The sequence below is a fragment of the Bradyrhizobium tropiciagri genome (genome assembly GCF_018130505.1).
Taxonomy (GTDB): Bacteria; Pseudomonadota; Alphaproteobacteria; order Rhizobiales; family Xanthobacteraceae; genus Bradyrhizobium; species Bradyrhizobium tropiciagri_B.
On sequence record NZ_JAFCKH010000006.1, the window covers coordinates 344,069 to 401,739 of the forward strand.

The window sequence follows — 57,671 nt, forward strand, 5'->3', positions numbered from 1 at the left end:
GTTTTTCACCGGGCGGCGGCGTTCTGTCGGGAGCGGCCGATCTCATGCGCCGCATCCGCAACGACTTCAAGTACGATCCGAAGGCCACCGTGATCTCGACGCCGCTCCGCGACGTGTTCGAGAAGCGCCACGGCGTCTGCCAGGATTTTGCCCATGTGATGCTCGCCGGGCTGCGCGGGCTCGGCCTGCCCGCGGCCTATGTCAGCGGCTATCTGCGCACCATTCCGCCGGCGGGCCAGCCGCGGCTGCAGGGCGCGGACGCGACCCATGCCTGGGTGTCGGTCTGGTGTGGCAACGAGCTCGGCTGGATCGGCTTCGATCCGACCAACGATCTGATGGTCGCGAACGACCACATCATCCTCGCCATCGGCCGCGACTTCGCCGACGTCTCACCGGTCGACGGCGTCATCGTCGGCGCCAGCAAGCAGAAGCTCGGCGTCGCGGTCGACGTGTTGCCGGTGGGATGAAACGGTTCGCGCGCTCCATCACCGTCACCCTGAGGGCTTGCGAATCTTTCGCGAGAACGGAAGACCCGTCATCCCCGCGCAAAGGCTTCGCCTCTGTCGCTGGAGGTGCGAGCTCTTGCGAGCCTCGAAGGATGAGTCGGCCCGGCTGGTGGCCGTCGATCCTTCGAGGCTCGCTCCGCTCGCGCCTCAGGATGACGGTTTAAAGAGCCTTCGCAGGGCGACGGGAAGAGGAGTTACGCCTACATCCCGGTCCGCCGCACGCCTTAGGCGGCGTCGGCGCGCAGGTTGCGGAAGAACTGCTCGACCTCGCGCGACAGCGTGTCGGCGGTCGCGGTCAGGTCGCTCGATGCCGTGAGCACCGATTCCGCCGCCTGGCTGGTCTGGCCCATGTCGTCGCGCAGCGAGCCGATGTTGTCGACCAGGGTCTGGTTGCCCTGCGCGGCGAGCTGGGCGTTGACGGAGATCTCGCGGGTGGCGGCGTCCTGCTCGCCGATCGCGCTGGCGATGTTGGCGGTGACGCTGCTGATCTCGCGCACGGCCTGGCCGATCTCGCGCACGGCGGCGACGGAGTTGCGGGTCGAGGCCTGGATCAGGGCGACATTCTCGCCGATCTCGGCGGTCGCCTTGGCGGTCTGTCCGGCCAGCGCCTTGACCTCATGCGCGACGACGGCAAAGCCGCGGCCGGCTTCGCCGGCGCGGGCCGCCTCGATGGTGGCGTTCAGCGCCAGCAGGTTGGTCTGCTCGGCGATCGCCTGGATCAGGTTCAGCACGCCGTCGATGCGCTGGGTGGTGGCCGCAAGGCTCTCGATCTCGTTGATCGACCGGTCGGTGCGCGCACCGGCCTGGTCGACCGCGCCGGAGGACTGCTTGACCTGGCGGCCGATCTCCTGGACCGAGGCGGAAAGCTCTTCCGCCGCGCCCGCAACCGCTGAGACGTTGCTCGACGCCTGCTCGGTCGCGCTCGCCGCGGTCACCGCACGGCCGCTCGCATTGGCCGAGACGCTCGCGATGGTCTGCGCGGTCTGGCGCATCGTGGCCGCGTTGTCGTGGACTGCGCGCAGCACCGACCCGATCGTGCCGCGGAACGCCTCGACCGAGGTCTCGATCTGCCGACCGCGGGCATCGCGCGCCTCGGAATCCTGCACGACCTGCGCGTTGAGGCTGCGGTTGCGGTCCATCGCGTCCTGGAACACCTTGATGGCGCGGGCGAGGGCGCCGATCTCGTCGCCGCGGCCGGTATGCGGAACCTCGACATGGTCGTCGCCGTCGGCGACGCGCTTGATGGTCGCGGTGATCTGCGACAGCGGCCGGGCGACGGAGCGGGCGATGATCAGCACGCCGAGCACCACCGCGATCAGCGCGGCCGCGCCGAGGCCGGTCAAAATCAGCGCCATCGTGCGATTGGCGTCGGTGCGCAGCGCCAGCTGCTTGCTGCGCTCGGCATAGACCTTCGACAGCGCCTCGAGGTCCTTGTTCAGGGCGGTACGGACGTCGCGGTTGGCGTCGTTGTCGCCCCATTCGCGCCCGGCGGCGGCGTCGATCTCGATGCCGCGGCGCACCAGCTCCTTGCGGAACTCGATGAACTTCTCGATGCGCTTCTTGAACGTCGCGAACTGCTCGGCATCGTCGGCCTGGACCAGCGTCTCCCAGTTCCTGACCACGTCGAGGATGCGGTCGTTGAGCCTCAGGAGGCCTTCGCCATACTTCTTCACGGCCGCCTGTTCGGTCGACATGTAGATGCCGCGGGATTCCATCACGACCGCGTAGACCAGCGAGTTGACCCGCTCGACATTGAGGGCGGCGCGGCTTGCGAGGTCGACGGCTTCGGTCAGTTCGGCGTTCCGCCGCGCGCTATACTCGGACAGCACGGTGATCGCCGCGGTCAGCAGCGCGATGAGGGCGAACGTCGAATACAATCTGGCGGCGAGCGAGAATCGGGATGCCATCGGGGGCCTTGAAAATGAGTCGGGTGATGTAATGGGGGTCGGCATATTGAGGGCACTCCAAGAGGCCGGGGAGCACCTACGGCCGATTACGGAAGATGCAAAAGGTTTATGGAGAATTTCTTAATGCGCGAGGTTGTCGCCGCTGCAACTTCCGAAATTTGCCGAATTTCGTCAGACCTTTGTCGGCACAAACTCGGCTCGCCGGGCGGCCGCCGGAGTTCGGGTCGCCCCAGCGCCGGCACGAGGGCGAACGCGCGAACATACAGTTGGCGCGGCGTCCGCAAAGAAGTGCTAGTCTCGACAGACGCGCCCCTGCCCATACGATCCGAACGTTCCCATGGTCTATCGCCACACTGTCGATGCCACCAGCTACGTTTTTGACGGCCTGCGCGACCTGCTCGCCAAGGCGAGTCCGCCGCGTTCCGGCGACCGTCTGGCCGGCATTGCCGCCGCCAGCGCCGAGGAGATGATCGCCGCGCGGATGGCGCTGGCCGATGTTCCGCTCAAGCAGTTCCTCGACGAGCAGGTGATCCCTTACGAGGACGACGAGGTCACCCGCCTGATCCTCGACAGCCATGATGTGGCGGGATTCGTGCCGCTGTCCTCGCTCACCGTCGGCGGCCTCCGCGACTGGCTCCTGTCGGACGTTGCCACCAGCGAGAGCTTGCGCAAGATCTCGCGCGGCGTCACGCCGGAGATGGTCGCCGCGGTGTCCAAGCTGATGCGCAACCAGGACCTGATCCTGGCTGCCAGGAAGTGCGAGGTGACGGCCCGCTTCCGCAACACCATCGGCCTGCGCGGACGGATGAGCACGCGGCTGCAACCCAACCATCCGTTCGACGATGCCAAGGGCATCACCGCCTCGATCCTCGACGGGCTGCTGCTCGGATCGGGCGATGCCTGTATCGGCATCAATCCGGCGAGCGACGATCCCAACGTGATCGCGACCCTGCTGCGGCTGCTCGACGATGTCATCACGCGGCTGCAGATTCCGACGCAGGGCTGCGTGCTCACCCACGTCACGACCACACTCGGCCTGATCGGGCAGGGGCTGCCGGTCGATCTCGTGTTCCAGTCGATCGCCGGCACCGAGGCGGCGAACCGCAGCTTCGGCGTCGACCTTTCATTGTTGCGCGAGGCGCGCGAGGCCGGGCTGTCGCTGCGCCGTGGCACGGTCGGTGACAACGTGATGTATTTCGAGACCGGGCAGGGCTCGGCGCTGTCGGCCAACGCCCATCACCAGGTCGATCAGCAGACCTGCGAGGCCCGCGCCTATGCGGTGGCCCGCGCGTTCGATCCGCTGCTGGTCAACAGCGTGGTCGGCTTCATCGGTCCGGAATATCTCTACGACGGCAAGGAAATCATCCGCGCCGGGCTCGAGGATCATTTCTGCGGCAAGCTGCTCGGCCTGCCGATCGGCGTCGACATCTGCTACACCAATCACGCCGAGGCCGACCAGGACGACATGGACACGCTGCTGACGCTGCTCGCGGCAGCCGGCGCCAACTTCATCATGGGCGTACCGGGCGCCGATGACGTTATGTTGAACTATCAGTCGACATCGTTTCACGACGCGCTCTATGTCCGCGACCTGTTCGGCCTGAAGCGGGCGCCCGAATTCGACGACTGGCTGACGCGCTCGGGGCTGGCCGGGCGGGATTTCCGCCCTGTCGCCGATGCAGAGCGGCTGCCCGAATTTGCATCCAGGCTGCTGGTCTCCGGCAGCAACGAGAACATGGCAACCATCTCGTCGTTGTGACGTTAAGTGGTGCCATAATCTCGAAGAATTTCTGGCCCAGCGTTCCGCGCCGTGGTTAGATTTGATGGTGCTTCAGGGGCGTTTGATGAGAGTTCAAGGTATTGAAACGGTCCGGCGGATCCTCTGCGTGTTTCCGCGCTACACGTCGTCCTTTGGCACCTTCGAGCACGCCTATCCGCTGACCGACGGCGTCAAGGCGTTCATGCCTCCGCAGGGACTGTTGCTGATCGCTGCCTATCTGCCCGAGACCTGGCAGGTCCGCTTCATCGACGAAAACCTGCGTCCGGCGACATTGGCGGATTTCGAGTGGGCGGACGCGGTGTTCGTCAGTGGTATGCATATCCAGCGCCAGCAGATGAACGACATCTGCCACCGCGCCCATGACCATGACCTTCCGGTCGCGATCGGCGGCCCGTCGGTCAGCGCCTGCCCGGACTACTACCCCTCATTCGACTACCTTCATGTCGGCGAGCTCGGCGACGCCACCAACGCACTGCTCAGGCGGCTGGCGGAGGACGTCACCCGTCCGCCTGAGCAGGTTGTGTTCAAGACTCTCGACCGGCTGCCGATGACCGATTTCCCGCTGCCGGCCTACGAGCTCGCCGAGACCAAGAAGTATTTCCTCGGCAGCATCCAGTTCTCCTCCGGCTGCCCCTATCAGTGCGAGTTCTGTGACATCCCCGGCCTCTATGGCCGCAACCCGCGGCTGAAGTCGCCGCAGCAGATCATCGCCGAGCTCGACAAGCTGCGCGCCTGCGGCATGACCGACACGGTCTATTTCGTCGACGACAATTTCATCGGCAACCGCAAGGCCGCCGTCGATCTGCTGCCGCATCTGATCGAGTGGCAGAAGCGGACCGGCTATGTCACGCGCCTTGCCTGCGAGGCAACGCTCAACATCGCCAAGCGTCCCGAGATCCTGGAGAAGATGCGCGAGGCCTTCTTCGTCACCATCTTCGTCGGCATCGAGACGCCCGATCCCGACGCGTTGAAGGCGATGCACAAGGATCAGAACATGATGGTTCCGATCCTGGAGGGCGTGCGCACCATCAATTCCTACGGCATGGAGGTGGTCTCCGGCATCATCATGGGGCTCGATACCGACAAGCCCGAGACCGGCGACGCGCTGCTGTCCTTCGTCGACGAGTCGCGGATTCCGCTGCTCACCATCAATCTGCTGCAGGCGCTGCCGAAGACGCCGCTGTGGGACCGCCTGGAAAAGGCCGGGCGGCTGATCGACGACGAGAGCCGCGATTCCAACGTGCAATTCCTGCTGCCCTATGAGGACGTGGTCAGCTCCTGGCGCAAATGCATGGAGATCGCCTACGAGCCGGCGAAGCTGTTCGCGCGCTACCAGCATCAATGCGACTATACTTACGCCAATCGTATCAAGGTGCCGGTCAGCCCGGAGATGAAGACCTGGGCCAACATCCGGCGCGGCCTGATCATGCTACGCAACATCTTCTGGAAGGTCGGCGTGCTCGGCGACTACAGGCGCGTGTTCTGGAAGTTCGCGCTCGGGCGGTTGAAGCGCGGCGACCTCGAGGGCCTGATCGGGGCGACGCTGGTCGCGCATCATCTGATCACCTTCGCGCGCGCAGCCTCCAGTGGCCGGCAGAATGCGTCGAACTATTCGCTGCGGCTGCGCGAGGCGTCGGTGCCCGCCGAATAGCCGCATGTCGAAGCCGCCGTCACGACCATCATCGTCCCCATCCATCACCGATCTGCGCGCGCTGACGCCGGCGCGGGTCGGGCTTGGCCGCGCCGGCGCCAGCCTGCCGACCGAGGCGTTGCTGTCGTTCACCCTCGACCACGCGCGCGCCCGCGACGCCGTTCGCGCCAGCTTCGACGTTGCCGGGATCACCGCGGGTCTCGGTAGTCTCGGCATCACGCCGATCGAGGTGGCGAGCCAGGCGGGCAACCGGCGCGACTATCTGCGCCGGCCCGATCTCGGGCGGATGCTCGATCAGCCATCCCGGCGAACGCTCGAGGCCAGCGGCATCACCGCGTGCTCCTGCGCGATCGTGATCGGCGACGGCCTCTCCCCCGCGGCGGTCAATCTCCATGCCGTCGGCCTGCTCCGGGACCTGCTGCCCCGGCTCGCCGCCGACAACATCGAGCCGGGTCCGGCGATCGTCGCATCCGGAGCGCGCGTCGCGCTCGGGGACGAGATCGGCGCCATCATCGGCGCGCGCATGCTGGTGATGCTGATCGGCGAGCGGCCCGGCCTCTCGGCGCCCGACAGCCTCGGCGCCTACCTGACCTTCGCGCCGCGGATCGGCCTCACCGACGCCGAGCGCAACTGCGTCTCCAACATCCACCGCGCCGGCCTGAGCTACGCGGAGGCCGCGTTCAGGATCTCCTGGCTTGTGCGTGAGGGCCTGGCACGCCAGATCACCGGGGTCGCACTGAAGGATGAGAGCGGCGGTGGATTGTCCCGAAATGCGCTACCCGGGTGTGACAAATCAGCTACGTAATCACGGTTTTCGCCGGTTCCCTGCCGATTCGGTGTGGCTCTCGCGCTTGCGAGCAAGGGGGCGGGACTGTAAAACCGGCGCCGGTCAATATTCGCGTGTTTTCAAGGACTAGCGCCGATCAGCTGCGCTCATAAGCCGCATTCGCGCCGCAGGACCCAGCGAAACAGTTTGAGCCGACTTCAGAACTGGACAAGGCATGCTCGAAAAGAATTCCGAAAGTCAGGTCCACGTCGAGAAGGTCGAAGAGCCACGCTCGGGACCCAGCATCGCATTCGGGATCGAGCGGCTCGGCCTGATTCCGATGCGGGCGCCGATCCTGTCCTGCATCATCCTCGTCGTGCTCTTGATCGGCGCCGTATTCGGCGTCCACCGGATCAAGATCGACGACTCGCTGTCACAGCTCTTTCGCTCCGAGTCCAAGGACTACAAGCAGTATGAGGCGGTGACCAAGCGCTTCCCGGCGACCGAGTTCGACGTCCTCGTCGTGGTCGAAGGCAAGACGCTGCTGGCGCGCGACAATCTCGGGAAGCTGCGCGACATGGTCACCGACCTGCAGCTGGTCGACGGTGTGCGCGGGCTGGTGTCGTTGTTCTCGGCGCGGCAGGCGCCGGAGAAGGGCAAGCTGCCGGCGGCGCTGTTCCCGAATGAACTGCCCGAAGGCGCGGCCTACGACAAGTTCGTCGAGACCGTCAAAACCAACGAGATCATCCGCGGCAAGCTATTGTCGGAGGACGGCACGCTGGCGCTGGTTGTGCTGTCGCTCGACCCCGAGGTGGTCGGCAGCAACAAGCTCACCAAGGTGGTCGCCGATATCAGGAAGGTGATGGCCGACGATCTCTCCGGCAGCGGGCTCAACGCCCAGCTCTCCGGCGTGCCGGTCATGCAGCTCGAGATCCGCAACGCGGTGGAGCGCGACGGCCTGACCTACAATATCCTCGGCATCCTCGCCGGCTGCATCATCGCCATCATCTTCTTCCGCAAGATCTCCTTCATGGTGGCGGCGGCGTTCCCGCCGATGATCGCGATCCTGCTCGCGCTCGGCGGGCTTGGCTGGGCGAATTTCAATCTCAACATGTTCCTCAACGTGATGACGCCGCTCATCATGGTGATCAGCTTCTCCGACTCGATGCAGCTGACCTTCGCGGCGCGCGACCGCCTGATCGCGGGCCAGGACAAGTTCACCGCATTCAAGAATGCCGTGCTGGTGGTCGGCCCGGCCTGCGTGCTGACCCACGGCACCGCCGGAATTTCGTTCATCGCGCTGCAATTCTCGGATTCCGACCTGATCCGCAAATTCGGCGAGGCGGGGCTCGCGGCCACCATCATCGCGCTGATCGCGGTGCTGTCGCTGGTGCCGGTGTTCGGCATCCTGTTCGTGCGTAACGAGCGGATCTTTGCGGTCAAGTTCCAGAGCGCGGACGCCGGCGTGCAGGCGCTGCGTAATTTCTGCTACTGGATCGCGGTGCGCATGGTGAGCCGGCCCGGGCTGTTCAGCCTGCTGGCGCTGATCGTGGTCGGCGGTCTCGGCATCATCTATGGCAGCCTCGAGCCGCGCTATCGGCTTGCCGACCAGGTGCCGGACAAGCGGCAGGCGGTCGAGGCGTCGAGCCGTCTCGACGCCAAATTGACCGGCGCCAATCCGGTCGACGTGCTGATCGAATTCCCCAAGGGCCAATCGCTGTATTCGCCGGAGACCCTGAAGACGATCGCCGACGTCCATGCGATGGTCGAGGACACTGCCGGCGTCGGCAACGTCTGGTCGCTGGAAACGCTGCGACGCTGGCTCGCGGAAAAGGCCGGCAGCAACGACGTCGCGACCCTGAAGGAATATGTCGACCTGATCCCCGAGCACCTGGTGCGCCGGTTCATCGACAAGAATCAGGATGCGGTCGTGGTGTCGGGGCGCGTCCCGGATGTGGATTCGAGCGAGTTGCTTCCGGTGGTGAACAAGCTCGATCACGCGCTGGACAAGGTGCGCGCCGAGCATCCCGGATACGAGATCGCGGTTACCGGCCTGTCGGTGATTGCCGCGCGCAACAGCGCCAACATGATCGAGAAACTCAACCACGGCCTCACGATCGAATTCCTGCTGGTCGCAGTCTTCATCGGGCTCGCGTTCCGCTCGGTCGTGGTGATGTTCTCCTGCATATTGCCCGGCATCTTCCCGGTGGTGCTGTCAGGCACGGTGCTGTGGCTGCTCGGGGAGGGGCTGCAGTTCGCCAGCGTGGTGGCGCTGACGGTGTCGTTCGGCCTCGGCCTCAGCGCGACCATCCATTTCCTCAACCGTCTGCGGCTGGAGACCAAGCCCGGCGTCACGCCGGAGCTCGCGGTGGAGCGCGCCACCGTGCTGGTCGGGCCTGCGCTGATTCTGACCACGGTGGTGCTGGCCTGCGGCCTCGTCGTCACCGTGTTCTCCGACCTGCCGTCGCTGCGTCTGTTCGGCTGGCTCAGCGCATTCTCGATGGTGGCTGCGCTGGTCGCGGACCTCTTTATCCTGCGGCCGACCTCGATGTTCCTGATCAACCTGTCGCAGAGGCTTCGCGGCAAGGCTGGGCAGCCGGCGCCGATCGAAAAGGCCTGATCGTTCCGGCATGCAAAAGGCCCGGTTCCGAATTGTCGGAACCGGGCCTTTTTGTTTGCCTGCGCGTCAGACCGGAAGCCGAAGCGTCAGGTCTTCGTCATCGTGATGGTGACGCCGCGGATCTCGCCCTTGGAGTCGATCTGCACGACCTGCTTGGAGCCGTTGGTCTGCAGGTTCAGGTTCGCGGCAAAGCCGGCTGCCTCGACGAACACGTCGATCCGCCCACCGCCCGCGGTGCCCTGCAGATTTCCGAAGATGTTGCGGCTGGCCTCGCTCCAATTGCCGGAGATACGGTCGCCCTGGCTGGTGACGTCGCTGGTGAGGTCGAATTTGTAGCTGTCGCTGGCGCAATGCAGGGTCTGCTTCAGGTTCATGCCCGACGGAGCGACCTTATAGTCAGCCTTGCAGCGAATGCGTTCAGTGGTGCCGTTGGACAACGCGACCGTGCCCGAACCGCTCCAGGAGCCGGCAAAACCGGCGAACGGTCCGGCGGATTGCGCGTGGCCCGCGGAAACCGACAGCATGAGCGCGGCGCCGACGCCGGCAGCCTTCAGGACTTGACCAGAAAGGCTGGAACCAAACAGTTTCATTGTAACATTCCCATCAAAATCAACGCTTCTTTCGCAAGAAAACGTCTCGCCGCATCGAAGGTTTAGTGTCACCGCAGTATGTTAGGTTCAAATGACCGAAATGCATCCCCGGCGCAGCTTTCGTCATCGAATAGAATCAAACCTCCGGCGCTCCCTGATCGCATGTAGCTTCGCACATGCACTGCCCGCAATCGTCAAAAACGGCAAAGTGATGATTCGAATCGTCGTTTTTGATCAATGACTTACATAGGGGTTTACAGCGCCGTAAATTTAGCCGCATTTAGCGGTGCTTGTCAGCGGTCCGTTGCTGCGTTACGCGGCGTCTGAAATCCCAACAAATCTGTCCCGGTCATGCCGAAGCGCTTTCGGGGTCAGGTTCTCTGCTGTCGGAAATGAAGGAATACGATGCGTAAATTTGTCCTGGCACTTGCCCTTTTGTCGGTCCCGTTTTCCTCCAGCGTCTTCGCTCAGCAGCAGCGCGGCACGCCCGATGAGCAGAAGGCCTGCACCCGCGACGTGCAGCGTCACTGCCGCGCCGTGATCGATCAGGGCGACTTCACCATACTCGCCTGCCTGCAGCAGAACCGCGCCAAGATCAGCGCTGCCTGCGACCAGGTGCTGAAGACCCACGGCCAGTAAGGCCCGCAGGCCTTAACAAGACCGCCGCAAAGCCCGCGCTCGGCATCTGCCGGCCGCGGGCCGGCTATGCTGGCGGTCACAGTTAGCATTGGTTTTGGGAGCGTATTCCCCTATATGGGGCTCGCAAATCCCCGCACGCGCCTGACGGGCCCCGCCTGCACCGTGCCATGACCAATGTAGCCCCAAATCTCCGATGACCACCGCGAGCGACCTGCGATCCGGAAAGACCCACCGCGACGAGAATTTTCCCGTCGCGTCGTGGATCATTCATCCGCGGCATCGTGCCCTGATCCTGGCATTCTACAATTTCGTCCGCACCGCGGACGACATCGCCGATCATGCCACGCTGCCCGCCGAGGAAAAGCTGCGCTATCTCGACCTCATGGAGGCTGAGCTGCTCGGCAATGGCGAGACCCAGAAGGAGGCCGTCACGCTGCGCCACGCCCTCGCCGAGCGCGGCATGCCGCCACGGCATGCGCTCGACGTGTTGGTGGCGTTCCGCCTCGACGTCACCAAGCTGCGCTACGAGACCTGGGACGACGTGATCGACTACTGCCGGTATTCGGCGATGCCGGTCGGGCGCTTCATGCTCGACGTCCATGGCGAGGATACTTCGACCTGGGCGGCCTCTGACGCGCTCTGCGCGGGCTTGCAGATCAACAACCATCTGCAGGACTGCGGCAAGGACTACCGCAATCTGAACCGCGTCTACCTGCCGCGCGATGCGCTGGCCGCGGCGGGCGCCGATGTCGAGATGCTCGGCGAGGCGAAGTCGCCGCCGGCATTGCTGAAATGTCTGCAGGCGCTTGCGGTGCGCACCGATGCACTGCTCGAGCAGGGCAGGTCGCTCGCCGCCGAAGTGAAGGATTTTCGGCTCGGGCTCGAGGTCTCCGTGATCCAGGCTTTCGCCGACAAGATCGTTGGCATGCTCAAGGTGCGCGATCCGCTCAGCGAGCGCGTCCATCTCAGCCCGGCCGAGCTGTTGCTGCAGAGCCTCGGCGGCGTCGCCGGCGAAACCGCGCGGCGTGCCACCGGGCGGCGCGCGGCCTCCAAGACGGCGGCCGGCGCATGAGCGTGGAGGCGGCGGCCAACGCAGGAGACTACGGCAGCACCGCGTCGGGCAGCTCGTTCTATGCCGCGATGCGCATCCTGCCGCGCGCGCAGCGCGAGGCGATGTTCCAGATCTACAGCTTCTGCCGGCAAGTCGATGACATCGCCGATTCCGACGGCCCGCGCCCGGAGCGGCTGGCGGCGCTGCAGACCTGGCGTGACGACGTCGATGCGCTCTATCAGGGCAATCCGCCCGAGCGTCTCAAGGACTACGTCGGCTCGGTGAAGACCTTCGGCCTCAAGCGCGAGGATTTCATCGCGATCATCGACGGCATGGAGATGGACGTGCCGCAGGACATCCGCGCGCCCGATCTCGCGACGCTCGATCTGTACTGCGATCGCGTCGCCAGCGCCGTCGGGCGGCTGTCGGTGCGGGTGTTCGGCCTGCCGGAGGACGACGGCATCGAGCTCGCCCATCACCTCGGCCGCGCGCTGCAGCTCACCAACATCCTGCGAGACATCGACGAGGATGCCGGACTCGGCCGGCTCTATCTGCCGCGCGAATGGCTCTGGCACGCCGGCATCACCAACGACGATCCGGCCCGCGTCACCGCCGAGCGCGCGCTGCCGAAGGTCTGCGCGCCGCTCGCCGAGCGCGCCAAGCAGCACTTCCAGAAGTCCGACGAGATCATGAAGCGCAATTCGCGCCGCGCCGTGCGCGCGCCGCGGATCATGTCGAAATACTACCGGGCGATCCTCGATCTGTTGATCGCCCGCGGCTTTGCCGCTCCGCGCGCGCCGGTGCGGGTGTCGAAGGCGGCCAAGATCGGCATTCTTCTTCGTTACGCGATCATCTGATGCAAAACACGGTTCACATCATCGGTGCCGGTATTTCCGGCCTCTCCGCCGCCGTGCGGCTCGCCAATGGCGGCTACAAGGTCGCCGTCCATGAGGCGACGCAGTACGCCGGCGGCCGCTGCCGCTCCTATTTCGACGGCGCCACCAACCTGACGATCGACAACGGCAACCACCTGTTGCTGTCGGGCAATCGCCATGCGCTGAGCTATGCGCGCTCGATCGGTACCGAGGCCGGCCTGGTCGGACCCAAGCGCGCGCAGTTTCCGTTCGTCGATCTGTCGACCGGCCAGCGCTGGCAGCTCGATCTCGGCGAGTCGCGCCTGCCGCTCTGGGTGTTCGACGAGGCGCGCCGCGTCCCCGATACCGGCCTGCGCGACTATATCGCGCTGGCGCCGCTGGCCTGGGCCGGCACCGAGGCGCTGGTCGGCAAAACCATTCCCTGCAAGGGCACGCTGTACGACCGCCTGGTGCAGCCGCTGTTGCTCGCCGCGCTCAACGTCGATCCGCCGGAAGGTTCGGCCGGACTCGCCGGCGCGATCGTGCGCGAGACGCTGCTCGCGGGCGGGCAGGCGTGCCGTCCGCTGATCGCGCGCGACGGCCTCAGCTCGGTGCTGATCGAGCCGGCGGTGAAGCTGTTGCAGGAGCGCGGCAACACCGTCCAGCTCGGTCACGAGCTGCGCGGCTTCACGATGTCGGGCGATCGCGTCAGCGAGCTCGATTTCGGCGGTGGTGACAAGGTCGCGCTTGCCGAGGGTGATGCCGTCGTGCTCGCGGTGCCGCCGCGCGGCGCGGCCGCGCTGCTGCCGGGCCTGAAGACGCCGACCAAGTTCCGCGCCATCGTGAATGCGCATTTCCGTATCGATCCGCCGCGCGACGCGGCGCCGATCCTCGGTGTCGTCGGCGGCCTCGTGGAATGGCTGTTCGCGTTCCCGCAGCGGCTGTCGGTGACCATCAGCAACGGCGACCGCCTGGTCGACATGCCGCGCGAGGAACTGGCGCAGGCGATCTGGCGCGACGTCTGCAAGGCATCGGGCGTGTCGGGCGATCTGCCGCCGTGGCAAATCGTGCGCGAGCGGCGCGCCACATTCGAGGCGACGCCGGAACAGAATGCGCTGCGTCCGGGGCCCGAAACCGCGCAAAAAAACCTGTTTCTTGCCGGGGACTGGACTGCTACCGGGTTGCCGGCAACCATCGAGGGGTCGGTGCGGTCGGGTGATCGCGCCGCCGATCTGGTTCTCGCCAGACGCTCAGTTTGACCTGTTGCTGCGACGCCGGCCCGCGAGGGCGCGGCTCGCGATGAAGAGGATATCGAGCGACATGCTTTCGAGAGACAACGGCGTAACCGCCGAGCCCGTCGCGACTGTCGACCCCGTCGCGGCAGTCGACCCGCTCGCGCTGCAGAACAGCATCTCAAAGGCGACCGAAGCGCTGCTGGGCTATCGCCAGGCGGACGGACATTGGGTGTTCGAGCTCGAGGCCGACGCCACCATTCCCGCCGAGTACATCCTGCTGCGCCACTATCTTGCCGAGCCGGTCGACACCGCGCTCGAAGCCAAGCTCGGCAACTATCTGCGCCGCGTGCAGGGCGCCCATGGCGGCTGGCCGCTGGTGCATGATGGTCCGTTCGACATGAGCGCCAGCGTGAAGTCGTACTTCGCGCTGAAGATGATCGGCGATTCCGTCGACGCCCCGCACATGGTGCGGGCGCGCGAGGCGATCCGATCGCGCGGCGGCGCGTCGGGCAGCAACGTCTTCACCCGCTTCCTGCTCGCGCTCTACGGCGTCGTCACCTGGCGCGCGACGCCGGTGCTGCCGATCGAGATCATGCTGCTGCCGATGTGGTCGCCGTTCCACATCAACAAGATCTCCTACTGGGCGCGCACCACGATGGTGCCGCTGATGGTGCTGGCTGCGCTGAAGCCGCGCGCCAAGAACCCGAAGGGCGTCGGCATCGACGAGCTGTTCCTCGAGGATCCGAAGTCGGTGCGCATGGCGCCGAAGGCGCCGCATCAGAGCGCGAACTGGTTCTATCTGTTCCGCTCGCTCGATGCGGTCTTGCGCGTGATCGAGCCGCTGTTCCCGAAGCGCCTGCGCCAGCGCGCGATCGACGCCGCGCTCGCCTTCACCGAGGAACGGCTGAACGGCGAGGACGGCATGGGCGCGATCTATCCGCCGATGGCCAACATCGTCATGATGTACGAGGCGCTCGGCAGGGACGAGAGCTTTCCGCCGCGCGCGACGACCCGGCGCGGGATCGACAAGCTGCTCGTGATCCGCGAGGACGAAGCCTATTGCCAGCCCTGCGTCTCGCCGGTGTGGGATACGGCGCTGGTCAATCACGCGTTGCAGGAAGCCGGCGGCGACGACACGTTCGCCAAGGTGAAGCAGGGGCTGGACTGGCTGAAGCCGCGCCAGGTGCTCGAGCTGAAGGGCGACTGGGCGGTCAAGGCGCCGGACGTGCGTCCCGGCGGCTGGGCGTTCCAGTACAACAACGACCACTACCCCGATCTCGACGACACCGCCGTTGTGGTGATGGCGATGGACCGCGCACGGCGCCAGACCGGGACCAAAGAATACGATGTCGCGATCGCGCGCGGCCGCGAATGGATCGAGGGACTGCAGAGCCGCGACGGCGGTTGGGCCGCGTTCGACGCCAACAACCTCGAATATTACCTCAACAACATTCCGTTCTCCGATCACGGCGCGCTGCTCGATCCGCCGACCGAGGACGTCACCGCGCGCTGCATCTCGATGCTGGGCCAGCTCGGCGAGACCGCCGAGAGCAACAAGGCGATGGCCGACGGCATCGCCTATCTTCGCCGCACCCAGCTCGCCGAGGGCTCCTGGTACGGCCGCTGGGGACTGAACTACGTCTACGGCACCTGGTCGGTGCTCTGTGCGCTAAATGTCGCAGGGGTCGATCGCAACGACCCGATGATTCGCAAAGCGGTAGACTGGCTGGCGTCGGTGCAGAATCAGGACGGCGGCTGGGGCGAGGACGCCGTCAGTTACCGGCTCGATTACAAGGGCTATGAGGTCGCGCCATCCACAGCCTCGCAAACGGCATGGGCCTTGCTTGGGTTGATGGCGGCCGGAGAAGTCGAGAATCCGGCTGTCGCGCGGGGGGTTGAGTACCTAAAGGCAACACAGACGGAAAAAGGGCTGTGGGACGAGCAGCGATACACCGCTACGGGGTTTCCGCGGGTGTTTTACTTGCGATATCATGGCTACTCGAAGTTCTTTCCGCTCTGGGCACTGGCGCGGTATCGGAATCTGAGAAGCACCAATAGCAGGGTGGTAGGGGTCGGGATGTGATTTTGGGGGCGGGGGCCGCCGAGACCGTGGGCAATCGAATTGATCCTCGGCCGGTGTTGATTGTGACTGGATTGGTGCAGGAGGCCCGCATTGCGGCGGGCCCCGGCATGATCGTGATCTGCAGTTCCAGCGATCCGCAGCAGCTCCGTGCACTGCTCGCGACGCTCGATCCGAAGACGTTCCGTGGCGTGATCTCGTTCGGTGTGGCCGGTGGGCTCGACCCGTCGCTGAAGTCGGGCGACGTCGTGGTCGCGACCGAGGTGATGGCCGGCGACACCAGGTTCCTGGCGGCGTCCGCGCTGAACGAGGAGATGATCGCCAGCGCCGCGCTGAAGCGCCGCAGGATCGTTCGCGGCGGCCTCGCCGGCGTCGAAGAGGTGATCGCGGCGAAGGCCTGCAAGGCCGCTCTGCGCTCGATCACGGGCGCGGCTGCGGTCGACATGGAGAGCCACATCGCGGCGGCCTATGCGGCCGATGCGGGCCTTCCGTTCGCGGCGCTGCGCGTGATCAGCGACCCCGCCCACCGGGCGCTGCCGGAACTGGCAAAGTCCGCCGTGAAGCCGAACGGCGACATCGACCTGCGCAAGGTGTTGCGCGGGATCGTGCGCAATCCGCGGACGGTACGGGCGCTCGTTTCGACCGGAATCGATTTCAACCGCGCGCTGCGCTCGCTGCGCGGCTGCCGCGGCTTCCTGCTCGGCAGCGACGTGCTGGCGCCGGCTGACGACGTCCTGGTTACGGCACGGGCGGCCTGATCCGTCAGCCGTGCGTGGTTTCAGCGCAAACTAACTTAAAGCAAAAGGCCCGGTCGCATCGCGACCGGGCCTTTCTGATTCTGCGCTGACGGCGCGCCTCAGGCGGCTGTCGAGGCCTTCTGCTCGGCAGCGGCCTTCTTCTGCTCGGCGGCGAGCGCCTCGTCGCGGCGGATCTCGGAGAGCTTCTTCTGCACCTGCTGCGAAAAGATGTACTGCGCCGGGCGCTGCTTGGACATGTCGATCTCGGGCGCCATCGGGCCTGAGGTCTTGATGCCGCGCAGCGACACCCACATCGCCTTCAGCGGGTTGTTGATCGCAGCGGTCGCAGCGGTCGGCTCGTAGCCGCAATGCGCCATGCAGTCGGCGCACTTCTCGTACTTGCCGGTGCCGTAGGTCTCCCAGTCGGTGGTGTCCATCAGCTCCTTGAAGGTCTTGGCGTAGCCTTCACCGAGCAGATAGCAGGGCTTCTGCCAGCCGAAGATGTTGCGCGCCGGCATACCCCACGGCGTGCACTCGTATTCCTGGTTGCCGGCGAGGAAGTCCAGGAAGAGGCCGGAATGCATGAAGTTCCACTTCTTGCCCTTGCCGAGCGCAAAGACGTCGCGGAACAGCTTCTTGGTCTTGGTGCGGTTGAGGAAGTGCTCCTGGTCGGGCGCACGCTCATAGGCATAACCGGGCGACATCGAGACGCCGACGCCGAGTTCGGTGGTGAAGTCGAGGAACTTGGCAATCTCCTCGGCCGGGTGGCCGTCGAAGATCGTCGCGTTGACGTTGACGGTGAAGCCGCGGGCCTTGGCGGCCTTGATCGCGGAGACGGCGCGGTCGAACACGCCCTTCTGCGACACCGCCTTGTCGTGGTGGTCCTTGAGGCCGTCGAGATGCACCGAGAAGAACAGATACGGCGACGGCTCGAACAAATCGAGCTTCTTCTCCAGCAGCAGCGCGTTGGTGCACAGCGAGACGAATTTCTTGCGCGCCACGAGGCCGCGCACGATCTCGCCGATCTCCTTGTGGATCAGCGGCTCGCCGCCGGGAATTGCCACCATCGGCGCGCCGCACTCGTCGGCCGCGTCCCAGCACTCCTGGGCGGTCATGCGGCGGTTGAGGATCGCATCCGGATAGTCGATCTTGCCGCAGCCGACGCAGGCGAGATTGCAGCGGAACAGGGGTTCCAGCATCAGCACGAGCGGATAGCGTTTGCGGCCAAGCAGCTTCTGCTTGATCAGATAACCGCCGATACGCATTTCCTTGAAGAACGGTATAGCCATTAGACGATTTTCTTTCTGCACTTAACGGAATTGAGTTCGGATCAGCCCGCAGTCAGTTCGGCCGGCAGCCGGAATTCGATATTCTCTTCCCGGCCCGGGAGCACCGAGACCGCCACCGGTCCGATACGCCGCAACGCCTCGATCACATCGTCGACCAAAACCTCGGGCGCCGAGGCGCCCGCCGTGATGCCGACTGCCTTTGCATCCTTCAGCCAATCGGGGTTGAGCTCGCTCCCATCGGCAATGAGATAACTCGCGACGCCGACCTCGGTGCCGATTTCGCGAAGCCGGTTTGAGTTGGAACTATTGGCGGCCCCCACCACCAATATGACGTCCACTAGTTTGCTCAGGTCCCTTACCGCAGATTGGCGGTTCTGTGTCGCATAGCAGATATCCCGGGTGTCCGGGCCTTGAATATCTGTAAATTTTGCCTGAAGAGCCCCGATTATGTCCCTTGTGTCGTCCACGGACAGGGTGGTCTGGGTGATATAGGCGACCGGGGTGTCGGTCGGCAAGGTGAGTTCCGCGACGTCTTCGACGCTCTGGACCAGCCGGACCGGGGCGGGAACCTGCCCCATGGTTCCCTCGACCTCGGGGTGGCCGTCGTGCCCGATCAGGATCAGGGCGCGGCCCTTGGAGATATAGCGCTTGCCCTGGTTATGGACCTTGGTGACGAGCGGGCAGGTGGCGTTGAGCACCGGCAGGTCGCGGGCGGAGGCCTCTTCCTCGACGCTCCTGGCGACGCCATGGGCGCTGAACACGGTCACCGCCTTCGGCGGCACCTCGGAGAGGTTCTCGACGAAGATCGCGCCCTTCTTTTTCAGGCTTTCGACGACGTGTTTGTTGTGAACGATCTCATGGCGGACATAGACCGGCGGGCCGTACTTCTCGAGCGCCCGTTCGACGATCTCGATCGCACGCACCACGCCCGCGCAGAAGCCGCGCGGCTGAGCCAGAAACACTTCCATCGGACGTCCGTTACGCAAATTGCACCAGCTGCATTCAAGAACCCTGGCAATGCCCTTGCGGCCTTCTCGGCGACGCAAGTTCACCCGGCCGGACATCCGCAGCGTGAGCTGCAACATCCGTACCTGTTCCATTCGAGGACCTGATTAGAGCCCCAAGCGCATGGAACTACAGGGTTTTGCCTGAAAAAGTAAGTGCTACGAACAGCGGGTGCCAGCTTAGGAGGTATTTAGATACGGCAGATCGGTGCCTGCGACCCTCCGTCTCCCTCACTTGTTCGTCACTTTATCGCCCACTGGGGCGGTTTATACCGGCCATCCAAGGTCGCGCCTGATATTTGGAAACGCCTCGCCATTCCATCGAGGAGGCAAGCCAAAACAACATTAGGTCCGCCCCGGGAACTCCGCTAGAGAGCGGTGCGTTTTCGGCCATGCTTCCCCGAGATTAGAAAGATACGAAGTGCTGACAAATATTGTCGTCTCCGTTGTCAAGACGTGCACGCGCTTTGCTCTGCCTGTTGTCATTTTCTCCGTGCTCCTGTCGGTCGGAGCCAGCATCTACGCGGCGCGCAACTTCTCGATCAACACGGACATCAACAAGCTGATCTCGCCCGATCTGGATTGGCGCAAGCGCGACAACCAGTTCGAGGAGGCGTTCGACCGCGAGCGGCTGATCCTGGCCGTGGTCGAGGCGCAGACGCCCGAGCTGACCAGCGCGGCGGCGAAGGCGCTGGCCGAAAAGCTGCAGGGCGACAAGAAGAACTTCGAGGCGATCACGCCGCTCGGCTCCGGTGAATTCTTCGAAAAGAACGGCCTGCTGTTCCTGCCCACCGAGGAGGTCGCCAAGACCACCGGGCAGCTCGAGCAGTCGGCCCCGCTGGTCGAGATCATGGCGGGCGATCCCTCGATCCGCGGCCTGACCGGCGCGCTCGAGACCGGCCTTGCCGGCGTCAAGCGCGGGCAGGTCAAGCTCGACAACGCGGCGCGCCCGTTCAACCAGATCGCCGAAACCGTCGAGACCGTCCTCGCCAAGGGCGATGCCACCTTCTCCTGGCGCGAGCTAACCAGCGACCAGCCGCTGACCGATTCCGACAAGCGCGCCTTCATCGAGATCAAGCCGATCATCGACTATTCGGCGCTGGAGCCGGGCAAGGGCGCAACCGATGCGATCCGCCAGGCGGCGGCCGAGCTGAAATTCCCGACCGAGTATCACGCGCGCGTTCGCCTCACCGGACCCGTGCCGATCGCCAACGAGGAATACGCCACCGTGCAGGACGGCGCGATCACCAACGGCATCGGCACCGTGGTGATCGTGCTGATCATCCTCTGGATGGCGTTGCATTCCGGCAAGATCATCTTCGCCGTGTTCGTGAACCTGTTCATCGGCCTCGTCGTCACCACGGCGGTCGGCCTGATGATGGTGGGCTCGCTCAACCTGCTCTCGATCGCATTCGCGGTGCTGTTCGTCGGCCTCGGCGTCGACTTCGGCATCCAGTTCAGCGTGCGCTACCGCTCCGAGCGCTTCAAGAACGACAATCTCACGCTGGCGCTGGAGAACGCCGCGCGCCGCTCGGCGGTGCCGCTGTCGCTCGCGGCGATGGCGACCGCCGTCGGCTTCCTCTCCTTCCTGCCGACCGACTATCGGGGCATTTCCGAACTCGGCAAGATCGCCGGCGCCGGCATGCTGGTGGCGTTCATCTCCAGCATCACGGTGCTGCCGGCGCTGCTCGACCTGCTCAATCCGCCGGGCGAGAAGGAGCCGGTCGGCTACGCCTTCCTCGCGCCGGTCGATCACTTCCTGGAGAAGCATCGCATTCCGATCATCGTCGGTACGATCCTCGTCTCGGTCGCCGGTCTGCCGCTGCTCCACTACATGAAGTTCGACTTCAACCCGATCAATCTGCGCAACAAGAATTCGGAATCGATCGCGACCTTCCTTGATCTGAGGAAGGATCCGAACACCGGCGCGAATGCCATCAACGTGATGACGCGTTCCGAAGCCGATGCCAAGAAGATCGAAGCCAAGCTCGAGAAGCTGCCGGAAGTGTCGCGCGTGATGTCGCTCGACAGTTTCGTGCCGCAGGATCAGCCGGCCAAGCTGAAGCTGATCGCGCAGGCGGCCAAGACGCTGGGTCCGGCGCTCAATCCGGACTCGGTCGATCCGGCGCCGTCGGATCAGGAGAATGTCGAAGCGCTGAAGAGCTCGGTCGACAGCCTGCGCAAGAACGCGGGCGACGGCAAGGGCCCGGGCGCGGTTGCGGCGCGCCGGCTGGCCGATGCGCTGCAGAAGCTCGCCGATTCGAGCCAGGCGGTGCGGGACAAGGCGCAGGCCGTCTTCGTCGCGCCGATGAAGATCGTGTTTGATCAGCTCCGCAGCACGCTGCAGGCGCAGACCGTGACGCTGCAGAACCTGCCGCCGGAACTGGTCGCGAGCTGGAAGACCAAGGACGGCCTGATGCGGGTCGAGGTGGAGCCGAAGGGCGATCCGAACGACAACGCCAATCTGCGCCGCTTTGCCGACGCGGTGCTCGCCGCCGAGCCGACCGCGATCGGCGGACCGGTGTCGATCCTGAAGTCGGGCGATGTCGTCGTGGATGCGTTCATCCACGCCGGCATCCTGGCGCTGCTGGCGATCAGCGTGCTGCTGTACCTGACGCTGCGGCGCGTGGTCGACGTGCTGCTGACGCTGGTGCCGCTGTTGGTCGCGGGCATCGTCACGCTGGAGATCTGCGTGCTGATCGGCCTGCCGCTCAACTTCGCCAACATCGTCGCGCTGCCGCTGCTGCTCGGCGTCGGCGTCGCCTTCAAGATCTACTACGTCACGGCGTGGCGGCAGGGCAGGACGAACCTGCTGCAGTCGAGCCTGACGCGCGCGATCTTCTTCAGCGCGCTGACCACGGCAACCGCGTTCGGCAGCCTGTGGCTCTCGAGCCATCCCGGCACCGCGAGCATGGGCAAGCTGCTTGCGCTGTCGCTGGTCACGACGCTTGCCGCGGTGCTGCTGTTCCAGCCGGCGTTGATGGGCAAGCCGCGCGAGGTCGGTAGCGACGCAGAGCAGGGCGACGACGTCACCTGACGCGTTGCGGCGCTTCGACAAAGGCCCCGTTCCGATGGAACGGGGTCTTTTGATTCCTGGTGTAAAGCGTTAGCGCGACGGGGTCGGCCGCGCGATGTCGGGAAGCAGACAGATATCGCCGACCGGGTCAGCCGGCGGCGCACCGGCGGCCTGCTTCTGGCCGCTCTTGGCGGCCGGCGGCGGCGCGGCGCCGGTGGTCTTGGGCGGCACGGCCGATTTCGGCGCGGCGCCCTTCGCGGCCGGATTGCCTGCGGTGCTCACCGGAATCGGCGGACCGACACGGGTCCAGGTCTGGCCACCGCAGAGGAACCCGAGCACGCAGCCTTGAATTTCAAGCTGGTCGGTGCCGATCGGCTTGATGGTCGCGCTGTAGGTCTGGCCGTCGCGCGAGTTGTAGACTTGGCCTTCCCACGAGTCGACGCCGGGCTTCTTCTTCATGTCGATCAGGATCGGCATGCCGAGTGTCGGCCGGCTTTGCTTGGCCGGATCGGGATTGTTCTTGTCGGTGCCGCCGGGGGTTTTTTCCCAGGCCACCGCACCCCACATGTTGCCATTACATTGGGCAACGCGGATGTTGGCGAAACCGTCTGCATCCCTCCAGTCGCCCGTAGGGTCCGCAGCCAATGCAGGTGTTAATACGGTGGCCAAAAATAAACCTGAAAAGGCTATTGTACGTGCGAAAGTTCTTGGGCAGTGCAACATGGTCCAAACCTGTGCTTAACTCGACGATCCGAGCGGGGGGCAAAACGCCGCTATCGGGCGTTTTATGTTGACGCAATGGCCATCAACCGACGTATGTAGCGAATGGTAAGTTCCAATCTAGACGTTTCCGAGATTTTTGTGGAGCGAGAGGGGCAACGCGGTGCCATGCACACGCGTCACCTCAACGAGCAGCTCGTTCGTGTTCTCAAGACCATCGGCTACGACGTCGGCTTCCAGAAGGGGCAAGGCCAGTACCTCTTCGATCGTCAGGGGGCTCGCTATCTCGATCTATTGAGCGGATTTGGCGTTTTTGCGATTGGCCGGAATCATCCGGCCTTGCGCGAGGCGCTGAAGAGCGTGCTCGACGCCGATCTGCCGAATCTCGTGCAACTCGACGTTTCGACGCTCGCCGGTGTGCTCGCGGAACGCCTTTTGGAACATGTTCCATACCTGGACAAGGTGTTTTTCGCCAATTCCGGCGCTGAAACCGTCGAAGCCGCCATCAAGTTCGCGCGCGCCGCGACCGGCCGCCCCGGCATCGTGTATTGCGCGCATTCGTTCCACGGACTTTCCTATGGCGCGCTGTCGCTGACGGACGATTCGAACTTCCGCAGCGGCTTCGAGCCGCTGCTGCCCGGTTGTACGCCGATCCCCTTCAATGATCTCGAGGCGCTCGAGAAGGCGCTGTCGTCGCGCCAGGTCGGCGCCTTCATCGTCGAACCGATCCAGGGCAAGGGCGTCAACCTGCCGACCGACGAGTTCCTGCCCGGCGCGCTGGCGCTGTGCCGCAAATACGGCACGCTGTTCATCGCCGACGAAATTCAGACCGGCATCGGCCGCACCGGCAAGTTCCTCGCCGTCGAGCATTGGAACATCGAGCCCGACATGGTGCTGCTCGCCAAGGCGCTGTCCGGCGGCCATGTTCCGATCGGCGCGCTGCTGACGCGCAAAAGTATCTTCGACAAGATCTTCAACCAGATGGATCGTGCGGTCGTGCACGGTTCGACATTCGGCAAGAACGATCTCGCGATGGCCGCCGGCATCGCGACGCTCGACGTCATGAAGGCCGAGAAGCTGGTCGAGCAGGCCGCCAAGCGCGGCGCGGAGCTCCGCCTCGCGCTGACCCGCATGGTGCCGGGCTACGAGCTGATGAAGGAAGTCCGCGGCAAGGGCCTGATGATCGGCGTCGAGTTCGGTCCGCCGAAATCGCTGCGACTGAAGGCGTCGTGGAACCTGTTGGAGACCGCCAACAAAGGTCTGTTCTGCCAGCTCATCACGGTGCCGCTGTTCAAGGATCACAAGATCCTGACCCAGGTCGCCGGCCATGGCCTGCACACCATCAAGCTGCTGCCGCCGCTGACGATCACGGAAGAAGATTGCAGCTGGATCGAGAAAGCGTTCGACGAGGTGATCGCCGGCAGCCACAAGGTCCCCGGCGCGATCTGGTCGCTCGGCAAGACGCTGGTCGACAACGCGGTGCGCAAGTCGGCGTAATAGCAAAGACCCGGTAGCCCGGATGCAGCGAAGCGAAATCCGGGGTTCTCGAAACTTGTGAGACCGGTCCCGGATTGCGCTTCGCTGCATCCGGGCTACGCGGCTGGTCGACAACGCGGTGCGCAAGTCGGCGTAATAGCAAAGACTCCGTAGCCCGGATGCAGCGAAGCGAAATCCGGGGTTCTCGAAACTTGTGAGACTGTCCCGGATTGCGCTTCGCTCCATCCGGGCTACGCAGCTGGTCGACAACGCGGTGCGCAAGTCGGCGTAAAAGCAAAGACTCCGTAGCCCGGATGCAGCGTAGCGAAATCCGGGGTTCTCGAAACTTGTGAGACCGGTCCCGGATTGCGCTTCGCTTCAACCGGGCTACGCAGCTTCAAAATCCAGGCCAAGCACTCCGGCGAGCCTCCGCGCGTTTTGCCGCTCCGGCGGGCCTTGCGGATGATCGCCCTGTGCGCTACGCTATCAACAATATCAACCTAAGATTTAGATTAGTATCTGCTGATCGGCGGCCAATGACATTGGCGCGCCGCGCTGACCTATCTTTGCAATTATCGATGACCGGAGCATTCTGCCATGCCGTCTCGCCTCCGCCCGATTCAACGCGCAAGCACTGCACGGAAATTGATGCACCGGATCGGTCCTGCGCTGCTGCTGCCGCTCGCCGGAGCGGTGCTGCTGTCGGCCGGCGGGCAAAGCGCGCTAGCGCAACGTGCCGAACGCGCGGTGGTCGATCCGCCGGTGGCCAAGGCGCGGAGATCTGCGCCTGAAATCTCCATCACGGCGCAGCCGGAAGCCGCGGGCCCGCGCGCCGGCGCAGCGGTCGGACACGAGGCGGTGTTCGCCTTCAACATCCAGTACACCGAAGCCAAGATCTACAATCCCGGGACCAACCAGGACGATCCGGTGAAGCTGCGCTCCTACCGCGACGTCCATGAGACCGAGCCGCCGAAGATTCCGTTCGTCGCGCCGACCATCGAGATCTTTCCCGGCGAGACGGTGCGCATCACGCTCAACAACGACAAGCTGCCGGCGGATCCGAAATGTCCGCCGGGCAACAGCGACGTCAATGATCCGAACTGCTTCAACCGCACCAATCTGCACGCGCATGGCCTCTGGGTCAGTCCGACCGGCAACAGCGACAACGTGCTGCTGAGCATCAACCAGGGCGTCAGCTTCCAGTATGAATACAACATCCCGCCGGATCATCCGGCCGGCACCTACTGGTATCATCCGCATCGGCACGGCTCGACCGCGCTGCAGGTATCCAGCGGAATGGCCGGCGTGCTGATCGTGCGCGGCTCGCGGTTGCCGGGCGCCGACATGCCCGGTGACGTCGACACTCTGCTGCGCTATGTCGACGGGCGCAGCTTCCGCGAACGTCCCGTCCTGCTGCAGCAGATCCAGTACGCCTGCCGCGACGGTGCCGGCAAGATCAAGCAGGACAACACCGGCCTCTATATCTGCGACCCCGCGACCGACGTCGGCGGCATCGAGGGATACGATCAGTTCGGCCCGACCACGTGGCGCAATTCGGGGCGCTACACCAGCATCAACGGCGAAGTCGTGCCGACATTCGAGGGTGCGAAGGCCGGCGAGATCGAACGCTGGCGCGTCGTCCATGCCGGCGTGCGCGACACCGTCAACCTGCAGTTCAGGAAGATGAAGGACGGCGCCGAGCCCTATGCATCGGTTGCGACGCAGCAGCAGGAGGATTGGCTGACGCGCAACTGTCCGGGTCCGGCGCTTCTGCCGCAGTTCGCGCTGGCGGCCGACGGATTGACGCGCGCGCAACTGGTCGAGCGGACCTCGAGCACGCTGCAGCCGGGCTACCGCGAAGACATGCTGATCGTGTTTCCGGAGGCCGGAAACTATTGCGTGCTCGACGGCGCCGCGCCGGCGGCCAGCACGGTCAACAGCCAGGCCAAGAGCCGCCAGTATCTCGGCCGCGTCGCGGTGGCGCCGGGCACCGCCGTTCCGGACATCCGCGCCCACATTCAGGCGCAACTGCTGGCGGCCGCCGACCGCTTCATGCCGCCGTCGGTCAAGCAGCGGGTGAAGGACGATCTCAGCAACGGCCTGCGGCTGCGGGCGTTCGTCGCGCATCCCGACATCGCCGACGGCGAGATCAAGCCGCCACAGCGTGAGGCGCGCTTCGAGATCGGAGCCGGCGGCTTCATGATCAACGGCAATCCGTACAAGCCCGACCGGATCGATCAGCTGTTGCCACTTGGTGGCGTGGAGGAGTGGAAGCTGTCGACCGCCAACGCGTTCGGGCATCCGTTCCACATCCACGTCAATCCGTTCCAGATCAGCAGGATCATCAATCCCGCGGGCCAGGATGTCAGCGAGACCGGCGATGCGAACGAGCCGCAATACGCCAATCTCAAGGGTGTCTGGAAGGACACGCTGTTCATCCGCCAGGGCTACACGGCCTTCGTGCGGACGCGCTACCAGCGCTATATCGGCGACTTCGTCCTGCATTGTCACATCCTCGATCACGAGGATCAGGGCATGATGCAGAACGTCAGGATCGGGATTCCCGACGGCGCGGGCTCAGTGGCGGCCAGTCATCATTGACGGGCGCGCCGCGCTATCCTTCCTTGTTCGCGCGCATCGCGGTCTCGAACTTCTCGCCGAACTCGGCGAGCTCGTCGGCGCCGAGATCGCTGACCGCCCAGTAGTTCAGGCCGCGGTCGCTCCAGCGGCGGATGTTGAATCCCTGCAGCGTGTTGGTCTTCGCCGCGCGCCGCTCGGTGTCCGCAGTCTGCGCCACGAACAGGTTGATGACGTGCTGGCGCCGCTTGTAGACCACGGCGCCGATGGCGCGGGCGTCGACATAGTCGAGCCGGCCGCCGATCAGGGTGAAACCCTGCGCGGTGAGGTCGATCACCGGCGGCGAGACGTCGAGCTTGCCGTTGAACCACGGCTTCACCGTGTGCTGGTCGGTCGAGATCACGTCGGTGAGATGGCCGGCCTGCAGCGAGCGCAGATGCGCCGACACCACCTCGGCCTCGACGCGCTGCTCGTCGTCATTGCGCAGCACGATGGCGACGAGCCCGGTCGCGGCGATCGCCGAGACCGCAGAGCCCATCGCAAAGCCGCGCAGCACGGCGCGCCGGCTCGGTACCGCCTGCGGCAGCGGGCGCGGCTGCGCTTGCGGCAGTGCCTCCTCGATCCGGCGGCGCAGCGCGGGCGACGCCTTGTATTGCAGGTCGGTCTCGGCCATGGCCTGGCGGATCTCGCGGTACTCCGTCGTCAGCGCGGCGCAATGCGCGCAGCCCTCGATATGGGCTTCGACCTCGCGCGCATGGCCGGCGTCGAGCTCGCCGTCGATCAACGCGTGAAGCAGCACTTCGGCTTCCTCGCAGGTCATTTCACTCGCTCCTGTTCCGCAAGCCAGGCTGATCGCAGCATGGCGCGGGCGCGTGCGAGGCGCGACATCACGGTGCCCACGGGCACGGCGGCGACATCGGCGATCTCGCGGTAAGAAAGGTTCTGGATTTCCCTGAGCACGAAGGTCTCGCGGAACGGCTCGGCGAGCGCCGCGATCAGCTTGCGTACGGTGTCGCCGTCGAACCGGCGCAGCAGCTGCCGCTCCGGCGTCTCGGTCGGCTCATTCCACATCGGCGCCTGCTCGGCGGTCTCCGGCAGGTCGTCGCTGGGGGCGGGCGCGGATTTGCGCCGGGCAAATTCGGCGCGGCAGACGTTGCGCAGGATCGCGAACAGCCACGGCTTCATGGCGGGTCCCCGATAGCTGTCGAAATGCTTGTAGGCACGCAGATAGCATTCCTGCACCGCATCCTCGGCGTCGGCGGCATCGCGCAGCAAATAGCGCGCCAGCGTATAGGCCTCGTCGAGATAAGGCAGCGCGGCCTCGCGAAAGCGCCGCGCTTTTTCGGGATCGTCGTCCGACGCTCTGACAGCCATCGTGTCCTGACCGGCATTTCCAGAAGGCGTTCGCGTCCGGCCGGGGGCGGAAGCCCACCGGCCGGACGGGGGTGTGATGATCTGGCTTGCCAAATTAGCCAACCTTGATGCTGCCTGTCATGTGCGGATGCAGCGAGCAGAAGTACTTGTACTCGCCGGCTTCCGTGAAGGTGAACGAAAATGTGCCGTCGGTATCCATCGTCTTGGAGCGGAATTTGCCCGCGCACACCACGGTGTGCGGGATGTCGTCGCGGTTGGTCCAGGTCACGGTGCTGCCGACCTTGACATCGAGCTTGGCCGGCTCGAACACGAAATTGTCGATATGAACCGCGATGTCATCCGCGCGCGCCGCGGACACGGGCAGGAGCATGGTCGCGACCACGGCGATGCCGAAGTCGCGGCGATTGATCGTACTCATCTCCCGTATTCCCTTTAGCCCTGCAGCGGCGTGTCGATGATCGCGAGGCGCTCGGTGCCCTGCTTGAAGTTGATGCTGGCGACGCCGAGCATACTGCGGAGCTTGGCATCCTCGACCTTCATCGGGCCGGGCGAGGGCGCGGCGCCCGGCGCCGGCTGCGGGAAGGCGGTGGAGCGCGCGGTGTGGAAGGTGACGTTGCCCTCGACCTTCTGCATCACCTGGTGGATGTGGCCGTTGAGCACGGTGACCGAGCCGAAGCCCTTGACGTATTCGAGCGCGCGGCCGCCGTCCTCGGTGCCCCAGCCCCATTGCGGATACACCGTCCACAGCGGGATGTGGGCGAACAGCACGATCGGCGTCGACTTGGAGCGGCCCTTGAGGTCGTTCTCCAGCCACTCGAGCTGCTCGTTGCCGAGGTTGCCGAGGCCGCCGCCCTTGAGGTCGACCACGTTGACGAGGCCGATGAAGTGCACGCCGCCGGCATCGAAGGAGTACCAGCCGGCGCCCTTGGTGCCCTTGCCGTAACGCTCCTTGTAGAGCTTGACCTCTTCGTCGATGAAGTCGTGCTCGCCCGGCACGTAGTGCACGTCGAGCTTGGCCTGCGAGATGATGCGGTCGGCGTCGTCGAATTCCTTGGCCTTCGACAGATGCGTGATGTCGCCGGTGTGGATCATGAATGACGGCTTGGCCGACATGCCGCGCACGTGGTTGATGGCTTCTTCCAGCGTGCCGAGGGCGTTCGGGTTGGCCGGCTTGTCGAAGCCGACATGGCTGTCGCTGATCTGCAGGAAGGTCATTCCGGCCGGCTCGGCGGCCGCGGCTGAGCCGACGATGCCGAGCGAGTGCGGTACGCCGCCGGTGATCGTCCAGAGGACGCCGGTGCCGGCCCAGGTCATGCATTCCAGCACCTTGCGTCGGCTGACGCCATTGCCGTCGTGATGGTCGTGATCGTGTCCGCTCATGGCAACATCTCCCGTGGCCCCAGTGATTTGGGTTTCCGCAGAATGTGATTGGACACCGCGGGGCTTTATTCCCGGCCGCCGTGGCACGCCCGGTGGCGGCGATGACGATTTCGTGAGCGGCGCCGGCCGGCCACAGGCCCTGCCGCGCGACAGGTGGACGCAACGACACAATGCGGCGTTGAAGCCGCGAACATCAGGGACTAACGCTCCGGCAAACAACGCATCCGAGGGAGGCGACCATGGGCAACATCACCGGCGGCTGTCATTGCGGTGCCATTCGCTATGAGGTGGCGGGGGAACCCATCGTCCACGCGCTCTGCCACTGCACCGATTGCCGGCGCCACGCCGGCGCGCCGATGGTCGGCTGGACCATGTACACCGAAGACGCGGTCAAGCTGACCAAGGGCCAGCCCAAGGTCTACCACTCGTCCGAACACGGCCGCCGGCACTTCTGCGCGGATTGCGGCACCGGGCTGTTCTACGTCAACGGCAACATCATGCCGGGGATCATCGACATCCAGAGCGGAACCTATGACGACCCCGATGCGGTGCCGGCCACGGTGCACATCCAGGTCGCCGAGCGGCTGCGCTGGATGGAGGACGCGCACCATCTGCCGACCTTCGAGCGCTATCCGCCGCAGGGATAGCCGATCGGGCGCCGTTGCCCGGCGGCCACACCCCCAGGCGCAACACAGCTGTCTTGCAACCGTCAGCATAGTGTCAGCGCCGGTGGGTAAAGGTGGCGCGCCAATTCCCGTCACACTCGGCAGATCGCCGGCTGGCTGACGCCGGGCACCGCGACAAGCACGAAGAAACGGTTCCAGTACTGCGTGAGTAGCGTCCGCCGTCCCCGCAAGGGGACGGCACTTTCTTTGTCGCCTCCGGTTCTATCCTCAGCGCATCGCGAACCTTCTGAGCGCCTCGACAAGCAGCTCCGGCGCCTCCTGCGCGACGCAGTGCCCGACCCCGTCGAAAGTTTGGCGGCTTGCGTGTGGGATCAGCGCGGAGGCGCGCTCGGCCATCAGCTTGTAGACCGGCCACGACTGCTCGGCGGTGGTGATGCAGACCGGGCAGGTGATCCCGGACAGCCACGGAAACGGATTGCCTCTGCTGTCGCCGGCATAGATCTGCTCCATCGCCTCCATGATCGGCACCAGCAGCGCCGACTCGATCTCGGGCGTGCAGTAGAGGCGCATGCGGCCGTCGTCGAGCCTTGCAAAGCCGTTGTCGACATAGGCCCGCAGCGACGGCTCGGTCCATGGCGCAAAGGCGGGCGCGGTGCGCAGCCGCTGGAACAGGGCGTCCGCGCTGTCGAACTCGGCCCGCCGGCGCAGCGTGCCCTGCACCGATGCCTTGGACATCTCGCTGAGGCCGGCCGCGCGCGGCGCGTGCGGGTCCATCACGGTCGGCTCCATCACGAACAGCCGCGCAAAACGATCCGGCATCAGTCTGGCCGCAAGCAGCAAATCGGTGGCGCCGGCGCTATGGCCGATGCCGTAGACGTCGCGCAGATCGAGGCGCTCGATCACCATGCAGAGGTCGTCGCAGAAGTCCCGGAAATGATAGTGATCGGCAGACGGCTTGTGGCTCAGGCCGTGCCCGCGGCGGTCGAGCGCATACACCGTGTAATCGGCCGCCAGCGCCTCCGCCACCTCGCTCCACACTTCGGCGACAAAGCCGGTGCCATGCAGCAGCAGCGCCGGCGGCTTGCCCGTGTCAGGCGCGCCCCATCGCGCCAGCGCGATGTGTGCGCCGGCATCGCCAACGAGGATGCGCTGTGGATGAATCATGTCTGGGTTGTCACCAGCATCACCGTGACCCTGCTACGCTGCCGCGATCAGCGTAATCCGGCCCATCCCGCCCCGTTTGTGGCGCGGCTTCAACCGGATCTCCACGTCCTGATCGAATGCGGTCAGCATCCGCATCAGCCGTTCCACGGATACGAGCTTGAAATGGCCTCTCAGAAGTTTTGACAGATCGGGCTGTTTCATTGCAACGAGCTTGGATACCTCGATCTGGGTCAACTCGCGTTCGGCGATCAAGCGCTTCAGCTGAACGACGAGTTCGGCCTTCAGCTGATGTTCCTCCGCATGAGGGAGGCCGAGGTCGGCGAAAATGTTGCCGGAGCCTTTGGTGTGAGCGGGCAGCTTTTTCTTTGTGCTCATCATCGATCTCCTTTCATCGCCCTGTGAATGGCTTCGGCATCACGCAATCGCTGCCGGATCAGGTCCATGTGTCGCTGCGGTGTGGCGATCCCACGCGTTGATTTTTTCTGAAACGCATGCAGGACATACAGGGTACCTTCAAATCGGATCGCGTAGACCGCCCGATAGGTATCGCCGTCGAAATTGTCGCGAAATTTCCAGAACGCCGCTCAGTCCCTTCAACTGCTTTGCGTTGTGCGGATGATCGCCAAGCTGAGCTTCGAACAGCGCCTGGCCAATCTCGCTACGGACCGCCGCGGGGAAAGCCCTCAGGTCTTTTTGGCTCGAGCCGACGAAGACGGCCGGCTTGATCGGGCGCGCGACATCATTCACGGGATTATAGTAATATTACTATAGGCGCGCGTCAATGGCGGAGCCGATACAACGGCTACCGCGCGTCCTGCAGGATCATCGCCGCGCCCTTCTCGGCGATCATCGCGGTCGGGGTGTTGGTGTTGCCCGAGGTGATGGTCGGCATCACCGAGGCATCGGCGATGCGCAGGCCGTTGAGGCCGTAGAAGCGCAGCCGTTCGTCGACCACGGCCATCGGATCGTTGGCCGTGCCCATCTTCGCGGTGCCGACGGGATGGAAGATCGTGGTGCCGATATCGCCGGCGGCCTTTGCCAGCGAGGCGTCGTCGTCGCCGACAGACGGGCCGGGCAGGAATTCCTCGGGGTGATATTTTTCCAGCGCCTTCTGCTTCATCAGCTTGCGTGTGGTGCGGATCGCGTCCGCCGCGACCTGACGGTCGTCCTCGGTCGACAGATAATTCGGCGCGATCGACGGCTTGTCGTCCGGCGTCGCCGAACGAATCCGCACGGTGCCGCGCGAGGTCGGCTGCAGGTTGCACGCGCTGACCGTGATCGCGGGGAAGCGATGCAGCGGATCGCCGAACTTGTCGAGCGACAGCGGCTGCACGTGGAACTGGATGTTGGCGCGCGAGCGCGTCGCATCGGAGCGCGTGAAGATGCCGAGCTGCGAGGGCGCCATGGTCAGCGGCCCGCGGCGGCGGAACGCGTAGTCGAGACCCATCAGGCCACGGCGGAACAGATTGTAGTAGGTCTCGTTCAAGGTGCGCACGCCCGACACCTTGTAGATCGCGCGCTGCTGCAGATGGTCCTGCAGATTGCGGCCGATGCCGTGCACGTCGGCGACGATGTCGACGCCGAGCGGCGACAGCCATTCCGACGGACCGATGCCGGAGCGCTGCAGCACCTGCGTGGTGCCGATCGCGCCGGCGCAGAGGATCACTTCGCCCCTGGCGCGCGCCTCCACCGTCTCGTCGCCCTGGCGAAACAGCAAGCCGGCGGCGCGGCCGCTCTCGATGATCAGGCGGTCGACCAGCACGTTGGTTTCGAGCCGCAGGTTCTGGCGGTTCAAGACGGGCTTGAGGAAACCGCGCGCCGACGACCAGCGCCGGCCGCGCTTCTGGTTGACGTGGAAATAGCTGGTGCCTTCATTGTCGCCGGTGTTGAAGTCGGGGATGCGCTTGACGCCCATCTCCTCGGCGGCATCGCCGACCGCATCGAGGATCTGCCACGACAGCCGCGGCGCCTCGATGCGCCAGCCGCCGCCGGCGCCGTGATGCTCGCTCTCGCCGAGGAAATGATCCTCGAGCTTCTTGAACGCCGGCAGCACGTCGCTGTAGCTCCACCCCGAGAGGCCGAGCTGGCGCCAGTGATCGTAATCTGCGGCCTGGCCGCGCATCGAGATCATGGCGTTGATCGCCGACGAACCGCCGATCACCTTGCCGCGCGGATAGCTCAGCGCGCGGCCATTGAGGCCGGGCTCGGCCTCGGTCTTGAACATCCAGTCCGAACGCGGATTGCCGATCGCAAAGAGATAGCCGACCGGGATGTGGAACCAGATCCAGTTGTCCTTGCCGCCGGCTTCCAGCAGCAGCACGCGCTTTTTCGAATCGGCCGACAGGCGATTGGCCATGATGCAGCCGGCGGTGCCCGCGCCGACGATAATGTAGTCGAAATCACCCTCGAGCCTTCGCGGCATATCCTCGTTCCCGGCAAGCGTCTCTTGTTGATATCTATTAGTCAGACGCAGGCAGTCGAGACAAGTGCGACACCGAATGCCGGGCGTGCGCCGGATGATCATGCGTCAAGCGGCAATGTGATCTCGCTCACCCGGTCGCCGCGGCCGTTGCGCGCAATAGAGAACCGCCGCCGCGGGCCAATCAGGCCGGCGGCGCCATGTAGGGAATGCTGCCGACCAGGACGAAGACCTGGACCGCGTTGCACGCCATGCCGCTCCAGTGCAGCTGGCGGAGCCGCCGCACCGCGCGCGGATCGCCGGCGTCCCTGGCATCGGCGGCAGCGTCCATCCGCTGCAAGAACCAGCGCCGCCCCAGCACCGCGAAAGCCGCGATCGAGGCGATGCCGAGCGCGACGACGAACCGGCCCGCCGCGGCGAAGGCCAGCGTGCCGATCACGCCGGAGCCTGTCAGTACCAGGAAATAGGCATTGAACATGCCGCGCATCAGCCGGGTGACCGGCGGGACGTCGAGCTTCACGAGCAGGAAGGCGGGCGCCGCCAGCAGGAAATAGCCCATCGGCACCAGCAGGATGATGGTGGAGAACAGGACCGCTTGATCCGGCGTCATACGGCCGTCCTTGTTTTCCTGAGCGGGAAGATTTCGGCGCGGAAACCTGGACGAGTATCCGCTCGGGGCATTTCCCGCACCATTGGGCTTTGGTCGGAGGGATCGTACCAGATGCCGCGCGTCGCGGGCATGCAAGTCCCGGGCGGAGGCATGCCCACATCTGTTGGGTGGACCGGCTCTTGCATGCTAGACAGGCACCAGCAGTCCAACCTTCGAGGCCAGAACTCTCATGCCCATCGTCAACCGCGTCGCCGATCTGCAACCCGATATCCAGGCCTGGCGCCGCGACATCCATGAAAACCCCGAGCTGCTCTACGATGTCCACCGCACTGCATCATTCGTGGCTGACAGGCTGAAGGAGTTCGGCTGCGACGAGGTCGTGACCGGCCTCGGCAAGACCGGGGTGGTCGGCGTCATCAAGGGCAGCAGGCCGGCCGGCAATGGCGACGTCAAGGTGATCGGCCTGCGCGCCGACATGGACGCGCTGCCGATCCAGGAAGCGACCAACCTGCCTTACGCCTCCAAGACGCCCGGCAAGATGCACGCCTGCGGCCATGACGGCCACACCGCGATGCTGCTCGGCGCGGCGCGCTATCTCGCCGAGACGCGCAACTTCGCCGGCACCGCCGTGGTGATCTTCCAGCCGGCCGAGGAGGGCGGCGCGGGCGCTGCCGCGATGATCAAGGACGGCCTGATGGACCGCTTCGGCATCGAGCAGGTCTACGGCATGCATAACGGCCCCGGCATTCCGATCGGCTCGTTCGCGATCCGCCCGGGCCCGATCATGGCGTCGACCGACGAGGTCAATATCAGCATCGAGGGGCTCGGCGGCCACGCCGCGCGTCCACACAAATGCATCGACTCGGTGATGGTCGGCGCGCAGCTGATCACCGCGCTGCAGTCGGTGGTGTCGCGTAGCGTCGATCCGCTCGACTCCGCCGTGGTCTCGATCTGCGAATTCCACGCCGGCAATGCCCGCAACGTGATCCCGCAGACCGCCGAGCTGCGCGGCACCGTCCGCACCTTGACCCCGGAAGTCCGCCAGCTGGTCGAGAAGCGCATCGGCGAAGTGGTCAAGGGCGTCGCCCTTCTGACCGGCGCGAAGATCGAGCTGGACTACAAGCGCGGCTATCCCGTCACCGTCAATCACCGCTCGCAGACCGAATTCGCCAGCCGCATTGCGAGGGAGGTCGCGGGCGAGTCCAACGTGCACGAGATGCCGCCGCTGATGGGCGGCGAGGATTTCTCCTACATGCTGGAAGCCCGCCCCGGCGCCTTCATCTTCTGCGGCAACGGCGACAGCGCCGGCCTGCACCACCCCGCCTACAATTTCAACGACGAGGCGATCGTCTACGGCACCTCGTACTTCGTGAAGATCGTGGAGACCGCGCTGGCGGCGTGAGCCGTCGGCCCTGCTTGTGCGCAGTGTCCCAGCGGTGCAACGGATGAAGTCCGGCCTCGCGTTGGCTGTTGGCGTACTCATCGTGATCGGCGCACCGCCGGTCCTTGCGCTCGACTGCGCGAAGGCTTCCTCGCGGGTCGATAGGCTGATCTGCACCACGCCGGACTTGAAGCAGGCGGACGCAGCGATGAGCACGGCCTATTTCAAGCTGCTGAAGAAGACGATCGATCCGGACTTCCACGATGCGCTGATTAAGAGCCAACGGCGTTGGCTGCAGGTTCGTTCGCAGGGGGCCCGCGAATTTGGCCAGGCGGAAGATGAAGAGACGGACCAGCGCCCGGCGCTGCTCCAGATCACGCGTGACCGCATGGACAGTCTGCAGACCGCCGAGCTGATCCACAGGATGGAGCGGCAGCGGGACAACGTTTCCCGCGACAGCGGCGGCAGCTTCGCCGGTTACAGAACGTCCTGCTTTGTGCTGCCTCCACCTTATGGAAACTGGAGCTACGGTTGCTTTGGCGAGGGGCATCGCCAGAACAACGACCGAATCTGCAGCGTGGGATTGGAGTGGGCAAGCGGTCACCAGACCGAATACTGGCTTGTCAGCATCCTCAAGGACGGTGCTCCCAAACCGGTGGCGAGTTGCTCCATCGGCTATGCCGGGACCACCGAGCGATGTCCGGACCCCAACGACGATGCCGAGACCAAGGCCATTGCGCACTGGAACACGAACCCTATCCCATCCGAAAATACGCCGGCGCCGCGCGCGGCGGATCTCTGGAAGTATGATCCCGATACGAGTGTTGGACTGACCGACGAACAGTGGATGCATGATTGCCTGTTCGCGGCGACCTTTCCGCCTGCGGACGTGAGCCGCGCGGACCCCGCTCCCAAGAAGCCGTGATGACGCCGTCGAACGCGATGGCGATGTGAGTGGTTGCTTCGCCGTCATTGCGAGCGGAGCGAAGCAATCCATCTCTCCGCCGTGCGGAAGGATGGATTGCTTCGTCGCTGTCGCTCCTCGCAATGACGGTGTGGCTTGATTTAGCCTAAAGCAAAAGGCCCGCGCCATTGGCGCGGGCCTTCGCATTTGTGAGCCGGTGTGGCTCGCGCGGATCAGAACACCCGCGCGAAGATCACGTAGAGCACGCCCGAGAGCAGGATCGCGGCGGGCAGGGTCAGCACCCAGGCCATCACCATGTTCCTGATCGTTGCGACCTGCAGGCCGGAGCCGTTGGCGGCCATGGCGCCGGCGACGCCTGACGACAGCACGTGGGTGGTGGAGACCGGCAGGCCGAACCCGTCGGCGGCGCCGATGGTGGCGGCGGCGACCAACTCGGCCGAGGCACCCTGCGCGTAGGTCAGGTGGGTCTTGCCGATCTTCTCGCCGACGGTGACGACGATGCGCTTCCAGCCGATCATGGTGCCGAGGCCGAGCGCGATCGCGACCGCAACCTTCACCCAGGTCGGGATGAACTTGGTGGCGCTGTCGAGCGAGGCCTTGTAGGCGTTCAGGGTCGCGACCTCTTCCTTGTTGAGGTCGTTTTCCTTGTCCTTCATCAGGAAGCGGAGCGCTTCGGAGGTCAGGTACATGTCGTTACGGGTGTTGCCGACGGCTTCCGCCGGCACCTTGTTCAGCGAGCCGTACTTCAGCACCTGGTCGCCGATGTCCTTCACCAGCACCGACAGCGAGGGATAGGTGCCTTCGCTGATATGGTGCGAGGTGACGTACTGCGTCACCGCGGGACGGGGATCGCCGATGATGTTGTGGCCGGCGCCCTTGGAGGCGATCACCTTGGAGGCGGCCTCCGAGGTCTGCTGGAACTTGACCACCTGGGATTCCGGCAGCGCGCGGTTCAGCGCGTAGGCGGTCGGCACGGTGCCGATCAGGATCAGCATGATCAGGCCCATGCCCTTCTGGCCGTCATTCGAGCCGTGGGCGAAGCTGACGCCGGTGCAGGTCAGGATCAAGAGGCCGCGGATCCAGAGCGGCGGCGCCTTGTTGCCTTCCGGAGCCGCGTAGAGCGCCGGGTTCTTGATGATCATCTTGAGCAGCATGAGCAGGCCGGCGGCACAGATGAAGCCGACCAGCGGCGAGAGCAGCAGCGCGTAGCCGATCTCGGTGGCCTTGCCCCAATCCACGCCGGAGGTGCCGTCGCGGCCGCGCAGCAGCGCATTGGCGACGCCGACGCCGATGATCGAGCCGATCAGCGTGTGCGAGGAGGAGGCGGGCAGGCCGAAATACCAGGTGCCGAGATTCCACAGGATCGCGGCGATCAGCAGCGCGAACACCATTGCGAAGCCGGCGCTGGAGCCGACCTGCAGGATCAACTCCACCGGCAGCAGCGAGACGATGCCGAACGCGACCGCGCCGGTCGAGGTCAAGACGCCGAGGAAATTCCACAGGCCGGACCACATCACCGCGGCTTCCGCCGGCAGCGAGTGGGTGTAGATCACGGTGGCGACCGCGTTGGCGGTGTCGTGGAAGCCGTTGACGAACTCGAAGCCCAGCGCGATCAGGAGCGCGACGAGCAACAGGATGTAAGGCAGATAGGTCGTGACCTTGGTGCCGGTGGCATCGACGTCCGAGTAGATGCTGTAGGCGACGTAGAGAAGCCCCGCGGCAAGGATACCAAAGAAAAGGATCATGGTGAGCGGGTTGAAGCCCTTGTCGAGATTGGGCCGCGACGCCGGTTGAATCGGCGCTCCCTCGCTTATGGATGAATTGAGTGTGATGTCGGTCATTCTGACGCCCCTCGTCTACAATGAGAGACCCACTTGTGGCTCAGGGACTTGAAGGTTGAATGACAGTCGCAACCGTTCGCCGGAACGACTGTGGCGAGAGAGCGGACGGCCGCTCCTCTTCTGCGCAGATATTTCGGGCTTCTGATTGGAATCGTTCTAATACCCGCGCGCTCGCGGACATCAGCTGAATCGGTGCGGTCATGTTGCGCCGCGTGCGAGCCCCCGCGTGCGCGAACCTTCGGAAAGGCCGGCCGGCGGGAAAACGATCGCTGGGAGAGCCGGAGAGAGGTCGCGCGCTGCACGATTGGGGCTAGCGAACCGTGCAGCGCGCCGACCTCAGGGTACGTCATGGCGTGAACATGACGCCCAAAGGGTCACCGATATACTACGGTATCACGGATCAATTAAAGGTTGTAGGTATTTATCAGCATTCTCAACAATTTCACGCCGATGTGTGGTTCCCGCTTTTCAGGCGGCGCGGGCGGATCGGCGCAGCCAGCCCGCGGCGATTTTCAGATCGTCGACAAAGCGCTGATATTCCAGCGCCTTGGCGTTTTCATCCGGCAGCCGCAGCAGATAGGAGGGATGCACGGTCACCAGCACCTTGGTTCCATCCTGCTCGATCAGATGGCCGCGGTTCCGGTTGATCGGCGTGATCTTGCCAAGCACGCTTTGCGCCGCGGTCGCACCGAGCGCCACCACGAGATCGGGTTTGATCGCGGCCAGCTCGCGCTCATACCATTGCCGGCAGGCGCGGATCTCCGGCGTCGCCGGCTTCTGATGCAGCCTGATCTTGCCGCGCGGCACGAATTTGAAATGTTTCACCGCATTGGTGACGTAGGCCTTGCGTCGGTCGATGCCGGCCTCCCCGAGCGCGCGATCGAGCATCAGCCCGGCCGGGCCCACGAACGGCTTGCCGGCGAGGTCTTCCTTGTCGCCGGGCTGCTCGCCGACCAGCATGATCGATGCGGTTTGCGGGCCTTCGCCGAACACGGTCTGCGTCGCGTTCTTCCATAGCGGGCAAGCGCGGCAGCCGGCGGCTTCCTCGCGCAGCTGTTCGATCGTGCCGGTCGTCTCGTCTGCCGTCTTGCGGGCCTTGCTCGCCATCGGCGCATCCTGACGCTGCTGCGGCTTGTGCGGTTCGGTTGGCTCATTGGCGATCATGGTGCTGGTCGCGCGCTCCGCACTTTCGATCAGTGGCTTAATCATCGACGCCTCGGGCAGGTTCCTCCAGTATTTCTGCGGCATCTCGGTCTGCATCGCCTTCACCTTCAGCCGCGCCGGATTGAAGATTGCGGCGTAATAGCGCCGCCAGGTTTCCTCGAGCCGGTCCTCGCCCGGCGCCTCCGATCTGGCGACACCCGGTGTGATCGCGATCTCGTGGCCGTCCCAATGCGCGCAGACGTCGGGGGTGAGGATCGACCACGGCATGTCGGCAAAGCGCTTTGCGAAGAACGGCGCGGCGAGCTCGACGATGTGGTGCTCGGGCTCGAACCACGCCACATAGTGTGCCTTCTGTTCGCGGCCGATCTCGCGGAAGCGCACGAAGGCGTGCATCTTGTGCTCGTCGCGATGCACCGCGCGGGCCATTGCATTGATCTCGGCGACGTCGGCATCGGTGGCGGCATTGAGCAGGTCGTGATGGCCGCGCAGCCGCCACAGCAAACGATAGAGTAGGGCGAAGCGCTCGGGATTGCGATGCAGGATCACCGCCTTCGCCAGCTCGACGAATTTTGCGGGGACGTTGAAGGTGCCTTCAGTCGCCTCGGGCAGTTCGTCCATCTCCGCCGCGAACAATTCCGGCTCCCCGCCGCGTACGGTCCAGGTCACGTCCTGCGGCTGTACATCGTTCAGCGCCAGCAGCCGCGCAGCCTTGCGCCAGCCGTCGAAATCAGTCGCGCTGTCGAGGGTGATGGTGTGCATCTAACGCTCTTTTTTCTCTCCGCATCCTCCGCCGTCATCCTGAGGTGTGCGCTCTTGCGCGCCTCGAAGGATGAATTACGGGCGCAAATCTCTCATCCTTCGAGGCTCACTGCGTTCGCACCTCAGGATGACGGCGGAGGGTGTGGTACTCAAAACCCAAATCCCAATTGCGTCGCCTTCGGCTTGAAGCGTTCCGCCAATCCCTCCGCATCGAGCAACCGCGCTGACGGGCGGTGATCGCTGAGAACGATGAACGGCAGCGCCTTGTTCCTGGGGATGTGCAGCCGCGCCAGATCGGCGGTGCGGATCGCGCTGATGCGTCGCGTCGCGATGATGCGGTCGACCGCCTTGCGGCCGAAGCCGGGCACGCGCAGCAATTCCTCGCGGCTGGCGCGGTTGACGTCGAGCGGAAAGCGCTCGCGGTGGCGCAGCGCCCAGGCGAGCTTCGGATCGATGTCGAGCGGCAGCATGCCGCTGGCAGTGCCGTCGACGATCTCGCCGACGTCGAAGCCGTAGAACCGCATCAACCAGTCGGCCTGGTAGAGCCGATGCTCGCGCACCAGCGGCGGCGCGATCAGCGGCAGCGCGCGGCTCGCATCGGGGATCGGGCTGAACGCCGAATAGTAGACACGCTTGAGCCGGTAAGCGCCGTAGAGATTGGCGCTGGTCTTGAGGATGGTGTTGTCGCTCGCGCTGTCGGCGCCGACGATCATCTGCGTGCTCTGGCCGGCCGGCGCGAAGCGCGGCGGCTTTGTCTTCGTCGCGCGTGCCTCCGCGGCTTCGTCGAGCTTCAGCCGCAAGCGCCCCATGGTGCGGCGGATCGCGCGCACGTCCTTTTCCGGCGCGAATTTGGCGAGGCTGGTCTCCTCCGGCATCTCGATGTTGATCGAGAGGCGGTCGGCATATTTGCCGGCCTCCGCGATCAGCGCGTCATCGGCCTCCGGAATGGTTTTGAGATGGATGTAGCCGCGGAAGTGATGCTGCTCGCGCAGTTTGCGCGCGACGCTTACGACCTGCTCCATCGTGTAGTCGGCGCTGCGGATGATGCCGGAGGAGAGGAACAGGCCCTCGATGTAGTTGCGCCGGTAGAAGTCGAGCGTCAGCTTCACCACCTCGTCGACGGTGAAGCGGGCGCGCCGCACGTTTGAGGAGGCGCGGTTGACGCAATAGAGGCAGTCGTAATTGCAGGCATTGGTGAGCAGTACTTTCAGCAGCGAGATGCAGCGTCCGTCCGGGGCGTAGGAATGGCAGATGCCCATGCCCGGCGCAGTCGAGCCGAGGCCCTTGCCGTCGCTGGAGTCCCGCTGCTCGGTGCCGGAGGAGGCGCAGGAGGCGTCGTATTTCGCGGCGTCCGCCAGGATCTCCAGCTTGCGTTCCACGTCCATCATGAATCCCTTTGATTCCAAAGATGAATCAAGAAAATCCGCGAAGCGATTGACTCATCCGGTCCTGTTAGCTTTATATTAGAACATAGCATGAACAAATGAGCCAGTCCCTGGTTCTCTGTTCAGGACCAGTAACGGCATCAAATCTTTGGTTTGAAGGAGCGGCGCATATGAACGGCGCACGCATGAGCACGCTTGCGTCCCTGCGCGGCAGCATTGCGCGCATCGAGGCGCCGACGGATACAGGTTTGCCGAACCGCATCGCGCTCGGCCATGCCGGCGCGGACGCGATGCTGCGCGGCGGGCTGGCGCCGGCCACGCTGCATGAGGTGTTCGCCGACGGCCATCAGGCGGGAGCTGCGACCGGCTTCATCACGGGCCTTGCCGGACGATTGTCACCGCGCAAGCCGCTGGTCTGGGTGCGGCAGGATTTTTCAGATCGCGAAAACGGTGTGCTGTCGATGAGCGGGCTCACCGAGCTCGGCCTCGATCCGCGCCTGCTCGTCACCGTGCGTGCCGCCGATGTCGATGCCGCCTTGCGCACCGCGGCCGATGCGCTCGCCTGCGATGCGCTCGGCGCGGTCGTGCTCGAAGTCTGGGGCAATGTGCGCCAGCTCGACCTCGTCGCCAGCCGCAAGCTGACGCTCGCAGCCCAAGCCGCCGGCGTTTCGGCGCTGCTGCTGCGGATCGCGGCGACGCCGATTCCCTCGACCGCGGAGACGCGCTGGATCGTGCGCGCGGCGCATTCGCCGCCGGGCAGCGCTTCCACTGTGTGGGGCGCGCCACGCTTCGACGCCGAACTCGTGCGCAACCGTCATGGCCCGGTCGGGCGATGGATCATGGAATGGAAATGTGATGAGTGCCAGTTCAGTGAACCGCCGGCGTATCCTCAGCCTCTGGCTGCCACGCCTGCCCATCGACCGCATCAAGCGCAAGCTCGGGCAGTCCGTCTCGCGAGTTGATGCACGGCAGGTGTCAGGGCTCCCTCTCCCGCTTGCGGGGGAGGTAAAGCAAGACATCCCCAGCGTCGTCGTCGCAAAGGACCACAACGCCATCCTGCTGCATTCCATCGACGAGGCCGCCGTCAGCGCTGGGCTGTCGGTCGGGCTGCCGCTCGCCAATGCGCGGGCGATCTGTCCGGAGCTCACGGTCTACGACGCCGATCCCGCGGCCGACGCCAAGACGCTTGATGACATCGCCGACTGGTGCGACCGCTTCACGCCGCTGGTGGCGCTCGACGCACCTTATGGCCTGTTCCTCGACATCACCGGCTGCGCGCATCTGTTCGGCGGCGAGCGCGCGCTGCTGCAGATCGCGACCGGCGCGCTGAGCCGCCGCGGCTTTGCCGTCAGCGCCGCGATCGCAGGCACCTCGATCGCGGCGCGCACGCTGACGCGCTGCGCCTCGGGAACGATCGCAGCCAGCGGCGAGGAGGCAGAGGCCACAGGCCCGCTGCCGGTCGCCGCGCTCGGCGCCGATCCGGCCATCACCACCGGCTTGCGCCGCGCCGGCTTGAAGACCATCGGCGATGTCGCCGCGCGCGCGCCGCACGAGATCTCGGCGCGGTTCGGCGCTGCCTTCACCACGCTGCTCGGCCACGCGCTCGGGCGCGGCGACGCCCCGATCAGCCCGCGCAAGCCGCTGCCGGATTACATCGTCGAGAAGCGCTTCCCCGAACCCATCGCCACCGACACCGTGGTGACGCTGACGCTGCAAAGCCTCGCCAGAATGCTGGTCGCCGCGATGGACAAGCAGGGCAAGGGCGCGCGGCAGCTGGAGGCGAGCTTCTTCCGCACCGACGGCGCGGTGCGCAGCATCATGGTCGAGACCGGGCGTCCGGTGACGCAGCCCGAACTGATCGACCGCCTGTTCCGCGAACGGCTCGACAGCCTGAACGATCCGCTCGACCCCGGCTTCGGCTTCGATCTCATTCGCCTCGCCGCCGGCCGCACCGAGCTCGTGGTGCAGCAGCAGCGCGACCTCGACGCCAATGTGCACGACAATGACCGGCTGTCCGCGCTGATCGACCGCATCGCCGCCCGCATCGGCGGAAAACGCGTCGTCGTGCATCTGCCGCTGCAGAGCCACATCCCCGAGCGTGCTTCGCTCGCCCTGCCGGCGCAGCATCATCTGGCCGCCGCCGGCGCCGCGGCCTGGCCGGAACGCGTCGCCGGCGAGCCGCCGCTGCGGCCGCTCAGGCTGTTCGAGCGGCCGGAGCCGATCAATGTGCCGTTCGCGACCGTGCCTGACGGGCCGCCACATCAATTCACCTGGCGGCGCGCGCTGCACGCGGTGGTCAGGGTTGAGGGCCCCGAACGCATCGCGATGGAATGGTGGAAGCAGGACGGTGCGTCGCTGACGCGCGATTACTTCCGCGTCGAGGATGCCGAGGGCCAGCGCTTCTGGATCTTTCGCGACGGCCTCTATGAAAGCGAGCTGACGGACGAGGAGGGCGAGCCCGTTCCGGCCAAATGGTATGTGCACGGGCTGTTCGCATGAAAGCGCCGCCCGATTATGCCGAGATCGGCATCACCAGCAATTTCTCCTTCCTGCGCGGCGGCTCCGATCCGCGCGCCTATGTGCATCAGGCGAGCGAACTGAAGATCCCCGTGATCGGGATCGCCGATCACAACACGCTGGCAGGCGTGGTGCGCGCCTGGAAGGAGCTCGACAGCGACAAGGTGGTGCATCCGCCGAAGCTTTTGGTCGGCGCCCGCATCGTCTTCATCGACGGCACGCCCGACATCCTGGTCTATCCGCGCGACCGCGCGGCCTACGGCCGGCTCTGCCAGTTGCTCACCCGCGGCAAGCGCGGCGATGACATTACACGCATCGAGAAAGGCGACTGCCGCCTCACGCTGTCCGATCTCATCGACTTCGCCGAGGGCCAGCTCCTGGTGCTCGCGCTGCCGCATCGCTTCGACGAGGTGAAATCGCACGACCTGCTCGCGCGCCTGAAGGCAAGCGCCGCCGACGGCGTCTGGCTCGCCGCCAGCCTGCTCTATCGCGGCGATGACAGACGCCGCCTGGCGCGGCTGCACGATCTCGCAACCAGGGCCGACGTGCCGATGCTCGCCACCAACGAGGTGCTCTACCATCATCCCGCACGCCGTCCGTTGCAGGACGTGCTGACGTGTATTCGCGAGAAGACCACGATCGAGGCTGTTGGACGCAAGCTCGAGGCCAATGCCGAGCGGCATCTCAAGCCGGCGCATGAAATGGCCCGGCTGTTCCGCGACTGGCCCGAGGCCATCGCCGAGACCATGCGCTTCGCGGCGCGCATCTCTTTCGCGCTCGACCAGCTCAAATACCAGTATCCCGACGAGCCGGTGCCGCCGGGCAAGACCGCTCAGCAGCATCTGGAGGACCTGACCTGGGCCGGCGTGGATACCTATTTCGACGGCGAGATCGACGACAAGCTTCGCGCCACGCTGAACAAGGAGCTCGCGCTGATCGCCGAGCTGAAATACGCGCACTACTTCCTCACCGTGCACGACATCGTCCATTACGCCCGCAGCCAGGGCATCCTGTGCCAGGGCAGGGGCTCGGCGGCGAATTCGGCGGTGTGCTACGTGCTCGGCATCACCTCGGTCGATCCGACCAAGGTCGATCTCCTGTTCGAGCGCTTCATCTCCAAGGAGCGGCTGGAGCCGCCCGACATCGACGTCGATTTCGAGCACGTCAGGCGCGAGGAGGTGATGCAATATGTCTACCGCCGCTACGGCCGGCATCGCGCCGCCATCATCGCCACCGTCATCCATTATCGCCCGCGCAGCGCGATCCGCGACGTCGGCAAGGCGCTTGGGCTGACGGAGGACGTCACCGCCGCGCTCGCCGACACCGTGTGGGGCAGCTGGGGCAAGGGCCTCAACGAGATGCAGGTGCGGCAGGCCGGGCTCGACCCGAAGAATGCGATGATCAACCTCGCGGTCGAGCTCGCCACCGAGCTGATCGAGTTTCCGCGCCATCTCTCGCAGCATGTCGGCGGCTATGTGCTGACCCAGGACCGGCTCGACACCTATGTGCCGATCGGCAATGCCGCGATGGACGACCGCACCTTCATCGAATGGGACAAGGACGACGTCGACGCGCTCAACATGATGAAGGTCGACGTGCTCGCGCTGGGCATGCTGACCTGCATCCGCAAATGCTTCGACCTGATCGACCTGCACAAGAACGCGCGCTGGGCGCTCGCCACCGTCCCGCAGGATGACGAGGACGTTTACGAAATGTTGTGCCGCGGCGAGTCGCTCGGCGTGTTCCAGGTCGAGAGCCGCGCCCAGATGAACATGCTGCCGCGCCTGAAGCCGCGAACCTTCTACGACCTCGTCATCGAGGTCGCGATCGTGCGTCCCGGCCCGATCCAGGGCGACATGGTGCATCCCTATTTGCGGCGGCGGAACGGGCAGGAGCTGGTGAGCTATCCCTCGCCGTCGCCCGATCACGGGCCGCCGGACGAGCTCTACAACGTGCTGCACAAGACGCTCGGCGTGCCGCTGTTCCAGGAGCAGGCGATGCGGATCGCGATCGAGGCGGCGAAGTTCACCTCCGAGGAGGCCAACGGCCTGCGCCGCTCGATGGCGACCTTCCGCAACCTCGGCACCATCGGCAGCTACGAGGACAAGCTGGTCGGCAACATGGTCGCGCGCGGCTACTCGCCCGACTTCGCCCGCAGCTGCTTCGACCAGATCAAGGGCTTTGGCAGTTACGGCTTCCCGGAAAGCCACGCCGCGAGCTTTGCGCAGCTGGTCTACATCTCCTCATGGCTGAAGCACCATCATCCCGACGCGTTCTGCTGCGGCCTGCTCAACTCGCAGCCGATGGGCTTCTACGCCCCGGCCCAGATCGTCGGCGACGCCCGGAAGAATGGCGTCACCGTGCGCGAGGTCGACGTCTCCCATAGCTTCGCGCAGAACACGCTGGAGAAGCGGGATGGAAAATACTGCGCGGTGCGGCTCGGCTTTCGCCAGATCGATGGTTTCCACTGGCTCGATGAGGATGAGGAGCGGCTGAAACGTATCCAATCGTCATTCCGGGGCGCGCACAGCGCGAACCCGGAATCCATTCCTCAGCAGGGTTGTGGCCCAATGGATTCCGGGCTCTCGCTTCGCGAGCCCCGGAATGACGATGGGGCGAAAGACTGGGCTGACCGCATCGTCGCCGCGCGTAACCGAAAGCCCTTCACCTCGCTGGAAGACTTCGCCCGCGACACGGCGCTGCCGAAACGCGCGCTGATCTTGCTCGCCGATGCCGATGCGTTCCGCTCACTCGGGCTCGACCGCCGCGAGGCGCTGTGGGCAGTGCGGCGGCTGCCCGACGACGTGCCGCTGCCGCTGTTCGAGGCGGCCACCGCGCGCGAGCAGCCGGACGAGGGCGCACAACCGCTGCCGGAGATGCCGCGCCCCGAGCAGGTGGTCGCCGACTATCAGACTATCCGCCTGTCGCTGAAGGGCCATCCGATGGAATTCCTGCGCGAGAGCTTCACGAGGGAGCGCATCGTCGCCTGCGCGACGATCAACCAGAGCAACGACCGCCGCAGCGTCCGCTGCGCCGGCGTGGTGCTGGTGCGGCAGCGGCCCGGCAGCGCCAAGGGCGTCGTGTTCATGACGCTGGAGGACGAGACCGGCATCGCCAACATCGTGGTATGGCCGAAGGTGATGGAGCAGTATCGCAAGGAGGTGATGGGCGCGCGGCTGATCCTGGTCGAGGGCTACATTCAGAGCAGCCCGGAAGGCGTCACCCATCTGGTGGCGCAGCGCATGACCGACCGCTCCCACGATTTGATCGGCCTCGCCAACGAATCGTTGTCCCGCAAGCATCCGGTGCCGGCCGGCCCCGCGCTGATCGAGCCGCTCAACGACGACCGCCGCGACCACGGCGAGAACTCCCCGCAAAAAATCCGCCATCCCCGCGATGTCCGCATCCTGCCGCCGTCACGGGATTTCCATTGATTCAGCCGTCATTGCACACTGTCATCGCCCGGCTCGACCGGGCGATCCAGTACGCCGCGGCCTCTCGGTTCAAGCACCGCTGCCTCTGGAATACTGGATCACCCGGTCAAGCCGGGTGATGACACTGTGTTTGGCGGGCGCTCGCGCAACTAACTCAGTGTCGTCCTGGCGAAAGCCAGGACCCATTACCCCGAATGGCAATTGTCGGATGACGCCAGGACGACGCGCCGCCGTCGCCCACTACTCCACCGAAGCTCCCACCGGCGGTCCGCCCGGCGGGCGGTGCAGGAAGGTCAGTGATGCGTAGGCGCCGACCCAGGAGCCGATCGCGGCGAAGGCGACGTAGACCCAGTTTTCGGTGTAGCTGATCACCGCATAGGACGACAGCAGATACCAGATGCTGCTCCAGGTCGCCGCCGGCACGCGCTTGCGGGCGACGACAGCTGACGTGAACATGACATAGACGGCGTCGGTGCCGGCGGTCGCGAGGAAAACCGCGCCGGCGGTGAGGGGATCGATGGCAGCCATTGCAACTCCTGTTCGGGTCGGGCAGAGCAGGACATGATGAGACAATCAAGCACCGCCTTTTTGTCATCATGCTCGCGCATAGAACAACCGTAAAAGAGGAAACGCGCATGCAAGACGTCCGAGAAATCCTCGCCGACATCTGGACCGGCGCCGATGGCGCTCCGGCCGCGCTCGATGCGGTCACGCTGACCGGCAGCGAGCCGCAACTGCCGTCGACGTTTCGCGTCGCCGCGGCGGCGCAGGCGAGCATCGCCGCCGCCGGCCTTGCCGCTGCCGAAATCTGGAGAGCGCGCAGCGGCGAGGCGCAGCAGGTGGCGGTCGACATGCGCCACGCCGTCGTCGAGTGCCGCAGCGAGCGCTATCTGCGCGTCGACGACAAGCCGCCGCCGCCGACCTGGGACAAGATCGCCGGCGTCTACCGCGTCCGCGACGGCTTCGTCCGCCTCCACACCAATTTCCCTCATCACCGCGACGCCGTCTGCAGGGTCCTGAACTGCAACGCCGAGCGCGACGACGTGCAGGCCGCATTGTTGCAATGGGACGGCGAGGCGTTCGAGACCGCGGCCTATGCTGCCGGCGGCGTCGTCGCGAAGATGCGCTCCTATGACGAATGGTCGGCGACGCCGCATGCGAAGCAACTGGCGACACTGCCGCTGATCTCGATCGAGAAGATCGGCGAGGCCGCGCCAAAGCCCTGGCCGGCGGGAACGCGGCCGCTGGCCGGGATCCGCGTGCTCGACCTGTCGCGCGTGATCGCCGGTCCGGTCGCCGGGCGCACGCTTGCGGCCCATGGCGCCGACGTGCTGCTGATCTCGAGCCCCGATCTGCCGGCGATCCCGTGGCTCACCATCGACACCGGCCGCGGCAAGCTCTCGGCTTACACCAAGCTGACGACCGAGGAGGGCCGGCTCGCAGGGCTATCGTCCGCAGGCGATCGCCCGGCTCGGCTTCTCGGCGGAGGAGGCGGCGCGTATCAATCCCGGCATCGTCTATGTGACACTGTCGGCCTACGGCCATGCCGGACCGTGGGCGGAACGCCGCGGTTTCGACTCCCTGGTGCAGACCACGACCGGCTTCAACCATGCCGAAGGGCAGGCGACCGGCGTCGATGGTCCGAAGGAATTGCCGGCCCAGATGCTCGACCACGCCACCGGCTATTTCATGGCATTCGGCGCCATGATGGCCAAGGCGCGGCAGGCCCGCGAGGGCGGCAGCTGGCACGTCCGGGTCTCGCTGGCACAAACCGGGCGCTGGCTGTGGAATCTCGGCCGCGTCGCGGGCGGCCTTTCGGCCGAAGACCTGAAGGCCGATACGGTCGCGCCCTACATGGAAGCCCTTGCATCCGGTTTTGGCACATTGAGCTCGGTCCGGCACGCAGCCGCGCTGCCGAAAACCCCGGCCCGTTGGAGCCGTCCGGCGGTGCCGCTCGGCAGCCATCCCCCGGAGTTTCCCGGATGATGCATTCAGCCGCCGTTCAGGCTATTCGAACTTTAACCTCACCTGCTGACGTCGTGCGATTTTTATCTTGTTTGCCGCGCCAATTCGGCACTATTAGCGCACCGCTGGGGCCGTCCCGCCGGAAGCTGAAACAATCGAGCCCCCGGACCGCATGCTGAAAGAGCTTACCAAGGGAATGCAGAGCTTTAGCCGCAAACGCCTCGGGGCGGTCGTGGTCGTGCTGGCGGTCGCCGGCGCGAGCGCTTACGGCTATGAGCGTTTCAGCACAGACAAACAGACACCTTCGGAAGTCTCCAGCCAGTCGCGCAAGGGCGCCTCGCGCTACACCCCGACGCCGGCCGAGTGGGCCAGCCTGACCTTCCAGACCGTCAAGGAGCACACCTTCCGCTCCGAGCTCGTCACCGAGGGCAAGATCGGGATCGACGAGGACCGCTCCACCCCGGTGTACTCGCCCTATACCGGCCGCGTCACCCGCCTGATGGTGCGGCCGGGCGATGCCGTGGTGAAGGGCCAGCCGCTGTTCGTGATCGAGGCGGCCGACACCGTGCAGGCGCAGAACGACTACATCGCGGCGATGACCGGCCTCAACAAGGCGCAGTCGGCGCTCGACCTCGCGCAGATCCAGGAGAAGCGCGCCAAGGATCTGTCCGAGGGCAAGGCGATCCCGCTGAAGGACTATCAGCAGGCGCAGGCGGCGCTGGTGCAGGCGCAGAACGACGCGCGCTCGACGCAGACGCAGCTCGAGGCGGCGCAGAACAAGCTGCGCATCCTCGGCTTCGCCGACGACGCCATCACGACGCTGCAGCAGAAGGGCCGCCTCAATCCGGAGACGACGGTGTTCGCGCCGATCGGCGGCACCGTGGTGCAGCGCAAGGCCGGTCCCGGCCAGTATGTCGCGACCGGCGCCAGCGATCCGGTCTACGTGATCGGCGATCTCTCCACCGTGTGGCTGATCGCCTACGTCCGCGAGTCCGACGCCGACAACGTCGCGGTCGGGCAGGACGTCACCTTCAGCGTGATGGCGCTGCCGGGCCGCCTGCTGAACGCCCGGGTCAACTATGTCGCCGCCGCGATCGACCCGACCTCGCGCCGTCTTTTGGTCCGCGCCACCATCGACAATGTGGACAATCGCCTGAAGCCCGAGATGTTCGCCAATGTGACGCTGTTCTCCAAGGGCGATCACCCCGCGGTCGGCGTGCCCAAGCAGTCGCTGATCTACGAGGGCGACCAGGTGCGCGTCTGGGTCGCCCGCACCGACGACAAGACCATCGAGCTGCGCCAGATCAAGCCCGGCCTCATCAACGGCGACCTCGTCGAGGTCGCCGGCAATCTCAAGCCGGGCGAGCAGATCGTGACGAAGGGAAGCCTCTTCATCGACCGTGCCGCCTCCGGCACGTAACTTCCCTTTAGCTGAAAGCGCCGATCTGAAATGGATCGCCTCGTCGCCCTAGCCGTCAATCGCCGCTACTTGATGGTGGCCATGTTCGTTGCTGTCCTGATCGGCGGCGTAATCGCATTCAAGCAGCTCAACATCGAGGCCTATCCCGATCCGACCCCGCCGATGGTCGATATCGTGACGCAGAGCCCGGGCCTCTCGGCGGAGGAGATCGAGCGCTACATCACGATCCCGATCGAGACCCAGGTCGCGGGCCTGAAGAACCTTAGAACCATCCGCACCATCTCGCTGTACGGCCTCTCCGACGTCAAACTGCAGTTCTCCTTCGACTACACCTATGACGAGGCGCTACAGCAGGTGCTCAACCGCCTGGCGCAGCTGACGCCGCTGCCGGGCAACGTGCAGCCCGGCATCTCGCCGCTCAGCCCGATCGGCGAGATCTTCCGCTACCGCCTGAAGGGGCCGCCGAACTACAGCGTGCTCGACCTCAAGACGCTGCAGGACTGGGTGCTGCAGCGTCGTTTCCGCGCGGTGCCCGGCGTGATCGACGTCACCGGCTGGGGCGGCAAGACCAAGACCTACGAGATCCAGGTCGACTTCAACAAGCTGGTCGCCAACGGCTTGACCCTGCCGCAGGTGCTGCAGGCGGTCTCCAACGCCAACATCAATGTCGGCGGCAACACCGTGAACATCGGCTCGCAGTCCGCGGTGGTGCGCGGCGTCGGCCTGATCCGCTCGATCGACGACCTCAACAACACCATGGTTTCGCAGTCCGGCGGCAACCCGGTGCTGGTCCGCGACATCGCCCATGTCACGATCGGCGAGAAGCCGCGGCTCGGCATCGCCGGCCTCGACAATGACGACGACATCGTCCAGGGCATCGTGCTGATGCGCCGCGGCGAGCAGAGCTCGCCGACGATTGCCCGCGTCGAGCAGTTGGTCAACCAGATCAACAATTCCTCGATCCTGCCACCGGGCGTGAAGATCGAGCGCATCTACGACCGCAAGGACCTGATCGAGCTCACCACCCACACCGTGCTGCACAACATGGTGGTCGGCATCCTCTTGATCGTGCTGTTGCAGTGGATCTTCCTCGGCGACCTCCGCAGCGCGCTGATCGTCGGCGCGACGATTCCGTTCGCGCTGTTCTTCGCCGTGATCATCCTGGTGTTGCGCGGCGAATCCGCCAATCTGCTGTCGGTCGGCGCGATCGATTTCGGCCTGATCGTCGACGCCACCGTGATCATGGTGGAGGCGATCTTCCGCCGGCTGTCGCAGACCACCGCGCTGTCCGAGGACGAGCGCAGCCACATCTCCGAGGACACGGTGATGGGGATGAAGAGCCACGCGATCCTGTCGGCGGCCGCCGACGTCTCGCGCTCGATCTTCTTCGCCGCGGCGATCATCATCGCCGCGTTCCTGCCGCTGTTCACGCTGAGCGGCGTCGAGGGCAACATCTTCGGCCCGATGGCGCGGACCTATGCCTACGCGCTGGCCGGCGGCCTGCTCGCGACCTTCACGGTGACGCCGGCGCTGAGCGCGCTGATCCTGCCGGCGCATATCGAGGAAACCGAGACCTGGATCGTCAAGAAGCTCGATGCGATCTATCTGCCGGCGCTGAACTGGGCGATCGCCAACCGCAAGGTCGTGATGGCCGGCGCTGCCGCCCTCGTGGTCACGACCATCGTCCTCTCGCGCTTCCTCGGCCTCGAATTCCTGCCCAAGCTCGAAGAGGGCAATCTGTGGATCCGCGCCACGCTGCCGCCGACGATCTCGCTGCAGGAAGGCAACGCCTACGTCAACGAGATGCGGCGGATGATCCGCAGCCGGCCGGAGGTGGTGTCCGTCGTCTCGCAGCACGGCCGTCCCGACGACGGCACCGACGCGGCCGGCCTCTTCAATGCGGAATTCTTTGCGCCGCTGAAGCCGGCCAGCGAATGGCCCAACACCCACGACAAGGACGTCCTCACCGCGCAATTGCTGGCGCAGCTGCAGGAGAAATTCCCCGGCGTCGAATTCAACTTCTCGCAATACCTGCAGGACAACGTGTCGGAAGCGGTCTCCGGCGTGAAGGGCGAGAACTCGATCAAGCTGTACGGCAGCGACCTGCAGGCGCTGACCGACACCGCCAACAAGATCAAGTCGGTGCTGGCGACCGTGCAGGGCGTCACCGACCTTGCGGTGTTCACCTCGCTGGGACAGCCGACCATCCAGATCGACGTCGATCGGGCGCGGGCGGCGCGCTACGGCCTGTCGCCGGGCGACATCAACGCCACCATCAAGGTCGCGGTCGGCGGCGACACCGCCGGCGATCTCTATGAGCCCGGCAGCGACCGGCACTTCCCGATCATCGTTCGGCTCGCGCCGGAATATCGCAAGAGCGCCGAGGCGATCCACAATCTGCGGATCGGGGTCGCCAATCCCAATGGCGGCATCACCCAGATCCCGCTCAGCGAGGTGGCCTCGATCAACCTGATCTCGGGCGCCGCCTATATCTACCGCGAGCAGCAGGAGCGCTACCTGCCGATCAAGTTCTCGGTGCGCGAGCGCGATCTCGGCAGCGCGATCACCGAGGCGCAGCAGAAGATCGCCGAGCAGGTGCAGCTGCCGCCGGGCTCGCATGTCGAGTGGGTCGGCGAATTCGGCAATCTGCAGGACGCGATCCGGCGGCTGTCGATCGTGGTGCCGATCAGCCTCGCGCTGATCGCGGTGCTGCTGTTCTTCAATTTCGGCTCGATGGTCGACACGGCGCTCGCGATGAGCGTGATCCCGATGGCGATCTTCGGCGGCGTGCTCGGGCTCTTGATCTCGGGCATTCCGTTCAGCGTGTCGGCGGCGATCGGCTTCATCGCGCTGTTCGGCATCGCCGTGATGGACGGCATCATCATCCTGTCGCAGTTCAACCAGCTGATCGACGAGGGCTACGACCGGATGCGCGCGGTGATCCGCACCGGCGAGCTGCAGCTGCGGCCGGTGCTGATGACATGCGTGGTCGCCGGCGTCGGCCTGCTGCCGGCGGCGGTGTCGGAGGGCATCGGCTCGCAGGTGCAGAAGCCGCTCGCGATCGTCGTCGTCACCGGCATGCTGCTGGCGCCGCTGGTGATCCTGATCACGCTGCCGGTGCTGATCTCCTACTTCTCGCGCCGCCCGAAGGAGCGCTAGCCGGCCGAAGTTCGCTTGTGACCCGCTGCGGACCTCACCGGTGGTTTGTGGTCATGATTGCGAGCCTGTGAAGCATTCAATGCCGAGACCCAACCCAAGCTCGACGAGCCTTGCAAGTGTGGAAGGCATTATCTCATCCGACAAATACCCGTCGCCAAAGAATTGGATGATGATGCAGGCCTGTCCGCCCGTTGACTTAACATCTGCGAAAAACGCTCTGTGAGGCTCAAGGCGATCCAGCAACCTCGTGATCTCTGCGGCATACCACTGATCCGTGACGCTGCACTCGACACAATGCCTCCACCGCGTATCGCGGTAGTTTCCCGCAAGCGGAGTGCCTTTTGGCGTCTTCCTGAGGTCTCCGACGCGGTGAGAATTGTGAGCTACCAGACCAAGTGCTGAGCTGATGTCTGCTGGGTCCATCGTCGGGTGTATAATGAAGAGTTCGACATGGAAGCGCCGTGTCGCCCCCTCTTGTTCGGGACCTATGCCTTCTTGCTTCACCTTGCGCACCTTGTTTCGCCCTTGGCCACATCGCGCGGGCAGGAGACCATCCTTGACGCGTTGTGGCTTAAATTGAAGGGGGCTCGTGACCCGAAGCGGTCGTTAGGCTCTCTTCCTATCGTCAGCCGAAACGTAGAGGCTTCCTGGCGTTCGCGCACACCTTCTCCTTTAACGTGCTCGTAGTTTTGTACACGCCTATGAGCTCCTGAGTAAGCCGGTGGGAAAAGCCACACTTCTTGCCTTGCCCTCCTGGTGGGCTCCGCCTTTTCGTCTACTTCATTCTTCAAAGCCGAGTACTGCTGCTTGCACTCGCTGATCGTCTGCTCTGTGGGCGCGGCGGCACCGGATGCACTCAGTTTTGGTGCGGCCGTCAAGTGCGTCGAGCATAGTGAGAGGACGAACGCCAAGACAGCGACGAACATCGCGCGTTTGGGGCGGGCCAAGTGATCCAACTCCCTTGCTGACTTCCGTCCGGTGATGGTGCACTCCATTTGCCTGAAGCCAATAAGAATCAACCAAAGATAGGCAACTAAAGATCAGACACGCTGTAATTAAACTTGATAATGTTTAGGATCGGGCCCTTGCCGGACCTAGCCCCAGAGTGCCGGCATGGCTGCGTTCGGGAGGATAGCCGACCAAGGTGAGCGGGCCGCGATGGTCGGCTTTTGACCCGAAGCGGACGAGGTCAGATGGGAAAGGCAGCAAGCACGCGAGGACAAAACGGCCATTGAGTCTTCCATCGTCGCAAAGGTTACTTGTAGTCCTCCCAGCGCCAAAAACTCAGAAATACCTTTTCCCCGCCAATCACCCGAAAATCCTGTCCGGCAAAACCGCCAATCGTTCGGAAGTCGCCTCCAACATAATAGGTGCCCTTAGCGAACTCCTCAAATTTCGCTTTGTCATTTGGGAAGAGCCTTCCGCATCGATCTCCTTCCCAGCCTGTTCTAACAACGAAGATTTGCCCCTCATTGAAACCTCTTAGGGCTTCAATGACGCGAACACGGATGCGCCCCGTCTCTCGCCAGCTATCATCGTGCGCCCAATCTGGCCGGACGAGTTTTAGCGGCTGAACTCTAGCGACCAGCGATTTGCTTTCCCACCTGGTCGGCAATTTTGGGGACATCGAGCCCGGCCCATATAATACACAGGCGGGAGCGGGCCGGACGACCAACAATGTTGTCACAATCAGAACAAACAGTCTCATGCCCACAGCCTGATCCGATCTTGCCTTCATGACCCTTTGCGGAAGCCGCAACCGGGTCGTTCATCGTTTAGCACCGCGATCCATTTTTTGGTTGACGGAGCGGATTCTACAACCTACCGCTGAGTGTCAACGCCCTCGCAGGTTTGACGGCTATATGACTTACCTTATCGATGCAGCCGTTATCTTCTTCTATGCGATAGCGGCTTGCGCGATGTTCGGTGCGACTATCGCTCAGGTGAAGTTCATGCAGGCGGCCGGCTTACCTCTTTCAACCTTTATCAGACGACCGTGGACGGGGATGGCTTTGATGGCTGATCACCGCAAGGTCTTTGCCGCGCCGGGTCAGATCAAGAGGTTCGTGATCTACGGAGCGTTGTTGTTTACGACCTTTGCTGCGTTGGTGATTGGACGATCCATTCAGGTAGGTGATTCACCCTTTTGAAACGGTCATGCCGCGCAAGGCTGGCTTGAACGAGGACTCTCAATGACAGCCGACCCTTACCCAACGACGCTTTCACCGAGCATTGGTGTTCCGCTGTCCGTGATTCTCAATTTCTGGGCTCCCGTTGCCGCCCATCAGTTCTCCCGCAGGCTTAAGAGGCTGAAATGGTGGCCGCATGTGATGGCCATTTTCTGGCAGATTATCTCGATATTCGTCTTTGCTTTTTCCTGCTTCCGGCAATTCCCGCCGACGAAGCTCCGGGTCCTGGCGATGGCTTTGTGTTGTTTCCCACCTTGCTTTCAGTTGCGCTAGTGCTTCTCGGCTATTGCATAGTGTTGGTATGGAAATTCTTCGCCCTGCTCGCGCGCCACTAGCGTGGCGGTTTCCACATTTCAACAGCGGCGAAATTCGAACAGGTCACCCCGACTTTTGGCGATTGTCAGTTTTTGGCCCATAGCTGACGATCTGCATGACCGTCGGGAACGTCGGCTCGTCGAGGAGAACCGGACGTCCCCAGTTCGGTCGCGATTGGCGGCTCGGGACAATTGGAGGTGGTCGGCTTCTGACCCCTTGCAGACGTCCGCCATCGTGTTGGACTCCTACTCAACGACCCGGTCTGCTCGCTGCAAGATGCTTGCGGGTACGGTGATTCCAACAGCTTTTGCTACCCGCTGATTTACGATCAACGTTCGCTTTCTCATGATTTCAATTGGCAACTCGGCGGGCCTTGTCCCCTTGAGAACTCTATCCGCAATGATTGACATTCTGGGAAATGTGTCGATCACGCTGGTACCATAGGCGAACAGCCCGCCCGCGGCTCCCTGGCTCCCGGGAAACACGGTCAGCAACTTTCTCGCAGCGGCAATCTCCGCGATGCGCTTTGCATGCGGGAAAACAACCGGCGCTTCGACGATCACGATCGCCTGTACATCGTGCTTCATGATCTCCGCAAAGGCCTCATCCAGTTTCGCTTCGGCGGTCGGGCCTTTGATCCTCACGACGAAAGGCTCGAACCCAACTGCAATTGCTGCTGCGCGATTTTCCCTCTCGATCGGGACGAACCCACTCGCATCGGCGCCGGGCAGCGTGTCGTCGCTCAGAATCGCCACCCGTGAGATGCTCGGCAATGCCTCCTTGAGGAGTTCAAATTGCTTCGCGGCTTGCTGCGTGTCGAGGCTGGTAATTCCCGTGGCATTGCCGCCGGGACGACTCATGTCACGAGCAAGACCGAGCGCGATCGGATCAGTGACAATAGTAAACACGATCGGGGTCGTGCTGGTTGCCTTTTGCGCAGCAGCGGTTGCCACCCCGCCGTAGGTCATGATCAGGTCGAGTTCAAGACGAGCAAGCTCGTCAGCAAAACCGGGATGACGGTCCAACTGCCCCTGAGCCCATCTCGGCTCGAAAGTAATGTCGCGACCTTCGACATATCCCAGATTTGCAAAATCTTCGCGGAGTTGATCAAAGAAGACGGCAGCAGTCGTATTCGACATGATTCCA

46 protein-coding genes and 1 pseudogene (2 of these 47 running past the window's edge) are annotated in these 57,671 nt (G+C 64.7%); 25 read left to right on the top strand and 22 right to left on the bottom strand.

Annotated elements, in window-relative coordinates:
- Positions 1-467, top strand: the 3' portion of a protein-coding gene (locus tag JQ633_RS17835) for a transglutaminase family protein (protein WP_211986359.1). It extends 412 nt beyond the left edge of the window; 467 of the gene's 879 nt are visible here — the last part of the coding sequence; its start codon lies off the left edge, out of view; it ends in the stop codon at positions 465-467.
- A 263-nt stretch (positions 468-730) separates the two neighbouring features.
- On the opposite strand, the gene JQ633_RS17840 is transcribed toward JQ633_RS17835, so the two are convergent.
- Positions 731-2,413, bottom strand: a complete 1,683-nt coding sequence (locus JQ633_RS17840; protein ID WP_211986360.1) for a methyl-accepting chemotaxis protein — start codon at positions 2,411-2,413, stop codon at positions 731-733.
- A 337-nt stretch (positions 2,414-2,750) separates the two neighbouring features.
- Here JQ633_RS17840 and JQ633_RS17845 point away from each other — a divergent pair, with 337 nt between their 5' ends.
- The 4 genes from JQ633_RS17845 to JQ633_RS17860 all read left to right on the top strand — a co-directional run bounded on the left by JQ633_RS17845 (position 2,751) and on the right by JQ633_RS17860 (position 9,230).
- Positions 2,751-4,172, top strand: coding sequence for an ethanolamine ammonia-lyase subunit EutB (locus JQ633_RS17845; protein WP_211986361.1), 1,422 nt, complete (start codon positions 2,751-2,753; stop codon positions 4,170-4,172).
- Between the two features lie 85 nt (positions 4,173-4,257).
- Positions 4,258-5,844, top strand: coding sequence for a B12-binding domain-containing radical SAM protein (locus tag JQ633_RS17850; RefSeq protein WP_211986362.1), 1,587 nt, complete (start codon positions 4,258-4,260; stop codon positions 5,842-5,844).
- 4 nt (positions 5,845-5,848) lie between these two features.
- Positions 5,849-6,649 (top strand): ethanolamine ammonia-lyase subunit EutC, encoded by an 801-nt coding sequence (eutC, locus tag JQ633_RS17855; RefSeq protein ID WP_211986363.1) that lies wholly within the window; start codon positions 5,849-5,851, stop codon positions 6,647-6,649.
- Positions 6,650-6,845: 196 nt separating this feature from the next.
- Entirely contained in the window at positions 6,846-9,230 is a 2,385-nt protein-coding gene (locus JQ633_RS17860) for an efflux RND transporter permease subunit (protein WP_211986364.1), read from the top strand.
- 86 nt (positions 9,231-9,316) lie between these two features.
- On the opposite strand, the gene JQ633_RS17865 is transcribed toward JQ633_RS17860, so the two are convergent.
- Positions 9,317-9,820, bottom strand: coding sequence for a hypothetical protein (locus JQ633_RS17865; RefSeq protein ID WP_211986365.1), 504 nt, complete (start codon positions 9,818-9,820; stop codon positions 9,317-9,319).
- A 405-nt stretch (positions 9,821-10,225) separates the two neighbouring features.
- On the opposite strand from JQ633_RS17865, the gene JQ633_RS17870 reads away from it, so the two are divergent.
- The 6 genes from JQ633_RS17870 to JQ633_RS17895 all read left to right on the top strand — a co-directional run bounded on the left by JQ633_RS17870 (position 10,226) and on the right by JQ633_RS17895 (position 16,437).
- Entirely contained in the window at positions 10,226-10,459 is a 234-nt protein-coding gene (locus JQ633_RS17870) for a hypothetical protein (RefSeq protein ID WP_211986366.1), read from the top strand.
- 193 nt (positions 10,460-10,652) lie between these two features.
- Positions 10,653-11,531, top strand: a complete 879-nt coding sequence (gene hpnC / locus JQ633_RS17875; RefSeq protein ID WP_211986367.1) for a squalene synthase HpnC — start codon at positions 10,653-10,655, stop codon at positions 11,529-11,531.
- Complete coding sequence (gene hpnD, locus JQ633_RS17880) at positions 11,528-12,367, top strand: presqualene diphosphate synthase HpnD (RefSeq protein WP_211986368.1); 840 nt, start codon at positions 11,528-11,530, stop codon at positions 12,365-12,367. Before hpnC ends, hpnD begins: the two co-directional genes overlap by 4 nt.
- Positions 12,367-13,623, top strand: coding sequence for a hydroxysqualene dehydroxylase HpnE (gene hpnE, locus JQ633_RS17885; protein WP_211986369.1), 1,257 nt, complete (start codon positions 12,367-12,369; stop codon positions 13,621-13,623). Before hpnD ends, hpnE begins: the two co-directional genes overlap by 1 nt.
- Positions 13,624-13,684: 61 nt before the next feature.
- Positions 13,685-15,682, top strand: a complete 1,998-nt coding sequence (shc, locus tag JQ633_RS17890) for a squalene--hopene cyclase (RefSeq protein ID WP_249159431.1) — start codon at positions 13,685-13,687, stop codon at positions 15,680-15,682.
- Positions 15,679-16,437: a phosphorylase gene (locus JQ633_RS17895; RefSeq protein WP_433995661.1), complete on the top strand. Its 759-nt coding sequence runs from the start codon at positions 15,679-15,681 to the stop codon at positions 16,435-16,437. The genes shc and JQ633_RS17895 overlap by 4 nt, the downstream gene beginning before the upstream one ends.
- A gap of 98 nt (positions 16,438-16,535) precedes the next feature.
- Here the strand turns inward: JQ633_RS17895 and hpnH are convergent, their stop codons facing one another.
- Positions 16,536-17,705 carry an adenosyl-hopene transferase HpnH gene (hpnH, locus tag JQ633_RS17900; RefSeq protein ID WP_211986371.1) on the bottom strand — a complete coding sequence of 390 codons (1,170 nt, stop codon included), beginning with the start codon at positions 17,703-17,705 and terminating at the stop codon, positions 16,536-16,538.
- Between the two features lie 41 nt (positions 17,706-17,746).
- Complete coding sequence (ispH, locus tag JQ633_RS17905) at positions 17,747-18,673, bottom strand: 4-hydroxy-3-methylbut-2-enyl diphosphate reductase (protein ID WP_211986454.1); 927 nt, start codon at positions 18,671-18,673, stop codon at positions 17,747-17,749.
- 457 nt (positions 18,674-19,130) lie between these two features.
- On the opposite strand from ispH, the gene JQ633_RS17910 reads away from it, so the two are divergent.
- Complete coding sequence (locus JQ633_RS17910) at positions 19,131-21,746, top strand: MMPL family transporter (RefSeq protein WP_211986372.1); 2,616 nt, start codon at positions 19,131-19,133, stop codon at positions 21,744-21,746.
- Between the two features lie 69 nt (positions 21,747-21,815).
- Here JQ633_RS17910 and JQ633_RS17915 read toward each other — a convergent pair whose 3' ends face one another.
- Positions 21,816-22,448 carry a DUF2147 domain-containing protein gene (locus tag JQ633_RS17915; RefSeq protein ID WP_211986373.1) on the bottom strand — a complete coding sequence of 211 codons (633 nt, stop codon included), beginning with the start codon at positions 22,446-22,448 and terminating at the stop codon, positions 21,816-21,818.
- Positions 22,449-22,550: 102 nt separating this feature from the next.
- Here JQ633_RS17915 and hpnO point away from each other — a divergent pair, with 102 nt between their 5' ends.
- Both hpnO and JQ633_RS17925 read left to right on the top strand, forming a co-directional pair.
- Positions 22,551-23,942, top strand: coding sequence for an aminobacteriohopanetriol synthase HpnO (gene hpnO / locus JQ633_RS17920; protein ID WP_211986374.1), 1,392 nt, complete (start codon positions 22,551-22,553; stop codon positions 23,940-23,942).
- Between the two features lie 627 nt (positions 23,943-24,569).
- Complete coding sequence (locus JQ633_RS17925) at positions 24,570-26,522, top strand: multicopper oxidase family protein (protein WP_211986375.1); 1,953 nt, start codon at positions 24,570-24,572, stop codon at positions 26,520-26,522.
- 13 nt (positions 26,523-26,535) lie between these two features.
- Here the strand turns inward: JQ633_RS17925 and JQ633_RS17930 are convergent, their stop codons facing one another.
- The 4 genes from JQ633_RS17930 to JQ633_RS17945 all read right to left on the bottom strand — a co-directional run bounded on the left by JQ633_RS17930 (position 26,536) and on the right by JQ633_RS17945 (position 29,252).
- Positions 26,536-27,318 (bottom strand): anti-sigma factor family protein, encoded by a 783-nt coding sequence (locus JQ633_RS17930; protein WP_211986376.1) that lies wholly within the window; start codon positions 27,316-27,318, stop codon positions 26,536-26,538.
- Positions 27,315-27,872, bottom strand: a complete 558-nt coding sequence (locus JQ633_RS17935) for a sigma-70 family RNA polymerase sigma factor (protein ID WP_211986377.1) — start codon at positions 27,870-27,872, stop codon at positions 27,315-27,317. The genes JQ633_RS17930 and JQ633_RS17935 overlap by 4 nt, the downstream gene beginning before the upstream one ends.
- Before the next feature lie 94 nt (positions 27,873-27,966).
- A complete protein-coding gene (locus JQ633_RS17940; protein WP_211986378.1) occupies positions 27,967-28,290 on the bottom strand; it encodes a cupredoxin domain-containing protein in 324 nt (107 codons plus the stop codon).
- 14 nt (positions 28,291-28,304) lie between these two features.
- Positions 28,305-29,252: a metallophosphoesterase family protein gene (locus JQ633_RS17945; protein WP_211986379.1), complete on the bottom strand. Its 948-nt coding sequence runs from the start codon at positions 29,250-29,252 to the stop codon at positions 28,305-28,307.
- Between the two features lie 239 nt (positions 29,253-29,491).
- On the opposite strand from JQ633_RS17945, the gene JQ633_RS17950 reads away from it, so the two are divergent.
- Complete coding sequence (locus tag JQ633_RS17950) at positions 29,492-29,899, top strand: GFA family protein (RefSeq protein WP_211986380.1); 408 nt, start codon at positions 29,492-29,494, stop codon at positions 29,897-29,899.
- A 246-nt stretch (positions 29,900-30,145) separates the two neighbouring features.
- Here JQ633_RS17950 and JQ633_RS17955 read toward each other — a convergent pair whose 3' ends face one another.
- The 6 genes from JQ633_RS17955 to JQ633_RS17975 all read right to left on the bottom strand — a co-directional run bounded on the left by JQ633_RS17955 (position 30,146) and on the right by JQ633_RS17975 (position 34,071).
- Complete coding sequence (locus tag JQ633_RS17955; RefSeq protein ID WP_211986381.1) at positions 30,146-31,042, bottom strand: alpha/beta fold hydrolase; 897 nt, start codon at positions 31,040-31,042, stop codon at positions 30,146-30,148.
- 33 nt (positions 31,043-31,075) lie between these two features.
- Complete coding sequence (locus JQ633_RS17960; protein WP_211986382.1) at positions 31,076-31,420, bottom strand: helix-turn-helix domain-containing protein; 345 nt, start codon at positions 31,418-31,420, stop codon at positions 31,076-31,078.
- On the bottom strand, positions 31,417-31,566 hold the full coding sequence (locus tag JQ633_RS35525) for a type II toxin-antitoxin system RelE/ParE family toxin (RefSeq protein ID WP_349631572.1): 150 nt from the start codon (positions 31,564-31,566) through the stop codon (positions 31,417-31,419). The genes JQ633_RS17960 and JQ633_RS35525 overlap by 4 nt, the downstream gene beginning before the upstream one ends.
- Positions 31,556-31,789, bottom strand: coding sequence for a hypothetical protein (locus JQ633_RS35530; RefSeq protein ID WP_349631570.1), 234 nt, complete (start codon positions 31,787-31,789; stop codon positions 31,556-31,558). The genes JQ633_RS35525 and JQ633_RS35530 overlap by 11 nt, the downstream gene beginning before the upstream one ends.
- 55 nt (positions 31,790-31,844) lie before the next feature.
- On the bottom strand, positions 31,845-33,464 hold the full coding sequence (locus JQ633_RS17970; protein WP_211986383.1) for a GMC family oxidoreductase: 1,620 nt from the start codon (positions 33,462-33,464) through the stop codon (positions 31,845-31,847).
- A gap of 181 nt (positions 33,465-33,645) precedes the next feature.
- The gene (locus JQ633_RS17975; protein WP_211986384.1) at positions 33,646-34,071 is read right to left on the bottom strand and encodes a hypothetical protein; all 426 of its coding nucleotides are present in this window, start codon (positions 34,069-34,071) and stop codon (positions 33,646-33,648) included.
- Positions 34,072-34,300: 229 nt separating this feature from the next.
- On the opposite strand from JQ633_RS17975, the gene JQ633_RS17980 reads away from it, so the two are divergent.
- Positions 34,301-35,473 (top strand): M20 aminoacylase family protein, encoded by a 1,173-nt coding sequence (locus JQ633_RS17980; RefSeq protein WP_211986385.1) that lies wholly within the window; start codon positions 34,301-34,303, stop codon positions 35,471-35,473.
- 43 nt (positions 35,474-35,516) lie between these two features.
- Positions 35,517-36,377, top strand: coding sequence for a lysozyme inhibitor LprI family protein (locus JQ633_RS17985; RefSeq protein ID WP_211986386.1), 861 nt, complete (start codon positions 35,517-35,519; stop codon positions 36,375-36,377).
- Positions 36,378-36,589: 212 nt separating this feature from the next.
- Here JQ633_RS17985 and JQ633_RS17990 read toward each other — a convergent pair whose 3' ends face one another.
- From JQ633_RS17990 to JQ633_RS18000, 3 genes are all read right to left on the bottom strand, one after another.
- Positions 36,590-38,218, bottom strand: coding sequence for an inorganic phosphate transporter (locus JQ633_RS17990; protein ID WP_211986387.1), 1,629 nt, complete (start codon positions 38,216-38,218; stop codon positions 36,590-36,592).
- Between the two features lie 468 nt (positions 38,219-38,686).
- Entirely contained in the window at positions 38,687-40,141 is a 1,455-nt protein-coding gene (locus JQ633_RS17995) for a UdgX family uracil-DNA binding protein (protein WP_211986388.1), read from the bottom strand.
- 149 nt (positions 40,142-40,290) lie between these two features.
- The gene (locus JQ633_RS18000) at positions 40,291-41,526 is read right to left on the bottom strand and encodes a putative DNA modification/repair radical SAM protein (protein WP_211986455.1); all 1,236 of its coding nucleotides are present in this window, start codon (positions 41,524-41,526) and stop codon (positions 40,291-40,293) included.
- A 170-nt stretch (positions 41,527-41,696) separates the two neighbouring features.
- Here JQ633_RS18000 and JQ633_RS18005 point away from each other — a divergent pair, with 170 nt between their 5' ends.
- The 3 genes from JQ633_RS18005 to JQ633_RS18015 are packed head-to-tail and all read left to right on the top strand — an operon-like array spanning position 41,697 to position 47,477.
- On the top strand, positions 41,697-42,488 hold the full coding sequence (locus JQ633_RS18005) for an ImuA family protein (protein WP_211986389.1): 792 nt from the start codon (positions 41,697-41,699) through the stop codon (positions 42,486-42,488).
- Positions 42,382-44,025: a Y-family DNA polymerase gene (locus tag JQ633_RS18010; RefSeq protein ID WP_211986390.1), complete on the top strand. Its 1,644-nt coding sequence runs from the start codon at positions 42,382-42,384 to the stop codon at positions 44,023-44,025. Before JQ633_RS18005 ends, JQ633_RS18010 begins: the two co-directional genes overlap by 107 nt.
- Positions 44,022-47,477 carry an error-prone DNA polymerase gene (locus JQ633_RS18015; protein WP_211986391.1) on the top strand — a complete coding sequence of 1,152 codons (3,456 nt, stop codon included), beginning with the start codon at positions 44,022-44,024 and terminating at the stop codon, positions 47,475-47,477. Before JQ633_RS18010 ends, JQ633_RS18015 begins: the two co-directional genes overlap by 4 nt.
- Before the next feature lie 240 nt (positions 47,478-47,717).
- On the opposite strand, the gene JQ633_RS18020 is transcribed toward JQ633_RS18015, so the two are convergent.
- A complete protein-coding gene (locus tag JQ633_RS18020) occupies positions 47,718-48,005 on the bottom strand; it encodes a hypothetical protein (protein WP_211986392.1) in 288 nt (95 codons plus the stop codon).
- 107 nt (positions 48,006-48,112) lie between these two features.
- Here JQ633_RS18020 and JQ633_RS18025 point away from each other — a divergent pair.
- From JQ633_RS18025 to JQ633_RS18035, 3 genes and pseudogenes are all read left to right on the top strand, one after another.
- Positions 48,113-49,463, top strand: a pseudogene (locus JQ633_RS18025) (CoA transferase).
- Positions 49,464-49,614: 151 nt separating this feature from the next.
- Complete coding sequence (locus JQ633_RS18030; protein WP_211986393.1) at positions 49,615-50,862, top strand: efflux RND transporter periplasmic adaptor subunit; 1,248 nt, start codon at positions 49,615-49,617, stop codon at positions 50,860-50,862.
- 30 nt (positions 50,863-50,892) lie between these two features.
- Complete coding sequence (locus JQ633_RS18035) at positions 50,893-54,021, top strand: efflux RND transporter permease subunit (RefSeq protein ID WP_211986394.1); 3,129 nt, start codon at positions 50,893-50,895, stop codon at positions 54,019-54,021.
- Positions 54,022-54,072: 51 nt separating this feature from the next.
- Here JQ633_RS18035 and JQ633_RS35590 read toward each other — a convergent pair whose 3' ends face one another.
- Together JQ633_RS35590 and JQ633_RS18045 are read right to left on the bottom strand one after the other, a co-directional pair.
- On the bottom strand, positions 54,073-54,444 hold the full coding sequence (locus JQ633_RS35590) for a DUF4279 domain-containing protein (protein ID WP_433995663.1): 372 nt from the start codon (positions 54,442-54,444) through the stop codon (positions 54,073-54,075).
- A gap of 832 nt (positions 54,445-55,276) precedes the next feature.
- Positions 55,277-55,729, bottom strand: a complete 453-nt coding sequence (locus tag JQ633_RS18045) for a hypothetical protein (RefSeq protein WP_211986396.1) — start codon at positions 55,727-55,729, stop codon at positions 55,277-55,279.
- Between the two features lie 154 nt (positions 55,730-55,883).
- On the opposite strand from JQ633_RS18045, the gene JQ633_RS18050 reads away from it, so the two are divergent.
- Positions 55,884-56,171: a hypothetical protein gene (locus tag JQ633_RS18050; RefSeq protein ID WP_211986397.1), complete on the top strand. Its 288-nt coding sequence runs from the start codon at positions 55,884-55,886 to the stop codon at positions 56,169-56,171.
- 164 nt (positions 56,172-56,335) lie between these two features.
- On the top strand, positions 56,336-56,545 hold the full coding sequence (locus JQ633_RS18055) for a hypothetical protein (protein WP_211986398.1): 210 nt from the start codon (positions 56,336-56,338) through the stop codon (positions 56,543-56,545).
- 225 nt (positions 56,546-56,770) lie between these two features.
- On the opposite strand, the gene JQ633_RS18060 is transcribed toward JQ633_RS18055, so the two are convergent.
- Positions 56,771-57,671, bottom strand: the 3' portion of a protein-coding gene (locus tag JQ633_RS18060) for an ABC transporter substrate-binding protein (protein ID WP_211986399.1). It continues 242 nt past the right edge of the window; 901 of the gene's 1,143 nt are visible here — the last part of the coding sequence; its start codon lies off the right edge, out of view — the gene reads right to left on this strand; it ends in the stop codon at positions 56,771-56,773.

Bases quoted from the DNA above. Each gene is read 5' to 3' on its own strand.
- JQ633_RS18005 (WP_211986389.1), top strand. From the start codon at position 41,697: ATGAACGGCGCACGCATGAGCACGCTTGCGTCCCTGCGCGGCAGCATT.
- JQ633_RS17985 (WP_211986386.1), top strand. From the start codon at position 35,517: ATGAAGTCCGGCCTCGCGTTGGCTGTTGGCGTACTCATCGTGATCGGC.
- JQ633_RS18015 (WP_211986391.1), top strand. From the start codon at position 44,022: ATGAAAGCGCCGCCCGATTATGCCGAGATCGGCATCACCAGCAATTTC.
- JQ633_RS17950 (WP_211986380.1), top strand. From the start codon at position 29,492: ATGGGCAACATCACCGGCGGCTGTCATTGCGGTGCCATTCGCTATGAG.
- hpnC (WP_211986367.1), top strand. From the start codon at position 10,653: ATGACCACCGCGAGCGACCTGCGATCCGGAAAGACCCACCGCGACGAG.
- JQ633_RS18035 (WP_211986394.1), top strand. From the start codon at position 50,893: ATGGATCGCCTCGTCGCCCTAGCCGTCAATCGCCGCTACTTGATGGTG.
- JQ633_RS18010 (WP_211986390.1), top strand. From the start codon at position 42,382: ATGAGTGCCAGTTCAGTGAACCGCCGGCGTATCCTCAGCCTCTGGCTG.
- JQ633_RS17955 (WP_211986381.1), bottom strand. From the start codon at position 31,042: ATGATTCATCCACAGCGCATCCTCGTTGGCGATGCCGGCGCACACATC.
- JQ633_RS17945 (WP_211986379.1), bottom strand. From the start codon at position 29,252: ATGAGCGGACACGATCACGACCATCACGACGGCAATGGCGTCAGCCGA.
- JQ633_RS18050 (WP_211986397.1), top strand. From the start codon at position 55,884: ATGACTTACCTTATCGATGCAGCCGTTATCTTCTTCTATGCGATAGCG.
- ispH (WP_211986454.1), bottom strand. From the start codon at position 18,673: ATGGAAGTGTTTCTGGCTCAGCCGCGCGGCTTCTGCGCGGGCGTGGTG.
- JQ633_RS17860 (WP_211986364.1), top strand. From the start codon at position 6,846: ATGCTCGAAAAGAATTCCGAAAGTCAGGTCCACGTCGAGAAGGTCGAA.
- JQ633_RS17935 (WP_211986377.1), bottom strand. From the start codon at position 27,872: ATGGCTGTCAGAGCGTCGGACGACGATCCCGAAAAAGCGCGGCGCTTT.
- JQ633_RS17850 (WP_211986362.1), top strand. From the start codon at position 4,258: ATGAGAGTTCAAGGTATTGAAACGGTCCGGCGGATCCTCTGCGTGTTT.
- JQ633_RS17845 (WP_211986361.1), top strand. From the start codon at position 2,751: ATGGTCTATCGCCACACTGTCGATGCCACCAGCTACGTTTTTGACGGC.
- JQ633_RS17995 (WP_211986388.1), bottom strand. From the start codon at position 40,141: ATGCACACCATCACCCTCGACAGCGCGACTGATTTCGACGGCTGGCGC.
- JQ633_RS18055 (WP_211986398.1), top strand. From the start codon at position 56,336: ATGGTGGCCGCATGTGATGGCCATTTTCTGGCAGATTATCTCGATATT.
- JQ633_RS17870 (WP_211986366.1), top strand. From the start codon at position 10,226: ATGCGTAAATTTGTCCTGGCACTTGCCCTTTTGTCGGTCCCGTTTTCC.
- JQ633_RS17925 (WP_211986375.1), top strand. From the start codon at position 24,570: ATGCACCGGATCGGTCCTGCGCTGCTGCTGCCGCTCGCCGGAGCGGTG.
- shc (WP_249159431.1), top strand. From the start codon at position 13,685: ATGCTTTCGAGAGACAACGGCGTAACCGCCGAGCCCGTCGCGACTGTC.
- JQ633_RS18020 (WP_211986392.1), bottom strand. From the start codon at position 48,005: ATGGCTGCCATCGATCCCCTCACCGCCGGCGCGGTTTTCCTCGCGACC.
- hpnO (WP_211986374.1), top strand. From the start codon at position 22,551: ATGGTAAGTTCCAATCTAGACGTTTCCGAGATTTTTGTGGAGCGAGAG.
- hpnE (WP_211986369.1), top strand. From the start codon at position 12,367: ATGCAAAACACGGTTCACATCATCGGTGCCGGTATTTCCGGCCTCTCC.
- JQ633_RS35590 (WP_433995663.1), bottom strand. From the start codon at position 54,444: ATGGACCCAGCAGACATCAGCTCAGCACTTGGTCTGGTAGCTCACAAT.
- JQ633_RS17840 (WP_211986360.1), bottom strand. From the start codon at position 2,413: ATGGCATCCCGATTCTCGCTCGCCGCCAGATTGTATTCGACGTTCGCC.
- JQ633_RS17960 (WP_211986382.1), bottom strand. From the start codon at position 31,420: ATGATGAGCACAAAGAAAAAGCTGCCCGCTCACACCAAAGGCTCCGGC.
- JQ633_RS18030 (WP_211986393.1), top strand. From the start codon at position 49,615: ATGCTGAAAGAGCTTACCAAGGGAATGCAGAGCTTTAGCCGCAAACGC.
- JQ633_RS17970 (WP_211986383.1), bottom strand. From the start codon at position 33,464: ATGCCGCGAAGGCTCGAGGGTGATTTCGACTACATTATCGTCGGCGCG.
- JQ633_RS17940 (WP_211986378.1), bottom strand. From the start codon at position 28,290: ATGAGTACGATCAATCGCCGCGACTTCGGCATCGCCGTGGTCGCGACC.
- eutC (WP_211986363.1), top strand. From the start codon at position 5,849: ATGTCGAAGCCGCCGTCACGACCATCATCGTCCCCATCCATCACCGAT.
- JQ633_RS17930 (WP_211986376.1), bottom strand. From the start codon at position 27,318: ATGACCTGCGAGGAAGCCGAAGTGCTGCTTCACGCGTTGATCGACGGC.
- JQ633_RS18045 (WP_211986396.1), bottom strand. From the start codon at position 55,729: ATGAGACTGTTTGTTCTGATTGTGACAACATTGTTGGTCGTCCGGCCC.
- JQ633_RS17865 (WP_211986365.1), bottom strand. From the start codon at position 9,820: ATGAAACTGTTTGGTTCCAGCCTTTCTGGTCAAGTCCTGAAGGCTGCC.
- JQ633_RS17980 (WP_211986385.1), top strand. From the start codon at position 34,301: ATGCCCATCGTCAACCGCGTCGCCGATCTGCAACCCGATATCCAGGCC.
- JQ633_RS18000 (WP_211986455.1), bottom strand. From the start codon at position 41,526: ATGGACGTGGAACGCAAGCTGGAGATCCTGGCGGACGCCGCGAAATAC.
- hpnD (WP_211986368.1), top strand. From the start codon at position 11,528: ATGAGCGTGGAGGCGGCGGCCAACGCAGGAGACTACGGCAGCACCGCG.
- JQ633_RS17915 (WP_211986373.1), bottom strand. From the start codon at position 22,448: ATGTTGCACTGCCCAAGAACTTTCGCACGTACAATAGCCTTTTCAGGT.
- JQ633_RS17990 (WP_211986387.1), bottom strand. From the start codon at position 38,218: ATGACCGACATCACACTCAATTCATCCATAAGCGAGGGAGCGCCGATT.
- JQ633_RS17975 (WP_211986384.1), bottom strand. From the start codon at position 34,071: ATGACGCCGGATCAAGCGGTCCTGTTCTCCACCATCATCCTGCTGGTG.
- hpnH (WP_211986371.1), bottom strand. From the start codon at position 17,705: ATGGCTATACCGTTCTTCAAGGAAATGCGTATCGGCGGTTATCTGATC.